This is a genomic window from Shewanella sp. SP1S1-7, from assembly GCF_031932105.1.
GTDB classification, from domain to species: Bacteria; Pseudomonadota; Gammaproteobacteria; order Enterobacterales; family Shewanellaceae; genus Shewanella; species Shewanella baltica.
In genome coordinates this window covers 1-57,671 of the sequence record NZ_JAUOEU010000028.1, presented here as the reverse complement: position 1 = coordinate 57,671, position 57,671 = coordinate 1, and the positions used below count along the sequence as shown (strand labels likewise).

General features: G+C 46.6%; 52 protein-coding genes (1 of these 52 running past the window's edge). 17 read left to right on the top strand and 35 right to left on the bottom strand.

Annotated elements, in window-relative coordinates; all coding sequences use genetic code 11:
- A protein-coding gene (locus Q4Q49_RS18070; protein WP_312000030.1) for an aerolysin family beta-barrel pore-forming toxin crosses the window boundary here: on the top strand, nucleotides 1-134 show its final stretch. Its footprint begins 1,159 nt before the window's first position; only the last 134 of its 1,293 coding nucleotides appear in the window; its start codon lies beyond the left edge, outside the window; the stop codon is at nucleotides 132-134.
- A 115-nt stretch (nucleotides 135-249) separates the two neighbouring features.
- On the opposite strand, the gene Q4Q49_RS18065 is transcribed toward Q4Q49_RS18070, so the two are convergent.
- The 6 genes from Q4Q49_RS18065 to Q4Q49_RS18040 all read right to left on the bottom strand — a co-directional run bounded on the left by Q4Q49_RS18065 (nucleotide 250) and on the right by Q4Q49_RS18040 (nucleotide 6,877).
- Nucleotides 250-963 carry a YafY family protein gene (locus Q4Q49_RS18065; RefSeq protein WP_311899971.1) on the bottom strand — a complete coding sequence of 238 codons (714 nt, stop codon included), beginning with the start codon at nucleotides 961-963 and terminating at the stop codon, nucleotides 250-252.
- Between the two features lie 109 nt (nucleotides 964-1,072).
- Complete coding sequence (locus Q4Q49_RS18060) at nucleotides 1,073-1,522, bottom strand: GyrI-like domain-containing protein (RefSeq protein ID WP_071939018.1); 450 nt, start codon at nucleotides 1,520-1,522, stop codon at nucleotides 1,073-1,075.
- A gap of 101 nt (nucleotides 1,523-1,623) precedes the next feature.
- Complete coding sequence (locus Q4Q49_RS18055) at nucleotides 1,624-2,007, bottom strand: VOC family protein (protein WP_006081088.1); 384 nt, start codon at nucleotides 2,005-2,007, stop codon at nucleotides 1,624-1,626.
- Between the two features lie 173 nt (nucleotides 2,008-2,180).
- On the bottom strand, nucleotides 2,181-3,902 hold the full coding sequence (locus tag Q4Q49_RS18050; RefSeq protein ID WP_312000029.1) for a phospho-sugar mutase: 1,722 nt from the start codon (nucleotides 3,900-3,902) through the stop codon (nucleotides 2,181-2,183).
- Between the two features lie 191 nt (nucleotides 3,903-4,093).
- Nucleotides 4,094-5,632 (bottom strand): hypothetical protein, encoded by a 1,539-nt coding sequence (locus Q4Q49_RS18045; protein ID WP_312000028.1) that lies wholly within the window; start codon nucleotides 5,630-5,632, stop codon nucleotides 4,094-4,096.
- Between the two features lie 258 nt (nucleotides 5,633-5,890).
- The gene (locus Q4Q49_RS18040) at nucleotides 5,891-6,877 is read right to left on the bottom strand and encodes a TerC family protein (RefSeq protein ID WP_312000027.1); all 987 of its coding nucleotides are present in this window, start codon (nucleotides 6,875-6,877) and stop codon (nucleotides 5,891-5,893) included.
- 685 nt (nucleotides 6,878-7,562) lie between these two features.
- Between Q4Q49_RS18040 and Q4Q49_RS18035 the strand changes: the two genes are divergently transcribed.
- The gene (locus Q4Q49_RS18035; RefSeq protein ID WP_312000026.1) at nucleotides 7,563-9,182 is read left to right on the top strand and encodes an oligopeptide:H+ symporter; all 1,620 of its coding nucleotides are present in this window, start codon (nucleotides 7,563-7,565) and stop codon (nucleotides 9,180-9,182) included.
- A 38-nt stretch (nucleotides 9,183-9,220) separates the two neighbouring features.
- Here the strand turns inward: Q4Q49_RS18035 and Q4Q49_RS18030 are convergent, their stop codons facing one another.
- The 6 genes from Q4Q49_RS18030 to Q4Q49_RS18005 form a co-directional block, all read right to left on the bottom strand.
- Nucleotides 9,221-9,460, bottom strand: coding sequence for a DUF3624 domain-containing protein (locus Q4Q49_RS18030; RefSeq protein ID WP_312000025.1), 240 nt, complete (start codon nucleotides 9,458-9,460; stop codon nucleotides 9,221-9,223).
- 93 nt (nucleotides 9,461-9,553) lie between these two features.
- Complete coding sequence (gene oleD, locus Q4Q49_RS18025) at nucleotides 9,554-10,753, bottom strand: 2-alkyl-3-oxoalkanoate reductase (protein WP_312000024.1); 1,200 nt, start codon at nucleotides 10,751-10,753, stop codon at nucleotides 9,554-9,556.
- A gap of 149 nt (nucleotides 10,754-10,902) precedes the next feature.
- Nucleotides 10,903-12,777 (bottom strand): olefin beta-lactone synthetase, encoded by a 1,875-nt coding sequence (gene oleC / locus Q4Q49_RS18020; RefSeq protein ID WP_312000023.1) that lies wholly within the window; start codon nucleotides 12,775-12,777, stop codon nucleotides 10,903-10,905.
- On the bottom strand, nucleotides 12,777-13,685 hold the full coding sequence (locus Q4Q49_RS18015) for an alpha/beta fold hydrolase (protein ID WP_312000022.1): 909 nt from the start codon (nucleotides 13,683-13,685) through the stop codon (nucleotides 12,777-12,779). Before Q4Q49_RS18015 ends, oleC begins: the two co-directional genes overlap by 1 nt.
- A gap of 170 nt (nucleotides 13,686-13,855) precedes the next feature.
- Nucleotides 13,856-14,905, bottom strand: a complete 1,050-nt coding sequence (locus Q4Q49_RS18010) for a 3-oxoacyl-ACP synthase III (RefSeq protein WP_006081078.1) — start codon at nucleotides 14,903-14,905, stop codon at nucleotides 13,856-13,858.
- A 253-nt stretch (nucleotides 14,906-15,158) separates the two neighbouring features.
- Nucleotides 15,159-16,571, bottom strand: coding sequence for a methyltransferase (locus tag Q4Q49_RS18005; RefSeq protein WP_312000021.1), 1,413 nt, complete (start codon nucleotides 16,569-16,571; stop codon nucleotides 15,159-15,161).
- A 164-nt stretch (nucleotides 16,572-16,735) separates the two neighbouring features.
- Here Q4Q49_RS18005 and Q4Q49_RS18000 point away from each other — a divergent pair, with 164 nt between their 5' ends.
- On the top strand, nucleotides 16,736-16,969 hold the full coding sequence (locus Q4Q49_RS18000) for a DUF1289 domain-containing protein (protein WP_006085323.1): 234 nt from the start codon (nucleotides 16,736-16,738) through the stop codon (nucleotides 16,967-16,969).
- A 55-nt stretch (nucleotides 16,970-17,024) separates the two neighbouring features.
- Here Q4Q49_RS18000 and Q4Q49_RS17995 read toward each other — a convergent pair whose 3' ends face one another.
- From Q4Q49_RS17995 to Q4Q49_RS17985, 3 genes are all read right to left on the bottom strand, one after another.
- Nucleotides 17,025-17,387: a YajD family HNH nuclease gene (locus Q4Q49_RS17995; RefSeq protein WP_006081075.1), complete on the bottom strand. Its 363-nt coding sequence runs from the start codon at nucleotides 17,385-17,387 to the stop codon at nucleotides 17,025-17,027.
- 165 nt (nucleotides 17,388-17,552) lie between these two features.
- Nucleotides 17,553-19,529, bottom strand: a complete 1,977-nt coding sequence (locus Q4Q49_RS17990) for a BCCT family transporter (protein ID WP_006085322.1) — start codon at nucleotides 19,527-19,529, stop codon at nucleotides 17,553-17,555.
- A 397-nt stretch (nucleotides 19,530-19,926) separates the two neighbouring features.
- Nucleotides 19,927-20,508: a DUF502 domain-containing protein gene (locus tag Q4Q49_RS17985; RefSeq protein WP_006081073.1), complete on the bottom strand. Its 582-nt coding sequence runs from the start codon at nucleotides 20,506-20,508 to the stop codon at nucleotides 19,927-19,929.
- Between the two features lie 187 nt (nucleotides 20,509-20,695).
- Here Q4Q49_RS17985 and Q4Q49_RS17980 point away from each other — a divergent pair, with 187 nt between their 5' ends.
- The 4 genes from Q4Q49_RS17980 (at nucleotide 20,696) to Q4Q49_RS17965 (ending at nucleotide 23,168) form a co-directional block, all read left to right on the top strand.
- Complete coding sequence (locus Q4Q49_RS17980; RefSeq protein WP_063883185.1) at nucleotides 20,696-21,091, top strand: VOC family protein; 396 nt, start codon at nucleotides 20,696-20,698, stop codon at nucleotides 21,089-21,091.
- Between the two features lie 521 nt (nucleotides 21,092-21,612).
- A complete protein-coding gene (locus Q4Q49_RS17975; RefSeq protein WP_063883186.1) occupies nucleotides 21,613-22,038 on the top strand; it encodes an N-acetyltransferase in 426 nt (141 codons plus the stop codon).
- 119 nt (nucleotides 22,039-22,157) lie between these two features.
- Nucleotides 22,158-22,529: a nuclear transport factor 2 family protein gene (locus Q4Q49_RS17970; RefSeq protein ID WP_311987558.1), complete on the top strand. Its 372-nt coding sequence runs from the start codon at nucleotides 22,158-22,160 to the stop codon at nucleotides 22,527-22,529.
- Nucleotides 22,530-22,691: 162 nt separating this feature from the next.
- A complete protein-coding gene (locus Q4Q49_RS17965) occupies nucleotides 22,692-23,168 on the top strand; it encodes a GNAT family N-acetyltransferase (protein WP_312000020.1) in 477 nt (158 codons plus the stop codon).
- Nucleotides 23,169-23,492: 324 nt separating this feature from the next.
- Here Q4Q49_RS17965 and Q4Q49_RS17960 read toward each other — a convergent pair whose 3' ends face one another.
- From Q4Q49_RS17960 to Q4Q49_RS17940, 5 genes are all read right to left on the bottom strand, one after another.
- The gene (locus Q4Q49_RS17960; RefSeq protein ID WP_261273811.1) at nucleotides 23,493-24,575 is read right to left on the bottom strand and encodes a DUF3137 domain-containing protein; all 1,083 of its coding nucleotides are present in this window, start codon (nucleotides 24,573-24,575) and stop codon (nucleotides 23,493-23,495) included.
- 493 nt (nucleotides 24,576-25,068) lie between these two features.
- A complete protein-coding gene (gene phoU / locus Q4Q49_RS17955; protein ID WP_011846414.1) occupies nucleotides 25,069-25,779 on the bottom strand; it encodes a phosphate signaling complex protein PhoU in 711 nt (236 codons plus the stop codon).
- A gap of 81 nt (nucleotides 25,780-25,860) precedes the next feature.
- Entirely contained in the window at nucleotides 25,861-26,679 is an 819-nt protein-coding gene (pstB, locus tag Q4Q49_RS17950; RefSeq protein WP_006081067.1) for a phosphate ABC transporter ATP-binding protein PstB, read from the bottom strand.
- 33 nt (nucleotides 26,680-26,712) lie between these two features.
- Nucleotides 26,713-28,371, bottom strand: a complete 1,659-nt coding sequence (pstA, locus tag Q4Q49_RS17945; RefSeq protein ID WP_312000019.1) for a phosphate ABC transporter permease PstA — start codon at nucleotides 28,369-28,371, stop codon at nucleotides 26,713-26,715.
- A 59-nt stretch (nucleotides 28,372-28,430) separates the two neighbouring features.
- The gene (locus Q4Q49_RS17940; RefSeq protein ID WP_011846412.1) at nucleotides 28,431-30,689 is read right to left on the bottom strand and encodes an ABC transporter permease subunit; all 2,259 of its coding nucleotides are present in this window, start codon (nucleotides 30,687-30,689) and stop codon (nucleotides 28,431-28,433) included.
- Nucleotides 30,690-30,889: 200 nt separating this feature from the next.
- Here Q4Q49_RS17940 and Q4Q49_RS17935 point away from each other — a divergent pair, with 200 nt between their 5' ends.
- Complete coding sequence (locus Q4Q49_RS17935; protein ID WP_071939034.1) at nucleotides 30,890-31,390, top strand: glycine cleavage system protein R; 501 nt, start codon at nucleotides 30,890-30,892, stop codon at nucleotides 31,388-31,390.
- A 145-nt stretch (nucleotides 31,391-31,535) separates the two neighbouring features.
- Here the strand turns inward: Q4Q49_RS17935 and Q4Q49_RS17930 are convergent, their stop codons facing one another.
- Together Q4Q49_RS17930 and Q4Q49_RS17925 are read right to left on the bottom strand one after the other, a co-directional pair.
- Nucleotides 31,536-32,423, bottom strand: a complete 888-nt coding sequence (locus Q4Q49_RS17930; protein WP_107402217.1) for a DMT family transporter — start codon at nucleotides 32,421-32,423, stop codon at nucleotides 31,536-31,538.
- A gap of 100 nt (nucleotides 32,424-32,523) precedes the next feature.
- A complete protein-coding gene (locus tag Q4Q49_RS17925) occupies nucleotides 32,524-33,678 on the bottom strand; it encodes an alpha/beta hydrolase-fold protein (protein ID WP_312000018.1) in 1,155 nt (384 codons plus the stop codon).
- A 283-nt stretch (nucleotides 33,679-33,961) separates the two neighbouring features.
- On the opposite strand from Q4Q49_RS17925, the gene Q4Q49_RS17920 reads away from it, so the two are divergent.
- Nucleotides 33,962-34,783 carry a DUF2797 domain-containing protein gene (locus Q4Q49_RS17920; protein WP_312000017.1) on the top strand — a complete coding sequence of 274 codons (822 nt, stop codon included), beginning with the start codon at nucleotides 33,962-33,964 and terminating at the stop codon, nucleotides 34,781-34,783.
- 223 nt (nucleotides 34,784-35,006) lie between these two features.
- Entirely contained in the window at nucleotides 35,007-35,576 is a 570-nt protein-coding gene (locus Q4Q49_RS17915) for a hypothetical protein (protein ID WP_312000016.1), read from the top strand.
- 111 nt (nucleotides 35,577-35,687) lie between these two features.
- Here the strand turns inward: Q4Q49_RS17915 and Q4Q49_RS17910 are convergent, their stop codons facing one another.
- Together Q4Q49_RS17910 and Q4Q49_RS17905 are read right to left on the bottom strand one after the other, a co-directional pair.
- Nucleotides 35,688-36,083 carry a VOC family protein gene (locus Q4Q49_RS17910; RefSeq protein WP_312000015.1) on the bottom strand — a complete coding sequence of 132 codons (396 nt, stop codon included), beginning with the start codon at nucleotides 36,081-36,083 and terminating at the stop codon, nucleotides 35,688-35,690.
- Nucleotides 36,084-36,319: 236 nt separating this feature from the next.
- Nucleotides 36,320-36,922, bottom strand: a complete 603-nt coding sequence (locus Q4Q49_RS17905) for a DUF4136 domain-containing protein (protein ID WP_312000014.1) — start codon at nucleotides 36,920-36,922, stop codon at nucleotides 36,320-36,322.
- 302 nt (nucleotides 36,923-37,224) lie between these two features.
- On the opposite strand from Q4Q49_RS17905, the gene Q4Q49_RS17900 reads away from it, so the two are divergent.
- The 3 genes from Q4Q49_RS17900 to Q4Q49_RS17890 all read left to right on the top strand — a co-directional run bounded on the left by Q4Q49_RS17900 (nucleotide 37,225) and on the right by Q4Q49_RS17890 (nucleotide 39,817).
- Complete coding sequence (locus tag Q4Q49_RS17900) at nucleotides 37,225-37,818, top strand: LysE family translocator (protein ID WP_012088771.1); 594 nt, start codon at nucleotides 37,225-37,227, stop codon at nucleotides 37,816-37,818.
- A gap of 27 nt (nucleotides 37,819-37,845) precedes the next feature.
- Nucleotides 37,846-38,397 (top strand): DUF1415 domain-containing protein, encoded by a 552-nt coding sequence (locus Q4Q49_RS17895; protein WP_259563268.1) that lies wholly within the window; start codon nucleotides 37,846-37,848, stop codon nucleotides 38,395-38,397.
- 418 nt (nucleotides 38,398-38,815) lie between these two features.
- Entirely contained in the window at nucleotides 38,816-39,817 is a 1,002-nt protein-coding gene (locus Q4Q49_RS17890) for a hypothetical protein (protein ID WP_312000013.1), read from the top strand.
- Between the two features lie 19 nt (nucleotides 39,818-39,836).
- Here Q4Q49_RS17890 and Q4Q49_RS17885 read toward each other — a convergent pair whose 3' ends face one another.
- From Q4Q49_RS17885 to Q4Q49_RS17835, 11 genes are all read right to left on the bottom strand, one after another.
- Nucleotides 39,837-41,360, bottom strand: a complete 1,524-nt coding sequence (locus Q4Q49_RS17885) for a winged helix-turn-helix domain-containing protein (RefSeq protein ID WP_312000012.1) — start codon at nucleotides 41,358-41,360, stop codon at nucleotides 39,837-39,839.
- A gap of 640 nt (nucleotides 41,361-42,000) precedes the next feature.
- Complete coding sequence (locus tag Q4Q49_RS17880) at nucleotides 42,001-42,528, bottom strand: DUF4303 domain-containing protein (protein ID WP_311906940.1); 528 nt, start codon at nucleotides 42,526-42,528, stop codon at nucleotides 42,001-42,003.
- Between the two features lie 121 nt (nucleotides 42,529-42,649).
- On the bottom strand, nucleotides 42,650-42,946 hold the full coding sequence (locus tag Q4Q49_RS17875) for a RhsIA family immunity protein (protein WP_261273812.1): 297 nt from the start codon (nucleotides 42,944-42,946) through the stop codon (nucleotides 42,650-42,652).
- Complete coding sequence (locus tag Q4Q49_RS17870) at nucleotides 42,939-43,082, bottom strand: hypothetical protein (RefSeq protein WP_261273799.1); 144 nt, start codon at nucleotides 43,080-43,082, stop codon at nucleotides 42,939-42,941. Before Q4Q49_RS17870 ends, Q4Q49_RS17875 begins: the two co-directional genes overlap by 8 nt.
- A gap of 185 nt (nucleotides 43,083-43,267) precedes the next feature.
- Complete coding sequence (locus Q4Q49_RS17865) at nucleotides 43,268-44,554, bottom strand: acetyl-CoA hydrolase/transferase family protein (protein ID WP_212600061.1); 1,287 nt, start codon at nucleotides 44,552-44,554, stop codon at nucleotides 43,268-43,270.
- A 278-nt stretch (nucleotides 44,555-44,832) separates the two neighbouring features.
- Nucleotides 44,833-45,792, bottom strand: a complete 960-nt coding sequence (lepB, locus tag Q4Q49_RS17860; RefSeq protein WP_312000011.1) for a signal peptidase I — start codon at nucleotides 45,790-45,792, stop codon at nucleotides 44,833-44,835.
- A gap of 109 nt (nucleotides 45,793-45,901) precedes the next feature.
- Nucleotides 45,902-47,023: an ABC transporter permease gene (locus tag Q4Q49_RS17855; RefSeq protein WP_312000010.1), complete on the bottom strand. Its 1,122-nt coding sequence runs from the start codon at nucleotides 47,021-47,023 to the stop codon at nucleotides 45,902-45,904.
- A complete protein-coding gene (locus Q4Q49_RS17850; protein ID WP_312000009.1) occupies nucleotides 47,013-47,969 on the bottom strand; it encodes an ABC transporter ATP-binding protein in 957 nt (318 codons plus the stop codon). The genes Q4Q49_RS17855 and Q4Q49_RS17850 overlap by 11 nt, the downstream gene beginning before the upstream one ends.
- On the bottom strand, nucleotides 47,966-49,084 hold the full coding sequence (locus Q4Q49_RS17845; protein WP_312000008.1) for an HlyD family efflux transporter periplasmic adaptor subunit: 1,119 nt from the start codon (nucleotides 49,082-49,084) through the stop codon (nucleotides 47,966-47,968). Before Q4Q49_RS17845 ends, Q4Q49_RS17850 begins: the two co-directional genes overlap by 4 nt.
- Entirely contained in the window at nucleotides 49,081-49,782 is a 702-nt protein-coding gene (locus tag Q4Q49_RS17840) for a TetR/AcrR family transcriptional regulator (RefSeq protein ID WP_006085296.1), read from the bottom strand. The genes Q4Q49_RS17845 and Q4Q49_RS17840 overlap by 4 nt, the downstream gene beginning before the upstream one ends.
- A gap of 124 nt (nucleotides 49,783-49,906) precedes the next feature.
- Nucleotides 49,907-50,254, bottom strand: coding sequence for a hypothetical protein (locus Q4Q49_RS17835; RefSeq protein WP_311989728.1), 348 nt, complete (start codon nucleotides 50,252-50,254; stop codon nucleotides 49,907-49,909).
- An 874-nt stretch (nucleotides 50,255-51,128) separates the two neighbouring features.
- Here Q4Q49_RS17835 and Q4Q49_RS17830 point away from each other — a divergent pair.
- From Q4Q49_RS17830 to Q4Q49_RS17815, 4 genes are all read left to right on the top strand, one after another.
- Complete coding sequence (locus Q4Q49_RS17830; protein WP_006085294.1) at nucleotides 51,129-51,986, top strand: hypothetical protein; 858 nt, start codon at nucleotides 51,129-51,131, stop codon at nucleotides 51,984-51,986.
- 11 nt (nucleotides 51,987-51,997) lie between these two features.
- Nucleotides 51,998-53,326: a DUF4785 domain-containing protein gene (locus Q4Q49_RS17825; protein ID WP_312000007.1), complete on the top strand. Its 1,329-nt coding sequence runs from the start codon at nucleotides 51,998-52,000 to the stop codon at nucleotides 53,324-53,326.
- Between the two features lie 501 nt (nucleotides 53,327-53,827).
- Nucleotides 53,828-57,094 (top strand): winged helix-turn-helix domain-containing protein, encoded by a 3,267-nt coding sequence (locus tag Q4Q49_RS17820; RefSeq protein WP_312000006.1) that lies wholly within the window; start codon nucleotides 53,828-53,830, stop codon nucleotides 57,092-57,094.
- Nucleotides 57,095-57,183: 89 nt separating this feature from the next.
- Complete coding sequence (locus tag Q4Q49_RS17815) at nucleotides 57,184-57,555, top strand: DP-EP family protein (RefSeq protein ID WP_311987586.1); 372 nt, start codon at nucleotides 57,184-57,186, stop codon at nucleotides 57,553-57,555.
- Nucleotides 57,556-57,671: the final 116 nt, after the last annotated feature.

The window sequence follows — 57,671 nt, the reverse complement described above, 5'->3', positions numbered from 1 at the left end:
CTAAAAGCGCTCAAAAATTAGGACTGAGTCGCAATATTCAAGTTGCCGTCGGCGAGATCCAAAATAATGATGAAGATGGTTTAATCAAAAAACTGCATATTTCGCAATCAAGCGAAGTCATGTTAAACAATTAAAAACGGTGAGTTTAGGCTCTCAATAATAGCTATGATACGATTTTCAGAGAGATCTCGATACAACTAGCAAAATACTAGAATGTTACTAGAAAATTAGAAATGTAAGATAAGCCACTCATTCGAGTGGCTTATCTTTTGCTTCGGCTCGCGCCTTCGCATGTTCATCCATCAGGCAAATATAATCTTCCAGCTCTTGCCCTGGTGCTTGTTCAAAATGACGGTTCAGCCGCACAAGGCCTGTGATGCGATCAACCCTGAAATTACGAAAAGCCGAACGTAGCTCACACCATGTCAGTAAGGTCCAAGTACCACGCCAAAAATAGATGGCGAGCGGGCGCACTTCACGCTCGGTGACATCGAGTTTGACGTCTTGATAGAAGAGTTTGACGTATTCGCGGCGCTGAGCGGAATTACGCAGCGGATCGAGGAATTGGAACTCATTGGAGTCGAGGTAAAAATCCGGTGAAAACATCAAGGATTGATAGGCTTGTAGTCGTTTTGGTAGTACGGCTTCGACTTTAATCATCGCCTGCCTCGCGGCGCTACCAAGCTCCTTGCCACCCCAAGTTTGCACCATACGCATGCCAACTTGAATCGCTTCGAGTTCGGCTTCGTTAAACATCAAGGGCGGAACATTGACCTCGTGGCGCAACAAATAGCCGACACCCGCCTCCCCTTCAATGGGAATGCCACTTAGACACAAATCCTGCACGTCACGGTAAATCGTGCGCGTGGACACCTCTAACCGTTCAGCCAACTCTTGGGCTGTGGTCAGGCGTTTATGTTTAAGAATTTGCACTATTTGAAATAGGCGGTCGGCGCGGCGCATTGACTCTGATTCAATCCTTTAGTTGCCTATCAGTTGATTAAGCATTGTGAGTTTACATAAATCACTGACATATCCTGATACTCACTTGAGTGATATTTTACGATTTAAATCATAAAATCCCGATATAAATCTCAACCTCAGTGGCGCTGAGATAGACTTCAAAATCAGTTTGATAACGTCGCTGATGCGGACAATCGTTAGCACTAAAATAGCCCCACACTTGTCCCCAAAGATCGATAACACACTGGGGCATGTCACCTTGACCGGTGAATTTAAGGTATTTACCGGCTTCAAGCTCAAGCGACGTGAAGTGGTTTGCCTCAACAGGGGCATCAATTGCCTTGCCCACCAGCACAGCAAACTCGCCATTCATGTCTGACTCATAGTCGTAATACACGCCATACATGGGCGAATTGAGCATAGCGGTGAGTTGTGATGATTCAAAAAAGGCTTGCCATAAACCGCCAATTTTAGCGCCATCGGCGGACATTTCGGCCCGATTGTTCGTGCGGGTGCTCAGCCCAAGTAGCGGTCGAGCATCAATATAAACCACGTCCATCTTTGTTTCTTCCATAGAAATCTAAACCCATACTTTAGTTAATTGCGTGATTTTAGCGTCGTGCCTTAAGGCCACGACGCTAATACATTAATCACTCGAGACTACTTATCCTTAGACCACAGACCCACTTTGTTACCTTCGCTATCGGCAAATAACGCGATATAACCACACTCACCGTCTTTTATCGGTGTGACTGGCAGGATAATCGTCACCTCTGCTGCGATAAGTTTATCCACTAAAGGTTGCAATTGTGCGCTGAAATGCAGATACACAGTGCTGCCTTGCATCGATGGCTGACTCATGCTGCATTTGACTAACCCTATGCTCGCCGCGCTCGCATCTTCGGTGACTATCGTCGCATATTCCATGTCTTCCATATCGTCACGTTTAAACTCAACCCCAAAATGCTGCTGATAAAAAGCAACGGCACGGTTCATGTCACTGACAGGAATTTCACCCCAAACTAACGGTGCAATAGATAACATTTTCACTTTCTCCTTGTTGAAAAATATCAATGATTCAAAACCTTATTTATAAAATTCAGGACTGAATCATTAACGGGCGACAACAAGAATAAAACAAGGCTACTGACAGCATGATGTCAGTAGCCTTTTAATAAAAGTGAATGTTGAGGTTTTTGGCTTAGCAGTTAAAAGCGTTACTTTGGCAAACTGGCTTGGTGCGCCTGAATAAAATAATCCATGGCTTTGCTCGCCCTCGCTTGGGCGCTGGCTAAGGTATCCGTATCGACCATAGTTTCGACCACTTCGTAGTAGCACTTAATTTTAGGTTCAGTACCAGATGGCCTGACGATCACCCGAGCGCCACCCGCTAAGCAATAGGTCAGTACATCACTCGGTGGCAAGTCGATTTTCTCAACGCTACCATCGGCAAAACGACGCTCAAGGGCTTTTAAATCATCGGTTGATAGCACGTCTTGCTCACCAATCTTCACAGGGGGATGTTCGCGTAAATAGGCGCCAATATTAGGCGTGTCAGGTTTTAGTGCAATACTCACCTGCGCATTGAGATGGAAGCCATGCTCACGGTAAATTTGCTCGAGTCTGTCCCAAATCGTTTGCCCCTTCGCCACCAGCTCGGCAGTTAATTGGGCAAATGCCACCAGCGCCGACAAGCCATCTTTATCCCACACCATGCTGCCAACTGTGTAGCCAAGGGCTTCTTCATAGGCAAACAGGAATTGATCCTCAGGGGACGTTTTCGCAATACCCACATTCATCAACCACTTAAAGCCGGTGAGCGTGGTAAAGCTTTGCGTGCCAAAACCCTGAGCAATTTTAGATAACAGGCTCGATGACACTATCGTTGTGCCCGTAAGACGTTGATGATCTTTGGCATGAGATAATAAGTAATGCCCAAAGAGCACACCGACTTGATCGCCAGTTAGCATCTGGTATTCACCATCATCGCGGCGCACTGCGACAGCAAAACGGTCGGCATCGGGATCGTTGGCACAGGCGAGCATAGCGCCGTGTTTTTTCGCCTCGGCGATCACTAAATCCATCGCGCCCTTTTCTTCCGGATTGGGGAAGTTCACCGTCGGGAAATCCCCATCGGGTTCGCGCTGGGAGGCTACCGAATACACTTGGGTGAAACCCGCATCTTTCAATACGGTTTCAGCCATTTCAGCGCCCACGCCGTGCATGGCGGTATAGGCTAAACTGACCTTTTCTGGAGCCGTATGGTTTTGCAGCACCTCAGCTTGCTGCACGCCATGGCGATAGCTTTGGTAAAAATCGTCCTGCAGAATAATTAACTTACCTTGTTTTACCGCCTCATCATGTTCTAAAAACGGAATCGCTTGATTCGCGGCGCGCTCAATTTGCGCGGCAATGCCAGAATCGTGGGGCGGAATAATCTGCGCGCCATTCTCCCAATACACTTTATAGCCATTGTATTGCGGCGGGTTATGACTCGCGGTCACTACAATGCCTGCTGCAGCATTAAAATGTTTCACCCCAAAGGCCACCAGCGGTGTCGGCGCCACTTTAGACGTTAAGCGCACCTTAATGCCCATAGCGGTCAGTACGCTCGCCGCATCATGGGCAAAATTGAATGAGTCGTGGCGACCATCGTAACCAATCACCACACCACGCTCGGCGGCATCTTTAATCTGATCAAGTAGATAAGCACCAAGGCCTGCCGAGGTTTGACGAATAACCAGACGGTTCATCCCCATAGGCCCAGCGCCGACCACACCGCGTAATCCTGCGGTACCAAACTCTAAGCGACCAGCAAAGCGCGCCGCGAGTTCGGCTTCATTGCCACTATCGACTAGGGTTTGTAATTGGGATTGAGTGCGAGGGTCAGGATCATTTTCAAGCCAATGGTTTACCTGTAACTGCAGATGGGTATTCATAACACGCCTCATTGAAAATCATTTGCAATCACATTAGGAAAAACAGCGGCGAAGAACAAGCTAATTTGCATTAATTTCAAAATGAGCTGAGGCTTAATTTCGGCATAAACTAAGGCTGAGCATAAAAAACGCACTATCTGGCCATTCATGCCGGATAGTGCGTTGGTGTTAACCTTAAACAAACTTCAACATTAGCGAGAAGGTAAAGTGCCCTCGAATACGCGCACTTTGATGTTCTTTTTCAGGTTATCTTGGTCTTCTTGCCATTCTTGCCACTGGGTGAGACTGATGCTGAGCTGTAATGAAAAGTCAGTTGAAATCCACTCTTTTTGCCCTTGGGCATATTTAGGTACGGGGACTATGTTGCTTGGCCCAACAAAGGATGCTGAGCACATAAAGGTTTTGAAATACACTTGGTCAATCGATAAATCGAGGGCGCTGGGCGATGTTAAGCATTGACCACTACCCGGCTCTTGATACGAGGCAAATTGGTACATGATTGCCGGTGTATTATTAGTGCTATCAGGAACGGATGCGGTTTGATGGCAAGATAAACAGCTACTTAATGCGTTATCCGCGGGGCCATTTAAACGCCCGTTACACCCTAAGTGTCCCGCATTGGTGTGCTCATTCAAGCGACCAACCACCTCTTGAAATACCGCGCTATCCTTAAGCCCTGTGATTGGATTTTGAGGGAATCCTGCCGCTCCTACTGTGGCTGGCGGCGTGTCATTCCCCCACATTAATCCCAGTGGAGAGATACGATCCCAAGGATTTTTCTCTTTCGCTTTAAACTGGCCATCGGCGACAAAAGTGCCATAGGCCCAGCCCACGGGCGAGCGGCTGTCACGCACTGCGATGTCAAACTGCAATAAGTACACATCGGCGACAGAGCGCGGGCATTGTTCTGTTTCCTGTTGAAAACTACAGGCACTGCCATCGGCATTTTTACATTCGCAGAAATCACTGGCACTGATATTGGCTTGCCATACGGGTACGTTTTCGAGGAAAGGATAGTTATTAGGCGTTGCGGTAGTGAACAGTAACTTGCCAATCACACTACCTTCATTAAATGCAAAATTTTGCTGGGGCATTACAGGCGATGGCGCCCCAGTCCATACCTTGCCAATACTATTTGCCGCTTGCGGATTATAAAACCCCACCGCCCACATAGTGGTTTTCAAATCGCCTTGGCCTTTTATCGCCATAGTGACGGGGGCTTCGCGGGTCAAGCCGTGGATAAATTCCCGCCCACTCATAGGATCATAGGTCTGATAGGGAATATGGTACCAAGAGCGAACCTTGTTATTACACAGATCCCAGTCCTTACTGATATCGCCTTTGTCGATATTCCCCTCTTGGATGTACTTCATCACAGCCCAAAGGTATTTCCACGCTTGGGTATTTTTCTCTGTCTCACTCAGACTTTTATCGAAGGGATTGAATTCAAGCCAAGGTGCAGCATTATCTTGCTGCGCACTCGAATAGGCATCGCTCAAGCTAAAAATGGGTCCCTTCCAGCCCGAATAAGCTTGGTTGATGATGACTTGATTGTCCCACATACCTGTTTTATTGAACGCGGGGTCTTGGAAGTAACTTGGGTAAGCTCCAGTACAAGTGGAAGTTACATTAGATGCTGTATCAGTTGCTTGTTTGTCTGCAGCTTTTGCACTGACAGTAGTCAATGAACAAACTGAGAGCATGAGTATGGCGGCAATGTTAAGTTTCATAATATCGTCCTTGAAGAGTATTAGTCCTAAAAACTCCCTTTGTGAGTCTCGGCACCAGCGGCGACTCAAAGTAAGCATAGACTAATTTTTAATATCCTCATTTTTTAACATCCTCTATAAAGCTTAACGATTCGGATAGTAAGAATATAAAAAAGGCCATTTAGCATGGGCTAAACGGCCAAGAGATTCGTTATTGGACTCGCCACGAGTCGCGCAAACTATTTCTCTATTTCTCTATTTCTCTATTTCTCTATTTTTCTATTTATCGATTTCTTGGCCGCGCGTTTTCCACAGCGAGAACAAGACCCCTGCGACTAACAGGCCGAACGTCACCCCAAGAGACAGTGCGGTTGGAATAGTAAAGTCCACTATGCCCTCGTGATTGAAATACACTAAGCCCACTTTCACCCCGATAAATACTAATACCACCGACAACGCGTATTTAAGGTACTCGAAACGGTGCACCATGGCCGCCAAGGCAAAATACAAGGCACGTAGCCCCAAAATCGCGAAGATATTCGAGGTATAAACGATGAAAGGATCTTGGGTAATCGCAAAAATGGCTGGAATACTGTCGACAGCAAACACTAAATCTGCGGTTTCCACTAAGATCAACGCTAAAAATAACGGCGTCGCCCACCATCCTTTTGATAACTGATGATCTTCACCCCGTACCCAGAACTTCTCCTGATGCAGTGTCGGCGTAAAGCGCATCTTAGTGCGTAACCATTTGTAAAACTTATTATCTTGGATATCACTGTGCTCGTCATTGGAGAAGAGCATTTTCACGCCAGTGAAAATCAAGAAGAGTCCAAATAACACCAGTACGCCTTGATACTGGGCAACGAGCACTGCGCCAAGGCCAATCATAATCGCGCGTAGCACTATTACACCCAAAATACCCCAAAAGAGCACTCTGTGTTGGTATAAACGCGGAATGCCTAAACTACTGAAGATTAACGCGATAACAAATACGTTATCCATAGACAGCGATTTTTCAATCAGATAACCCGTCAGGTATTCCATACCCGCCGTTGAGCCCTTGTACCACCACAGCCAAGCCCCAAACAGTAAGCCCATACAGATATAAAAGGCTGAAAGTTTTAAACTTTCGGCCACAGTAATTTCATGCTGCTCCTTGTGTAATACGCCAAGATCGAAGGCCAATAATGCCAGCACAAAACCGAAAAACATCAACCAAACCCAAAGCGGGTAACCCACAAATAGGGTGCTAAAAAACTCCATAAGTCTCCTTAAAAACCAACATAACGGTTGAGTAAAATCAGTACAATTGAGCAGATAGACATTAACTCATTGTAAAAATATAAACTGTGAAACCCTATATAAAAACGCAACCATCAAGATTAAAATTCTTTTATAATCAATATGATTTCACTACATACTTACACTTATTCTTAGAATAAAGTCACAGCTCAATCACAGCGCTTCCCTAAGCAAATCATCTAACCCATCTATTCGTCAGATTCATTTAGAGGACGGCCTCGAACGAGTACGAAGATGTTCTCAAATAGTACAAAATCGCCACACCGTCTATAGAACGACGAACAACAGCGAAATCAAGGCTAAAGACGCTAACATAAAACTGCCACAGTTGAATTCTGGCCACTATGTAGCACTCATTTCTTAACTGAAAATGAATAAATTGAGCCACAGAATCTGACTCAAAAGCAGGTTAAGCACAGTTTCAAACAATGGCGAAATGGTGAACTAAGCAAAATATTCATCAGTTTCAACCCCCTTGGCTGTTCCATAGCATCCGAGTGTGATTAACTGCAGCTACTGCGGCGTCTTTTAGCAATCAACAAGGCTGCAATAACCACTAATAATGAAAAATAATTAATAAAATTCATTACGATAAAATGAATCAATCGAAGCTTGGTGCATGAAGCGCCAGCAATGGGAGTCTTAAGTGTCAACAGAACAACATCCGCCACACGCTATGCAAGGCCCACAGGGTTCGCCCCCGCCCGAAATGCTCTTTGGGCATCCTAAGGGCTTGTTTGTCTGCTTTTTTACCGAAATGTGGGAACGCTTCTCCTTCTACGGCATGAAGGCACTACTGTTTCTTTATCTGATTAAATATCATCTGTTTACCGACGAATTTGGCTATAACGTCATTGGTGCTTATGGTGCCTTAGTGTACGCCATGCCCGTGGTCGGTGGTTTATTGGCCGACCGCTATATCGGCATGCGTAAAGCGGTGATCTTCGGTGGTATTTTGTTGGTCCTCGGCCACTTAGGCATGGCCTTTGAAGGCCATCAAGCGGTTATCGTCGCTGGTGAAGTTCAGCGCGATGAGCAAGCACTGCAGGTATTCTATTTATCCCTCGCCTTAATTATTGTCGGAGTGGGCTTTTTAAAACCCAATATTTCCACCATAGTCGGTCAGCTGTATCCAGAGTCATCTCCAAAGCGGGATTCAGGCTTTACCATTTTCTACGCTGGCATCAATTTAGGCGCCACCTTGGCCCCACTGATTTGTGCTTATTTAGGTGAAACCTATGGCTGGAAGTACGGCTTTGGTTTGGCAGGTTTAGGAATGTTAGCGGGTTTATTGGTGTTTATTCGGGGTAAGAAACATTTGCAGGGCTTCGCCGAACCCAGAGATCCCGCAAGAATTTTAAAGAAAACCGCTGGCATCACCACAGAGCAATGGATTTATTTAAGCGCCATCGGCAGCGTAGTGCTGGTCTGGGGCTTAATTCAAACCCACTCCCTTGTGCTTTCTATTAGCACTTTATTACCCGCTGTGAGTCCAGTTATTTGGTTTTTGCACTCAGTATCTCTGGTGCTCGCCATCGGGATAGGCTGGTTTATGGTGAAACACTGCAACCCGATTGAACGTCAACAGATGTCGGCCTTACTGCTGTTCATCGTTGCAGGTTTGGTCTTCTTCGGCTTATATGAGCAAACCTACGGCTCATGGGTAGCATTTTCGGACCGCGTGATGGACCGCAACATGCTAGGCCTCGAATGGAGCGCGGGACAGTTAACCTTCCTCGGCGCCTTCTTTGTGATCAGTTTATCGCCCATCTTCGCTTGGCTCTGGCCTGCCCTCGCCCGTAAACATTGCGATCCGAGCAAACCGGTTAAAACCGCACTCGGTATTTTGTTCGCAGGTTTATCCTTTATGGTGCTAGTGCTCGGGATCCAAATGCCGCTAAGCAGTGGCTTAGTGAGTATTTGGTTTTTAGTCGCGGCTTATTTTGTATTAGAAATCGGCGAGTTATTGCTTTCGCCCATTGGCTTATCTGCCGTAACTCAGCTGTCGGTAAAACGCGTGCTCAGCCTGATGATGGGCGCTTGGTTCCTCGGCACTTCATACTCTGAAATCTTAGCCGCCGAATTAAACAAACTCGCCGCGATTGATACCCAAGGTGGCGTGATAAGTGACGTACCGAGTGCGATGGCGCTATATGAGCAACTGTTTATCTTCTCGGCGCAAATTGGCGTGGTAATGGCGTTAGTCTTCTTTGCCCTTGCGCCATTAATGAAGAAAATGATGCACGAGAACACAGCAACAAATTAAGTCTAAGCCCAAGAGTTTAAAAGGAAAGGAAACTTGGCTTACTCTCGCCCTCTGAGGCGACGGTAAGCCAAGACAATAAGATGTAAAGCCAATAACCCCGTAAAAGCGGTGCAGAAAAAAAGTAAAGCAATCGAGTTCACTTCCCGCGGCGCATCATAATAGAGCGACCACCACAGCGGCCAACCGATAGCCGACAAAGCGGTAAGCTGCCACATACAGCGTTTGCAGCGGCCAATTTTTTGCCTGAAAATCGATGTATTACAGTCACTGCAACTCATAAGTCCCCAGCTAAACTATGCCCACAATAATAGTGCTAATAAGAGTAGGCATATTGAATTTCAAGCACACTCCGAAACTCACGCCTAATAACACTATAGTGACGCTTTAAGTCTTGCCATCCCTTCATTGATAGAGATAAGTGCACGATAGCCTAAATCTCGCTTGGCAGCGCTGATATCAAAATAATGGCTGCAGGATAACTGCCGTGCTACGAAGCGCGTCATCATGGGCTCTTCTTGCTTCTTTAGTAGAAAATACACAGTTTCCAACACGGCGCCTACTACATATGCAACAGATTGCGGCACGCGCTTAGTGACTGGCGGCAAAGCATCGCAGGCCAAAATAAGATTAAGCATTTTTGCCATAGTGATGGGTTCATCGTTACTCAAAAAATAGGCTTTTCCCTGACACTTGGGCTTTGCTTGACACAGTTCTAGCGCGGCCAGCACATGGGCATAGGCTGCGTTGTCTATGTAGATGGTATCGACCAGCTTATCTTCACGGCCAACCAGTTTAAGCTTATCTAAACGGCCCCGCGCCAGTACTCGAGGTACAAGATGGGGATCGCCAGGACCCCAGATCAAATGCGGCCTGAGCGCGACAGTTTTTAACGCATAGGGTGCAGTGACTTGAGATGTGTTCGGGATAGCGACTTGAGTAGTGGCTAGATTATTGTCTGAAATAGTGGCTGTCGTGGCTTGAGTCACTTGAGTTGCAGCGGCACTTTCAACCGATACGTCACCCACTTGATTGGCATCAAGCATCATCTTTTCGGCAATAGCTTTGGAATGGGCATAATAATTGAGGAAGGATGTGGCATAGGGAGTGGATTCATCTATACCGGATTCATCCTGCCCAGCAAAGGTCACACTCGGGGTACTGGTGTAGACTAACTTATTTATTTTTAATGCCTTACAAGCAGCAATCACATTTGCGGCGCCCTTCACATTCGGGCAAAAGTAACTGTCCCTATCGCCCCAAACGCCGGCTTTAGACGCCACATGGAACACGATATCGCAGCCTTGCATTGCTTGTTGCAACTGGTCTTTATTGACTAAATCCCCTTGCAACATGACTACGCCCAGCGCTTCAAGTTCGGGATAATGCCCACGGGCAAAACCTGTGACCTTAATGCCCGCGGCTAACAATCTCAAACAAATCGCTTTACCTAAAAATCCCCCCGCTCCCGTAACAAAGGCGTGTTGTACCTTAAGGGCGAGCTGCGCGAGTGCAGTTTGTTCAGCAGCATCAAATTGCGCAAGCGTCGTGCTCTTGATTGGGTTTATCGTCATTTAGGTATCCATTTCAGCACATTTACATGAACTTAAAGTCGGTGTAAGAAGTTTAAAATAAGCACAAGGGCTTAAAAATAAGCGAGTTTGTTCAAATGAACACAGAATATAACGTAAAAAATGCAGGAAAAAAGCCGCGGAGTTTTAAATCAACCTTTCGTTTGCGATTGTGCCCAAACGGCTAATTTTTCTCTAAAAATCTTGGCATTATGCCGCACATCCACAGGGAAATCAGGATGAATAAGAAAACGTCTTATGCCCTGCGTCTGGGCAAATTGCTCAGCGATGGTAATCAAATCTTGATACAGCTGTTGGCTCTTATTGCATGCCAATGATTGGTCGAGTTCGATACAGATCAAAGGCTCTATCTCGTTCGCCACTTTCACACCAACTAAGGCAGAGCGCTTCACATTGGGATGGGTATTAAAAATGCGCTCGCAGGGAATAGAATAATAACGCTTTACCAATTGGCCTTTACGGGTGGCATCGACTCTGTGGGCCTTGCGACCGCACATCCACAGTCGGCCTTGATCATCGAGATACCCGAGATCGCCCATGCGATGCCTAACGCTATTGGTGGCCGAATCCCACATCTTGGCCGCCGCAGTCGCGCTATTACCTTGGTTTTCGTTTTGGCTATCGTGCTGACTATTATTTAGATAATAGGACTGACTCACCATAGGCCCTTGCACCACGATTTCGCCGATTTCACCGTTATTCAGCACTAAGGCCTCATCCCACTCAGGGATAACGGCTTCACTGATGCCGATGATACGAATCGTCACGCCATCGATAGCGCCGCCGACACAAATGCCGCCGCCGTTATCTGTGATATCTGTGGTGGTAAATAACGCATCGCTAGCAATCATGCTGATCGGCAAAGATTCGGTTGCACCGTAGGAATTTAAAATCGGCACGCCTTGGCTCAGCATCTTGCTAAATCGGGCGATGGAAGCAATGGTGGCTGGCGCACCCGCAGAGATCACCCGCTGTACACTGGGCAATTTATGCTGTTTTTGTTCACCTGCGCGGCCTAAACGTTCCAGCAAGGCGGGATTAACAAAGATGTTGCTGCATTGATATTTCTCAATCGCGGCAAACAGGAATTCGGGATTGGCGGTGATAGGTTTGCTGGCATCCATTTCTGGAACGATAGACGCCATACCCAGCGCGGGGCCAAAGAGTGAAAACAGCGGGAACGTCGCTAGATCGCGCTCACCATGGCAAATGCCATAATCGTTTTTTAACGCTTGAATTTGCGCCTCAAACATCCCATGGCTATACACTACGCCCTTAGGCGTGCCGGTACTGCCACTGGTGAATAAAATGGCCGCCATCTCATCAGATTTGAGCATCACCATGGGGTATTCAGCATGTTGGGCTTGGGTGTGTTGAGCCGAGGCGTTTCGTGAAGAGCTGTTTTGCAGCAGAGTCGATAAACTGATGGCGCCAGTAGCGATGCGGATTAATCGTGCAGCTAAGCCAGTTTTACCGCCATCAACATTGAGCAATGACTTAATGCTGCCCTTACCCCAACCAAATAAACGTCTGGCGATATGGGCTTTGGGAATACCGATAAAAGCATCGGGCGCGGCTTCGGCAAAACACTGCTTAAGATTGTTAATCCCCATGCCGGGATCAACGAGGATAGGAATAATCCCCGCTTTAAACAGCGCAAAGGTGAGTGCAAAAAAATCCAGACTCGGCGTGACCATAAGCACAGCTTTCATGCCACGCTCAATGCCATGTGCGTTCAGCGCAAAGGCTATCGCATCGCTTTGTCTGTCTAGATTAAGAAAGTCCAACTCGCTGTAACGCAAATTCGCCACAGAAGCGCCCTGAGCACTTTGTACTGCTACTGCAAGATGGTGGGGAATGGCATGGGCGGCTTGCTTGAGATGACGACAAATATTGGCGTCACTGGCCATTGCTGACGCAGAAGTACCCGTTAAAAGTGACGTATCCAACGGCGTCACTACAGCGGCCAACAAAGGAGTCACTTCAGTCTCAAGCAAGGTCGACATTAACCTGCGGCCTGTTCGGACGGCGCCGCTGCTTGGCTGTCAGCCATAAAATCTTTGATATGGGCAATCACTTCATCGCTGGCATCTTCCAGAATGTAGTGACCACAATCGGCAAATTCATGCACGGTCGCATGGGGCATGTGCTGACGCCATTTTGCTAAAAAGTGCTTATCGAATACAAAGTCTTTGAGACCCCAGCAAATCAAAGTCGGCACTTTGGCAAACTGCGGTAAACTCGCAGCGATATCAGAGACTAACTGATAGTTTCTATCGCCTTCACGCAGCGGAATATCCTGCACAAAACGCAGCGTCGAAATGCGATTGGCCCAAGAGTTAAACGGCGCGACATACGCCTCACGAATGTATTTGGACATAGGCTGACGCTTCACGCCCACATATGAGGCGATAGACGAAAAGGCATTAAAACCACGCACCAGCACTGTGCCTAGCAGGGTATTACGACAGATCCACAGCGGCCAAGGAAACGGCTTAGTCTCGGGCAAATGGAAAGCGCCCGTGTTCAAAATTACTAGGCGTTTAATGCGCTCAGGATAACGCGCCGCATAACCCATACCTATCATGCCGCCCCAGTCGTGTACGACTAAGGTAATGTTTTCTTTCACATTCAGGCTATCGAGCAGGGCTTCGAGATCGTCGATACGGTTCTTAAGGGTATAGTCATAGCCGCTATCGTCTGGCTTATCCGACAGACCACAGCCGATATGATCTGGCACTATGCATTGATGCGTGTCTTTTAAGGCGCTCACGAGATTGCGGTAGTAAAACGACCAGCTAGGATTACCGTGAACCATCACCACAGGTTCACCTTGGCCCTCGTTGATATAATGCAGCTTGTTGCCATTACGGCTAAAAAAATGACGTTTAAAAGGCAACAGAGTGTCTAACATGACGCTTCCTATCTTTTGTTCTATTTATGAGAGCGAATAATGGTTTATTTTTAGCAGGCTTAGCTTATCGACGGAACGACAGACTGAGCTATCAACTGAATCATGAACTGACTTCATTTACTCGAATGTATGCCAGCCATCAAGCGAAAACGTGAAAGGTGCACTGCACCCTACCACTTAATGCCTAACATCATGCAATTCAATCCACTGCCTATGCCTAAAAAGCTCACTTGATCGCCCACTTGTAAAAAGCCTTGATCGTGCGCCATGGCGGCGGTCACAGGTAACGACACTGTGCCCATATTGCCCAGCAGCTGATACGTAGGAAATTCTTTCTCGGGGGGAATATTTAACGCGCTAAGCACTTGCTTACGGTTAGAGGCGCCTACTTGATGGCAGATCACTTTGTCCACTTGCTCAACCAGCCAATTACGCTGCTCAAGGAAATGCTCCCAAGTGTGCTTAGCTAGCTCAACGCCTTCTTTGAGAAGCGTCACCGCATCGGTACGCATAAACTCGCGGTACAGATTGTGCCCCACTTCCTGTAACCCCCATTGACACAACTGGTGATGCTCGGGCGCCGATAAGTGCGATGCGCCCAGCAATTGATGCTGACGCACATTTGTCAGCGGCAAACTGCCGTCGGTAAGGATAACCGCCACTGCGCCAGAGCCACCGGTTAAGGTCGCCAGCGACTGGGCAAAATTCTGCATAGTGGGATCGGCAAGCATGTTATCGATAGTGACATCGACAATATCCCGCGCCGATTCACAGGACACCACCATACCCGCCTTGATTTGACCCAACTCAATACGGTTAGCGATATCTAAAATGCCCGATAACACCCCAAGACAAGCGTTGCTGATATCGTAAATGGCGGTGTCTTTTGACACGCCTAATTCGGCAGCAACGCGACACGCAGTCGCGGGCTCATGTTGATCGCGGCACACGCCGGTATAGACAACAGCACCTAAATCGGCGACATCAATCCCAGTTTCAACCATGGCTTTACGGGCAGCTTTAATCGCACCGTCGGACAATTGATGTCCTTTTGGCCACCAGCGGCGTTCAGTAATCCCAGTCAATGCGGCAAGCTGTCCCATTGGAATACGGAACTTTTGATACAAAGGAGCAAGACGAGACTCTAGCTCACTACTGGAAACCACAACAGGCGCCAGTTCATAGGCCAGGCTATTAATAAATACGCGGGAATATTTCATGAAACTGTTTTATTCGCTCACTAGAATGACTGACCAACAGGTCAGCTTTCAGTTGTTATTCGTCATTAATGCGACATTTGAACAAGAAAAGCCCGATGATTCAATAAAAAACCATCTTCAGTGTAAGACTTGTCTCACAGCGCAGGTTCCAAACACGACGGCCCTGAATTCACTATCACTAAACTTAAATGCGCTAATATAGAAATACTTCATAAAAAACATCACAGTACAGCATATTTTCAGACACTCAAAATTATACTGACATTTTTTGCGCTAAAATCAGCGAATTTCTTGGTGTGACGCTGTTTGCACAAAATTCACCCACGCAAACACCATATCCTTGTTCCTGCAAAAAACAAGCGCGATCTAAGATTAACCATTGCTCGAGTACAGTGCGGAATAAATGCGCCACTAAATCGATGCGGCGAGTTAATCGTTGTCTTTGTCGCCCTATCTCAAGCCAAGCCTCAAAATCCCTATTTTTGGCTAAATTAACGGCCTTAATCTCGGCCGCCCACAGGCAAAAATCAGTAAAACTGCCGCTCAACTGACTCTGTTTTAACGAGGGTAAAGGTAAATATTCGTCGATTTGTCGACATTCACGTTGCAGTGCATCAAAACCTAAGCGCCACGCGATTTCTTGATGGCGCAGCGCCTGCTGTTTGGGATTGGCGATCACGCTCTGCTGCAGCGGTAACTGTAAATCATGGCGACTGAGTTTTAGGCTGCTCTGCTGAGCAAGATTGGATAACGGCTGATAATGGCTCGCGTGAATTAAATGATAACAACAGGGAGAAATCGCCAGCGCCTGAGTGCCCGCCTCGGCCGCCAGTGTTAACAGCCGAACATGCAAATCACCGCAAGCATGCAATGCAACCGCTTGCTGCCGTGCGATTAACGAATTGGCTTTTGCGGCGTGCTGAGCTGGTGCTTCAACTGTAGTAATGGATGTGGTTATAGATGTCGTTGTAGATGTGTTTGTCGCAGCATGTTCTGCACCAATGGCAAAGGCATCGGCACAAATAAAGGTCTGCGATAACTGCCACTTATCGGCAAAGGCCTGTCCTGCTTCACATAATGGCGCTTGCCATTCTAAGCTCACCACTTCGGCGCCGCGGGCTTTAGCAATCAAGCGGCCCAAATGCCCTTTACCCGCACACCATTCCAGCACAGGTAAATTAAGCTGGGGTAAATGCTGCACAAAGGCGGTAATTTGCTGCCATTTACGGCCTTTGATGTGCGCACTGAAATGCGCCTCATCGTCAAAGGACAAGCCGCCTTGCTGCGCTGCGGTGCTATCCGCAAGCGACGGTTCAGCCACGCCAGCCTTATCATTAACTGTCTTATCATTAAAAACCGTGCGTTCGGCAATGGATGCGGTGAGCAATGACAAGTCCCAATCTTGGCCTAATGCCTTAAGATCGTGGTTTAATGCCGGTGACAATGCCTTGACCAGCAAAGATTGCTCGGCGTCGAGTCCATCAAGCTCATCGTCAGCCAGCGCCCACACAGCTTCGGCCAACTGCGGAAAATCCTCTGCCCAAGGTAAAGCGTTCACTTCAAATGCACGCACTTGCCACAGGGCTGCACTCTGTTCAAGCAACTGATTAAGTTCGCTAAATCGCTGTGAGTAAGTGAGTTGTTGCTGCAGATTATCTTGGTTCACGTCATGCCCAGTGTAAAAAATACTTGTCTCACCTTAGGCCAAGGGAATGCGCCCTAAAGATGACTTTATGCGAAAAAATGTTAGTATCGCGGCCTTTAAACACTCAACCATATCGTTAACTGAGAAGACTCGGTTAACTAACCATAAGGCTCCAAAGGACACCTATGCTTTCACCTTGCGTCGCACGCTGCGGTTTAAATGACGAAGACTACTGCATGGGCTGCTTTCGACATATCGATGAAATCGTCAGTTGGCGCACGAGTAGCGAAGCGCAACAGGCGGCCATTTGTCAGCAACTCCCCGCCCGTAAAGCTTTATTTGAAGGCAGTGAAAATCAGCATATTTTAAGCCGTGATAAATGGTTAGCTGCCGAGGCGCGTTTAACCGACAAGGACTAAACCCGTCCGCTAACGCTACCCTCTGCACAATCTTATCCAGCTAAAGCCAGCAAGACTATTTTTTCAGCATTGATTTCAAGTCAGCAAAGGGATTGTAGGTCGCCGCCGCTTGCTTGGTTTCTGTGGTGCTGCCGTAGCGGATCAGTTCTTCGAAACGAGAATGTTCGTTGTCGTGGCAATACAGGCACAATAACTCCCAGTTTGAACCGTCTGACGGGTTGTTATCGTGGTTATGATCGCGATGATGCACTGTCAGTTCACTTAAGTTTTTCGGGGTAAACTCGCGGGTACAGCGGCCACATACCCAAGGATAAAGTTTTAACGCCTGCTCACGGTAACCGCCCTCACGCTTAGCTTTGTACTCCCGCGCATCGGCTAATACTTTGTCTAACTTACTCTGGCCTGGCACTGACGACATAGTGTAATCCCTAAAACAAACCCTAAAAAAATTGCCCCAAGGATAATCCGAGTTATCACTTGGGGCAATATCTCCCGCACTTTGCGGGTTAATGGTGCGCGATTTGTAGACGCAAATGGCTAAGCCGACCTAGGTTACTGGCTTAGCTAACTTAGCTTACGTTACTTAGCTTATGTGGGCATGATCGGCATTCGACAGATGCAAGTAGTGTAAGTATTTTTCATACTGAGTCACCACATCCGCGAGGATTTGCTCTTCGGTATACCCCATCACATCGTAATGCTGACCGCCTTGTTCTAAATACACTTCGGCGCGGTAATACAAGGTATTGCCCTGCTCGATTTCAGTCCCTATAGGGTTAGTGATTTCGAAACAACGGGTGCGTACTCCGTAAACAAAGGGCAAGTTCACCTCATTGCTAATCACCAAACGTACGCGGCCATCTAAGTATTCGAGATCGGCCACTATACCTTTGGTCATAAAGTGTTGACACACCTTAGATAAAGCGGGCGTCGCAACATTATTCAAGAATACTTGCGCTTCTTCATGGGTGGGATGCGACACGAGCACACCAATGCGCTCTTCCCAGCTCATGTTGGTTTTGGCGTACTGCACACTGGTATTGTGTAACTGCACGCTGTTGATCTTAAGCCAGTCATTCTTCAGGGCTTTAAATAATCCCAGACACATGAATAACATCACCACAAGGAACGGCATGGCGCTGGCGATAGCCGCCGTTTGCAGCGCCTGTAAACCACCAGCCAACAACAATACCGAGGCCACAACCCCTTGCAACAGTGCCCAGAAGATCCTCTGCCATACGGGCGCATTGTTATCGCCGCCCGAGGTCAGATTGTCAATCACTAACGACCCCGAATCCGACGAGGTCACAAAGAAGGTCACCACTAAACAAATCGCAATCCCTGAGAGTAAGGTCGGGAACGGCATGTGCTCGAAAAACACAAACAAGGCCACTGACACATCGGTATTCACCGCCTCGGCAAGGTAGGTTGCGCCTTGATTCATAATCGAATCAATCGCAGAGTTACCAAACACTGTCATCCATAGGAAGGTCAGCGCCGATGGCACAAATAACACACCAATCAAAAACTCACGGATGGTACGACCGCGACTCACGCGCGCAATAAAGGTACCGACAAAAGGTGACCAAGAAATCCACCAGCCCCAATAAAGCAAGGTCCAGCCGCCAAGCCAATCTTCCTTATGTTGATAGGCGTACAAGTTAAAGGTTTTGCCAACCAAATCACTTAAGTAACTGCCAGTGTTTTGCACAAAAGCCTGCAACAGCATGACTGTAGGGCCCAAGATCAAGACGATAAGCAATAAGATAATCGCGAGGCCAAGATTGAGTTCGCTTAAACGTTTCACGCCTTTGTCGAGGCCAGAAAACACCGACAGGGTCGCGAGCAAGGTAATACCGATGATCAAGCACACTTGCACTACTGCGTTATTAGGTAAACCTTCAAATAGATAACTCAAACCCGAGTTAACCTGCAACACCCCAAAACCCAGTGATGTCGCCACCCCAAACATAGTGCCGAGCACGGCAAAGGTATCGACAATATGGCCAATAGGACCATAAATGCGTTCACCAATTAAGGGATAAAGGGCGCTTCGTGGCAGTAGCGGTAACTTATGACGATAGGAGAAGTAGGCCAGACTCAATGCCACTACGGCATAAATCGCCCAAGCATGCAGTCCCCAATGGAAGAAAGTAATCTTCATCGCCTCTTTTGCGGCGGCGAGACTCTCAGGTGTAGCATCTGGCGGCGCCAGATAGTGCATTACAGGTTCGGCGACCCCAAAAAACATCAGGCCAATACCCATACCTGCCGAAAACAACATGGCAATCCAGCTTTTATAGCTGTAATCCGGCACAGAATGATCTGGCCCGAGTTTGATATCGCCAAAGCGACTGACCATGACAAAGATGATAAAAATCAGGAAAAACGCCACGCTCAGAATGTAAAGCCAACCGGCTTTCACTTCTATCCATGACTGTATTGATCTAAAAACGGTGTTAGCCTCTGTGGGCCATACTGCACAAATCATCACCATCAAGATGATGAAAAAGACCGACGAATAAAATACCGGCGGATTAATACTCGACTTGATCGACATTGACTCTCCCTATTTCTAGCGGGTTCACTCTCCAAATATCTCAGCGCACCAACGGAGAGATAGAACAAAACTTATACTCAAAATATGTTTAATGCTGCGGGGCTCATCTATGACCAGTATGGGCTCAATCCCACAGATCAATGCAACGACTCGCTATGGCTAAACGTGACAGGATCTGAAAAACGGGATTAACAACACACGACTTTGACAGCCGATGATTGATGGATAAATAGCGTGAACACCACTAAGGCAGTCAAAGCATGCCTTTAGCATAAAACAAATTTATAATTAGAATATTTAGCACAAAAAATGGCGACCATATTGGTCGCCAAAAAATTATACCACAAAAATCATCAAATTTAATTTTAAACGCTAAAACGCTTGAACCAACATCCGATTACTTAGTCGGTGTCTGCGAAATGCCAGCGGTTAAATTAAAGCGCATCGCCTCTTCAAACGACCAGTCGACCATGATTAAATCGTCCCGTTTGATCAAGCTAGTCACGCCCGCCATTTGGTAACTCAATTGGAACAACACAGGCACCCAATCGCCCTCAGGCAACGCATCTAACAAAGGCTGCGGCGGCGTATCTGTCATGATAAATCCCACCACAAAACTGCCATTCGCCTGCTTCACTAACACTGTCTTTTGGCTGGTCGGCTTGCCATCACGATTCATCAAAGAGGCGATATCACGGATACTGCCATAAACCGACTTAAACAGTGGGAAACGCATCAACTGGCGCTCAAGCCAGCCATAAAGCCACACAATCGGGCTGACTGAAAACAACAGGCCCACTGCAAAAACTAATGCCACCACCAGCATAAAACCGGCGCCGACAAAGTGTTGGTTAATCCCTACCAACTCTAAAATCACAATTCCTAAACCATCTAACGATACAAACAGCGACCAAAACAGCCACAAACTCAAGGCCATAGGTAATAGATTCATTAAGCCGCGGGCTAAGGTTTTCTTCATCACACTCTCATTCGGTCATAGGGATATAGTAGGCACAAAATATTTACGCAAAAAAACGCCACAAATGCTACCACAGAGTCACTTTTGCACCAGCACATGATGTAAGGTATCTGACTCTTATTCGTCTCAAGTGTAGAGATAGCGTTCAAAATCAGAGCCCACTCTGAGCCATTCTAAGGAAAGTAAAATGCGCGTAACCCGCTTAGATCATTTGGTCTTAACCGTAAAAGACATCGCCGTCAGCGTCGAATTTTATCAAGCCGTGCTCGGGATGAAGAAAGTGGTATTTGGCAGTCAGCGTATTGCGTTAAGTTTTGGCGATCAAAAGATTAACTTGCACCAAGCGGGCGCCGAATTTGAACCTAAAGCTGCAGCAGCCACGCCCGGCAGTGCCGATCTGTGTTTTGTAGTCAGCCATAACATAGAAGAAGTGATCGCGCATTTAAACGCACTTCAGATTGAAATCATTGAAGGACCAGTGCTACGAACCGGCGCCACAGGCCGGATAAACTCTGTTTATATCCGCGACCCAGATTGTAACCTGCTTGAGCTATCAGAATATCTACCCGCCTGCACTGGGTGAGCGAAGTTAAAAACTTCATTTGAATTTTTTAATCAAAGTCAAAGTCGTGGGGCTTCACCCCACACCCGACCAAGGAGGACTGCTCGTCCTATCCTCCTTGGATGCTCCAAGACGCCCCTACGGAGTTGAAAGCCCCTTGTGCTCATTGACAAATTTGCTATCGCTTCCGAAGGATGCGTCCCTGCACCTGCGAAAGCTAGTCGTTCATCCATGACCGAACTCACGCAATTTCTCTATTCGCCCTGCGGCAACTCCGAGGGGAGGTGTATTCCTTGGCGTTTTGAGTCGTTATATAGCGATTCATCAGCAAAATAAGCGCGAAAAATGAGAAAGCTAAAACGATATCAAGTGATTACCCATTAAACTGTATAAAAAACCGCTACCGCAAAAAAGCAAATTCCTATAGCATCATTTTTACCAATTGACTTGGATGTGGCAGCGGCCAAGTCCAACAAGCGAGTTATGCCCTGCAGACAGCGCAGCGCATAAATACTAAGACGTTAGTGCTCTAGAGGAAACCGATGAAATTTGAGTTTCAACAAGCCACAAAATCAGATCGAGATTATCTACTAGGTCTGCGCAAGTTAACTATGGTTGAGCATTTAGAAAAATCTGGTCAATTCTTGTCTGATAAAGAGCATGAAATTAGGCTTGATGATAAATATCATTGTTCGTATTTGGTGCATTATAAAAACGCATTAGTCGGTACTCTCAAATACGATTCAACTGAACTCGAAGTCGAGATAATGCAAATTCAAATACATCCTGACCATCAAAATAAAGGTTATGGGCGAGGCATTATTCAGCAAGTATTGAATGGTGCTCAGTCAAAGATCGTGTCACTCACAGTGTTAAAGGAGAATCCTGCATTGCAACTATATTTACGATTGGGTTTCAAAATTGTCAGTGAGGACATGTATGAGTATCATATGCAAATCAAGCACTAAAAAGTTACTCAAACCGGACTCCATAAACTGTGGCGCTTTCTGCATTTCTGCTTCGCAGGCATAAATCCCCCCAATTTAGTCCACAGTTTAGTAAAGCGTTAGGGTTACTTGGAGATTTGGTGGAAAATTTAAAGGCGAAGCTCATCGAATTAGAAGAGCATTTATTTAAGGCTGAGACCAGAGCTTCATACGGCGAATTGGATGAACTAATTGCGGATGAGTTCACTGAAATTGGTGGTTCTGGAGTTCGATTTGGAAAAAAAGAAGCTCTGGAGCGTCTGCCATCAGAATTGCCTCCTAAGATCAGTGCGTCTGAATATGAATTGAGACATTTAGCGCCAAATTGTGCCCAGTTACTTTATAAAGCTGTAATGGTAAAAGGTGGTGAGACAACCGCTATTTACTCATTACGATGTTCAATATGGTCTCTGATAAATGGGAGGTGGCAAATGATCTTCCATCAGGGCACCTTATGTAAAGCATTTGAGTAGTAACCCTAACAGGGCCATTAATTGCGCTCCCTACGGTCGCGCGGCTTATGGCGGCGTTATAAAGCAAAATAAACTCCGGCACTAGTAAGTAGAAAGTAAAGAGCTTTTGAGGTGGTTTAGCTGTACTTAGTTAACTCAAAATCAATGAGATAGGAAGGATCTATGAATTTAAGAAAGTTTGTAGCTCAAGACTCAACAGAAGTCATTTCATGGTTCTCAACTGAAAAGGAATCCCTACTTTGGGGTGGTTGGATGTTCGGTTGGCCACTTTCGGAAACTGAAATGGTAAACCGTAGTCAGCTTCCTGAAGTTGAGTTTATGGTTTTATCTAGTGGTAATAACAAGCTTGGCTTTATTGAGCTTCAGCACATAAGTGAAACTGAAATACGCCTGTGTCGAATTGTCATTAATCCCGAGTATCGTGGGCTTGGATATGGTAGGGGTTTAATCGCACTTTCTATCGCAGAAGTTAGGAAACGTGAACAGTTCAAAATTGCTACCTTAGCTGTATTTGCTGAAAACGTAGCAGCTTATAATTGCTACAAGTCATATGGCTTTATATCCGTAGACAAAGAGCCAAAGTTTAGAGAGTTTAATGGTCTAAAATGGCCTTTGCTACAGATGGAAACTGCTTTATAACTTGTAAATTAAAAGATTACGCGAATGCTCGAAAGGTGATCCATGGTGATTAGCGAGACGACCGTCCGCCCATGGACGGGGCCGAGCATCCAAGGATGGACTTGAACAACATCCCTGTTTAACGGCCAGTTCGCCGTCCATGGCTCTCGTTCATAAGCTCAGAAACCCTAGGTTTCTATTCACCGAGTCGGTGAGTGAATGCCATGGCAAGCCTTCATGTGTGGAGACCAGCAAACGCTAAGTCCTCTGAAGCAACCTCTTCTCACGACGAATAAAAGCCTGCTCAAAGTACGGTTCAAAATACAGAGAAAAGAGCAGCTCTAGTTAACCCGCTAGCGTCTTAATCCTCTCAAGTGTTTGCTGTGTCGCCAGATTTTGCGCTGCTAGATAATCCAATTTTAGCTGTTTGATGATGCCAGTAATCAAGACTAACTCCTGCTGTAACTGCGGAATTTTCGACATATCATGGGTGGGTAAGTTGATATCGACGGTATCAAATAAATTGCCAAAATAGCTCGCCATGATCAGCACTTTATTGGCTTTAAATTCGATACTCAGCCCCGACCCCCGCGCCGTTTTACGGAATAACTGTTCCAGTTCGACGAGGCGTTCCATCACGGCGGGAGACAACAGATATCGCGCATAATGTTGGTCATGGGAATACACTTCAAACATCGCCTCAAAGGTCACGCTTTCGAGTTTCACTCTGGGTTTCTTTAGGCCTGCCATAGTATTACCAAGGGAGCCATAGTCTTGGCTGACGACGGTATGGGATTCAAAGCTAAAGGGCATCGTCATGATCACGACCCCGCCCTTAAATTGGATCTTGTCTGACTTGCTGCCACGGGATTTTAAGGTTAATTCGCAAAATTCGAAGCTGATATCCTCTACCTTGCCGCGAATATGATCCTCTGATTGTTGCTTGCTAAAACGGGGCATAAGTTCGAAATCTGCCACTGAATCAAGGTTGACACAGGAGTCGGGGCTATAACGGTAGTCCCCTAGTTTTTTGAGTAAAACAGGCAAGATTTTATATTTGTAATGGCGCTTATATTGCATTTCAGGCAGATGAACCCACATCAAAATGCCGGCGAGAACGATCAGGCTCAAAATGGTTGGGTCATGGTTAGAGGCTAACGAGATTAAATCAAAAGCCAGTGCGGGCAGGCACAATAGCCAACCTAGACGCTTCGCCCATTTTTTACGGGAGAGTTTAGTTTCAAGCTTTTCAATTCGATAGGCTTCTAGCGGCGCTAATAGCTGCAATAGTTCGGCTTTAGCGTCCTCGGACAGTGGCGGTAATTCAGCGCGGGGAAAATCAGCGGGTAAATTCGCTTCAGAAATATGATTTCGAATACTTTTAAGAGCTTCGAAACCTTGCTTTAAAGAATACAATAATGGGCTCATCAACTTATCCATGTTATCGCCGACACAGCGCCCATTCCGTTGCGCTGCTAACCCCAAACCTTAGCGGTAACAAATAGGGTGGCGGTTAAATTCTGAGGTTAACATGCTGTGATATCAATCCACAGCTAAACACAAAAATGCTAGCACTTAGGCTTCGACTGCTTTCACTATCTAGGTCTACCGCCCTTTCCAGCAGCTAAAGCTTGTTGCAAGCATCAGATTAAACAAAGGTTAATTTATTGTAAACACAAAAATGACCTTCTTTATTCGCGGTACTGATCCAGAATGCCAGTTCACACTCCAATTTAACTATTCAACTTAGCTATCCAATTTCACAATCCATAGCCCAAAATCCTAGCTCGCTTTCTCTATCTCACGATCCTAGCTCACTATCCTAATAAACGATCCTAGCTCAGCATCCTAAAAGCAAAACGCTCCACAGAGACTGCGGAGCGTTGTATTGAGGCATTACAACAGCAGATTAATGCGTGTGTTAGCTTTTCATGTCCTTTTCCATATCTTCGTAGGAAGTATGGCGAACGTCTTTGCCTTTCACGTAGTAGATGATGTATTCACAAATATTTTTACAACGGTCGCCAACACGCTCAACCGCACGTGCCGCCCACAGTACGTCTAAGACGTCTGGGATAGAACGCGGATCTTCCATCATATAGGTCATTAACTGGCGGATAATCCCTTCGTATTCACGGTCAAGCTTGGCATCTTCTTTGTGCAGCTCTAACGCAGTATCGGCATCCATACGGGCCAAAGCATCTAAGGTCGCATGCAACATACGGGTCGCGTGACGGCCCATATTTTCAATGCTAACTAACAAAGGTTGTTGATTATTCAAACGCTTATCTAACGCTGCTTTAGCGATACGCACGCAGGCATCACCAATACGCTCAAGATCGGCGATGGTTTTTGAGATGGCGATAATCAGCCGTAAATCGCTGGCCGCAGGTTGACGCTTGGCGATAATGCGCGTGCACTCTTCGTCGATAGACACTTCCATGCCATTGACCTTGTGATCGCCCTCGATAACACGCTGGGCGAGTTCCGCATCCAGTGCACTGAGTGCGTCAATGGCTTGCTCGAGCTGACGTTCAACCAAGCCACCCATAGCGAGTACGCGGTTACGGATATCATCCAGCTCAGCGGTAAACTGTCCTGAGATGTGCTTACTTAAATTCATGTTTTCCATTTAGCCAACCTTTTACTTAACTGTTTACCAAGCATGCTCAAAGCCTGCGGTTGCGGCTTTATCCGATAGCGACTGAGCTAATTAACCGTAACGTCCTGTGATGTAATCTTCGGTCTTACGTTTTTTCGGCGTGGTGAAAATCGTATTAGTATCAGCGTATTCAATCAATTCGCCCATATACATAAAGGCCGTTTGATCTGACACCCGCGCCGCCTGTTGCATGTTGTGAGTCACGATAACCACAGTGTATTTAGTCTTAAGCTCGGTTATCAGCTCTTCAATCGTCAATGTCGAAATAGGATCGAGTGCCGATGTGGGTTCATCGAGTAATAACACTTCAGGCTCGATGGCAATGGCACGGGCAATTACCAGACGTTGTTGCTGACCGCCAGATAAACCAAAAGCGTTATCGTGCAATCTGTCTTTCACTTCGTCCCAAATCGCCGCGCCGCGCAGTGAACGCTCGGCCGCTTCGTCGAGTTCACGACGATTATTCAGCCCTTGCAATCTCAAACCATAAACGACGTTTTCATAAATCGACTTAGGAAACGGATTCGGGCGCTGGAACACCATGCCCACGTTACGGCGTAGGGCCGCGACGTCGATTTTCTTGTCGTAAATATTCTGGCCGTGCAGCAAAATTTCACCGTCAATATGGCAGTTATCCACCAAGTCGTTCATGCGGTTAATACAACGCAGCAGCGTCGATTTACCACAACCACTGGGGCCGATAAAGGCGGTCACTTGCTTCTTGGGGATCTTCATCGATACATTAAACAGCGCTTGTTTACTGCCATAGCGCAAGTCTAAGTTACGGATCTCCAACGCGGTGTCGGTCTGGCTTAAGTTCGCTAAATCAAAGTTGTTGGTTTTCATTGCTGTCGAATCTATAGAAATCATATTCAGTCCTAATACTTTCAGGATAATCGCTGATTAGTGCTCAAGCGAACGATATTTTTCACGCAAGTGGTTACGTACGCCAATGGCCGTCAAGTTGAGTGCCACAATCACAGACACCAGCAAGAAGGAAGTCGCATACACCAGAGGACGTGCCGCTTCAACGTTAGGACTCTGGAAGCCCACATCATAAATATGGAACCCTAAGTGCATGAACTTACGTTCTAAATGCACAAACGGGAAGTTAAAGTCCAGTGGTAATGTTGGGGCTAATTTCACTACACCCACCAACATCAATGGTGCCACTTCACCGGCGGCGCGGGCGACCGCTAAAATCAAACCCGTCATAATAGCTGGGCTCGCCATTGGGATCACAATGCGCCACAGTGTCTCAGCTTTCGTTGCGCCCAGTGCCAAACTACCTTGACGCACCGCACTTGGGATTCGGCTCAAACCTTCTTCGGTCGAAACGATAACCACAGGCAGAGTCAAAATGGCTAAGGTCAATGCCGACCAAATCACCCCTGGCGAACCAAAGGTCGGTGACGGTAATGCTTCAGCGTAAAACAGTTGGTCGATAGAGCCGCCCATCATGTAGACGAAGAAACCTAAACCAAACACGCCATACACGATTGATGGCACACCCGCTAAGTTGATTACCGCAATACGGATCATCTTAGTGATTGGGCCTTTCTTAGCGTATTCATGTAGATAAACCGCCGCGACCACACCAAATGGCGTCACAATAACGGCCATCAGCATTACCATAAACACAGTACCGAAAATCGCTGGGAAAACGCCGCCTTCGGTGTTAGCTTCACGCGGGTCGTCACTCACAAAACGGCCGATACCGATGAACCATTTACCAATTTTACCGATTAGGCTTAAGTGGTTCACATAGGTCACATCCAGCACTGTATCTAGCTTAAGCTCGACTTCTTCACCGCGCATATCACGCACGATTACTGAATCTCGCGCCGCGTCATCACGCAGGGCAAATAACGCTTTTTCAAGCACTAAGTAATCTTTTTGCAGCTGCGCTCGCTTGGCCACTAAGTCAGCTTTATTGCTGTCGGTCAGTTCGCCATCAAGCTCGTAACGACGCTCCTGTAAACGCAGTTTTTCAATGGCGTAGTTAATCGAGCCAATGTCTTGCTTCTGCAAATCTACCGCTTTGTCCGATAAGGCTACTGCGCGGTCGATGTGCTCCATTAAGGAGGATTCAATCGCATCGTTAACTAAATCCAGACGCTTGCCATTTTCAATCACAGCGATTGGATAACCGTAGAAGTTACCGTTTTTAGCCCGCTCAATCATGGCGACATCACTTGGCGTAGAACGGCTCAAAATGTCAGTGCCTAATATCCAGCGGAAATCTAGCCCTACAAATTCGCGGTTACCGGTTTTCACTAAGTAACGGGTGACGAACTCGCCAGGATGCTCTTTAAACACATGGCCCGCAGCAATCAAACGCTCAGTCGGTACTTCTTCCCTATCGTAAACTTCACCAATTAAGGTTGAACGTACACCCGTGTTATCTTCGAGTTCCCACTGGTAAACTGTTGCTGGCCAAAAGTAACTTAAGCCACGCCAAGCGATTAACAGTAATAAGCCTAAGACGGCAATCAAACTGATGCTCACCGCACCGCCCGTCATCCATATCCATGGCGAGCCTGATTTTACCCACTTACCCATTGCACAAACCTCTCAAGGTCACTGGCGAAATAGTATTTAATGTCATTGTCTTATCCCCGTTACAGCGAGCTATAGCGTTCACGTAGACGCTGTCTCACCACTTCTGCAATGGTGTTAAAGAAGAATGTAAAGATGAATAGCACGAACGCCGCGAGGAAGAGCACACGGTAATGCGAACTACCGATAGCCGACTCAGGCATTTCAACCGCAATGTTTGCTGCCAAGGTTCGCATCCCTTCGAACACGCTCCATTCCATAATGGCGGTGTTACCGGTGGCCATCAGTACGATCATGGTCTCGCCCACAGCGCGGCCTAAGCCCATCATGATGGCCGAGAAAATACCCGGACTTGCGGTTAACAACACCACACGAGTCAGTGTCTGCCAAGGCGTCGCACCTAAGGCTAAGCTGCCGTTCGATAAATGACGTGGCACAGAGAAAATCGCATCTTCCGCGATAGAGAAAATCGTTGGAATAACCGCAAAGCCCATGGCGATACCCACTACCAGCGCGTTACGTTGGTCGAAGGTGATGCCCAATTCGTTGGTGATAAATTGACGGGTATTACCATCAAACAGTGCCACTTCGATAATCGGGCTAACCGCAAAAGAGAACCAACCCACGAAACAAACCACAGGGATCAACATCAGCTCTTGGTACACTTCGGGTAAACGTTGTTTCCAAATAGCAGGTAACTTACTCCAGCCATAGGCCGAAGCGAGAATCGAGGTCGGCAACAGGGTCAGTAAAATCAAAATGCCGGGGAGATGTTCTTCAATCAACGGCGCTAACCACAGACCCGCCAAGAAACCTAAAATAACCGTCGGTAAGGCTTCCATGATTTCGATGGTCGGTTTCACTAAACCGCGCACCTTAGGCGACATAAAGTAAGCGGTGTAAATCGCACCGGCAATGGCTAAAGGCACGGCAAATAACATGGCATAAAATGCCGCTTTCATTGTGCCGTAGGCCAATGGCATTAAGCTCAGCTTAGCTTCGAAATCATCAGACCCCGAAGTCGATTGCCATACGTATTTAGGCTCTGGATAACCCTCATACCACACCTTGTCCCACATGGCGCTCCATGACACTTCTGGGTGGGAGTTTTCCACACTGAAGATATGCAGCTTTTTGTCCGCCTCAACGACTATGCCGTTTGAGCGTGGGGTAAATCCCATTTTACCTGGGTTTTTAAGGTCGAATTTTTCGTCAAACAGTTCACGATGACTCGTGGTATAGAGCAATGTCAGCTCGCCCTCAGGGCTCACAGTCGCAAAACTCTTACGGTAGAATTCAGAGGTAATGGACTCAATAGGCGGTAAGTCATCAAACTGGCGTATTTCTTGATATAAACGCCCTTTTGGACCACTGACTTGGAAGTACTGGGCCACAATACCTGTGTCGTAGCTGACCAGTAAGGAACTCGCGCCAGCCAGCAAAGCCACATTATTCACTTGTGCTTTAGCGCGTTCAACATCAATCACCTGCAGCAGATCTAAGCTGTCAGTATCACGGATGTCGTACACGAAGATTTTATTGCCAGTTTGCAACATCAATTGACGTTGATCGGGCGTCATCAGCTCATGGGAGACTTTCTTCGGTGCATCTTGAATTTGTGACGTCGTAGACACCCACTCCACTTCTTCAGTCATCATGTTCTCTTGCCCTTCGAGGCGAGTCAGGCGCCAAACGCCGCTCTCATCTTGATAGGCAAAGCTCATTTTGTCTGAACTGTAGGTGAAGGTCAGTTTATGAATCGCACTGCCCGTTTCATCGACTGTAATTGGGGTTTCGCCTGCGGGATAACGCAGTTTAGGCGTGATTAAGCGCTTGTTGTTTGGATAACTTAAACCAAACTCTAGGCCAGCCACTAGGACCTGACCATTACTTAATCCCAGCGCAAAACGCTGTTCGCTCGGCACGGCAACTGCGGCACTGGTCACAGTCACGCCCGCTGGCAACGGCGGTGTAAAGCTAGAAAGTAGGCTACCGTCGGCAACGGTATAGAAGTCCACTTGGCCATCAACGGCCACACGGTACATCACCTCATTTTGCTCTTCAGCGCCCACCATTAAAGTAGGTACATCCGCGTGTTGATAGCTCACCGTTTTAACCGGCGTGACATCAGCACTATCGAAAATGGGTTTAATCACATACAACAAATAAAAGAAGATCAACAATAAGGCGACAAACACCATAGTGCCGCCGATAGTGACGCCGATTTGCGCCGCTTTATCCTTAAATGCCCTGCGATTCGAGCGTCCGCCTTTAAGCATACTGTGCGATGCAGGACCAGGTTGAGTGACCTGACTTTCCATTAAGAACCTCTATTATTAATAGCCAGCGAGTTTTTTCGCTAGGATTTGCCGAGTGCTATGCTTACACTGTTTGAACGTAAACTGAGCAATAACAATATCCTTTATTCTAAGTGCGTTGGATTATATGACGCAAAGATGACAGTTGTGTTACACCCCGTTTTAAAACAGGTGCCTTTTACAAAAAATAGGAGTCAGTCACTATGCTACGATATTTGATCACACTACAAGCACCTGATAGAAAAGGATTAGTAGAACAAATCGCCCATGCGGTGAGCCGTCACGGTGGCAACTGGCTCGACTCGGAATTGCGCCATATCGACGGTATCTTTGCCGCAATTCTGTTACTTGAAGTGCCTTCACTGCGTATGGATGAGCTTATTGAGGCGCTGGAGTGCATCGATAGCCTCACCCTCACCTATGCCAAAACCTCGGTCGCGCTTAAACCCATCAAACGCTTAAGCTACAACCTAGTAGCCTATGACAGACCCGGACTCGTGCTCGATATCTCAAATAAGATCAACGCCCTTGGCATCAATATCGAGCAGTTTAGTAGCCAATATGAAACCGCTGGCCACACAGGTATCGCTCTGTTTCGGGCGACTATCGGCCTTGGACTCACAGATCTCGCCCAAGAAGAGCAACTGGTAGCATCCCTCTATGCCCTGGGTGATGATCTCGTGCTCGATAGATTAAGCCGTTAACCTTTACGACGAGCGAACACTTAGCACATTTAGTGAGTACATTTGCCATAGCACTTTCAAACAGCACTTAAATGGCACTTAAAACGCTTTTTAAAAAATGCATAAAATAGAAACGCCGCTAAGCAGATGCCAGCGGCGTTTTTGTTTAAGTCACTTTTTGATGCCGAGATTTGACTAGGTAACGCAGTGGCACTTGGGAGATCAGCATCCCTAGCAACATCAAGCCACAGCCGAATAATGCCCGCACACTCAAACTCTCATCGAGGAAAATAATGCCGCCAATGGCCGCAAATACCGTTTCTAAACTGAGGATAATCGCCGCATGGGCAGGATGCGCATTTTTCTGCGCCAACACTTGCAAGGTATAAGCAATCCCCACCGAAATCAGCCCTGCATAGAAGAGTGAACCCCAAGCCGCCATTACACCATCGAGCGTGGTGACTTCAATTACCGCCGACACCATCAAACTCAGCACGCCGCAGACAAAAAACTGCATCATGGCTAACACCACGGGCGAAATCCGCTTGGCAAAATGATCCACCGCCAAAATGTGCAATGCCCAAAACAAGGCGCCCACCAACTGCAAGGCATCGCCATAACCTATGCTGATGCCATCTTTAACGCTTAAAAAATACAAACCGACCGCGGCAATCGCGCAGCCAAGCCAAGTATTCAAGCCGGTCGTATGTTTTAGCGCTAACCCAAGCACAGGCACTAACACTATATATAGGCCAGTGATAAAGCCCGCGTTCGCTGCTGTGGTGTATTGCAAACCGACCTGTTGAAATGACGCGCCCGCAAACAGTAAAACCCCAACCAGCAAACTGCCGCGCACTAAATCCTTTGGCGCACTCACATGCAGCTTATTTTGCCGACGCAAGTACCACACCAAAGGCACTAAGCTAAACGTCCCCATTAAAAAGCGAATGCCATTAAACGCAAAAGGAGAAAGATGTTCCATGCCTAAGGTTTGGGCGACAAATCCAAAGCCCCAAATCGCGGCGGCAAGCAGTAATAACAGGTTGGCAGGCAAGATAAATTCTCAGCGAACAAAAAGATCACAAGATTACCTAGCCGCGTGAGACTTGTCCAAACATGTTGCAACTTTGTAGTTAACACCTCTCTTGGAGCGGTTACTTTTTCGCTCGCAACTGCATGCGCTTAGCTTGACTGAGGATCTCATTTAAAAACACGGAATCCGTTTGTTTTGCCAATAGCACGGCTTTGTCGGAGGCTTTTATCGCCTGTTCAAGCTGCCCATCCAGATCATAGGCGGTCGCTAAACTGTCCCATAACACCTCTGAATAGGGGAACACCCGCGTCCCCTCTGCGAGAATTTCAACGCCCCAAGCCGTTTTTTGTTCATAAGTCGCTTTGAGCCCATAAACATTATATTGCTGAGCAAAGAGTGGAAATTCATAGCCAAACTCAGCGCTCTTTTGTCGATAGAAGTGTTTTAGGTCCTTGAGTGGCATAACGGCAATTTCAGGCACAGCATTCCAACCAGCAAAAAGGGTCTTTAACGCCTCAATATTGCCAACAAGCGGTGTACTGTCGTGGGTTTCATCGGGGAAGTGTTTGTAAAACCAATGCAGTGGCTTTGATGTGTTACCCGTTGAGTTTGTACCTAAGCCGTCTTGCAACTGCTTAATTTGCGCCGCAAATGCGCTCGCCATTTCATTGGGTTCACTTGCCATACTCAAAAACCAGCGCAGTGGTTTCGCACGCTTAGCGTGTAATAACTCGGCCGACTTAAGCACTAGCCAATCACTGTCCCACCATAAACTGGGACTGATTGAAATAACTGCATCAAATTGGCTATTTGGCGTCAAGGCCACATAACTGCTAAACAGCCCAGCGAAAGAATGACCCGTGAGTATTTGATAATCCGAGGTGCGGTATTTTTTGCCTAATGTACTGAGCAGCTCTTGCTCTAAAAATTGCCTGAACTGTTCAGCACCACCGGAGCTGTCTTTAAATTTATCGATTTGAGTCGGCGTGAAATACTTCATCCTTTGATCCGAACTCACGCCAACTGTGATCATTTCCGGAATAATGGCATAAGTACTTAAAAAACCGACATTCGCCGCCACATGCTCAAATTGGGTAGAGCCATCTAATACGATTAATACCGGATAGTTAAAATCGTTGGAATGCGCATAGGTATCTGGCAAATGGATTTGTAAGTTGATGTCATCATTCAGGATTTCTGATTGAATTACCGTCTTATCCGTCTGTGCGAAGACAGCCGTTGAAAAGAAAAATATCAGCACTAAAACCAACCGCATAAGTACACCTCCATTTGTAATGCTGGGTAACTTACTGGTTTTCATCATAAGACTCAAATCATTACCCTCAAAAAGTCTGATTAAGATGATGGAGTTGAGTACAGTTTACAAAGACTCAGTCAATCAGCTCATTCAATCGACTCACTTATCACGAATTCCTATCTAAACTGGCTTGGATAATCTTGTATACTGACGGCCACGCAATGACGATATAACGAAAGCGTGCACTAGACCGCATGATGAGCGACTAAGCTGCACCAGAACGCAACACATTAGGATTACCATGTTAGGAACGCTAAAGAAGATGCGCGTACAGTTAGATGACGCGCAACAAGTGCAATATCAACTCGTTGTCGGTGATGAGTTACTCCCGCTCAATCCATTGATAGGCAAGCAATTAACCTTGACCCACACGGGCAATATCTTCTGCTGCAACTGCGGTAAAAAAAGCAAGAAGAGTTACTCGCAGGGCCACTGTTTTGTCTGTATGCAAAAGCTGGCGAGTTGCGATATGTGCATCATGAAGCCGGAAACTTGCCATTACGACAAAGGCACTTGCCGCGAACCCGAGTGGGCCCAGAGCCACTGTTTTGTGCCGCATTATGTATATCTGGCAAATACTTCGGGCGTTAAAGTCGGCATTACCCGCCACACGCAACTGCCTACCCGCTGGATTGACCAAGGTGCCACCCAAGGTTTGCCGATTTTTAAAGTGTCAACAAGGCAACTCTCAGGTCTGCTCGAAGTTGAATTGGCCAAACTGGTGAACGATAAAACCCATTGGCAAGCGATGCTCAAGGGCCACGCCGACGATATCGATTTAAAGGCTAAGGCGGCGGAACTGATCCCGCAAATTGAGGCTAAGTTGCACGAAATCGGCATGCAAAAAGGTGATTACAGTATCGAGCGTTTAGATGAAACGATTCAGTCGATTCACTATCCCATCGACACCTTTCCGAAAAAGATCACTTCCCACAACTTCGATAAAAATGGGGTGGTAAGCGGGATTTTACAGGGGATTAAAGGTCAGTATCTGATCTTCGATACCGGTGTGATTAACATTCGTAAATTCACTGCCTATGAAGTGAGCGTGGAGCTAATATAACTTCATTTTTATTCAATTCAGTGTGTTGCTATCTGTCATGGTTATCAACACACTGATAGCGAAACCTCGGCATGCTCATGCATTGAAACTGTGCCAGAGCATAGGTTAATTGATTGCCGCCGTCTCGTTATTACCCCGAGGAACTCGAGCCTTGCCTCCGTATGGATGAAAATGGCGCTTGGCTTCCCCAAAGTAAAAAACATCTTTATATGGAATATTTTTGATGAAACAAGGACCTCAACATTTTATCCGTCGCTGTGCATTCCAACAAAAATTACGTAGTAAGCAATCTGGAATATTTTTGCTCTTGATAATCCCGCTGATAATAGCAAGCGGCCCTTGGAAGGAACTGACAGCATCGCTTTCGACAGAACCATGGGATATAGGATTTACAATTGTTGTCGTTTTAGCCGTTGTAGTGGCATTTTTCTTCGTCTTCATGATCATTTCTGAATCGATAAGACTAGGCAAAGCCGCTAAAAATGAACAAAGGAATTTAGCCGAAGCGGGGCCAGATGGCTATTACATTGATATCTATCAAGAAGGCCTCATTTTTCATGTTTACGATGCAGAATTTCATCTTTTTGAGATGAAGCAGCAGTTTGTCCCTTTGGATGAGATTGCCAGTACAAAATACTCAAAACGCAGAGGCATACGTAGCTTCACGATCAACTTTGCCCACATTTCCGGCCAAGTGTCGTTCACGCCTAGGGAAATAAATGTGGATGATTTTGATTTTATAAAGGAATTTCTTGAGACTCATATTTCCAACCGAGGGAATAAGCCAGCTTAAGATAGGCTGGTTAATTAAACATAGGCGCGCTGCATTGTGTACAGCTTAGGTCTCACGCAACGCGCGCTATTATTGGACAAGCTTGGTTTAGAGGAATGTGAAGAGGATGCACTAACCTTGCGCTTCCATGTAGACAAGTTCCCAGATATGCCCATCGGGATCTTCAAACGCATGGCCATACATAAATCCTTGATCTTGCGCTTGACGATAGGCTTTGCCGCCATGCTGCTCGGCAAGCTTAACCAAGTGATCGACACGCTCTCGACTGTCGCAGTCTAGGCAATTGAGCACTTCTGTCGTGGTATGAGCATCCGCAATTACCTTATCGGTAAAACCAGAGAAAAAAGGCTTAGCCAGCAGCATCACATAAATATTGTCCGCAATGACGACGCAGGCAGCCTGCTCATTGCTGTATTGCTCATTGATGCCAAAACCAAGACCTGAGTAGAAAGCGCGTGAATCCTGAACGCTCTCGACTGCCAAATTAACAAAGATGCTTTGAGTCATAATAATCTCCCTTTATAAGTGCTAACCGGACGTCAGACTAAGTCCTATAAACAGGACGGTAAATCGTCCTGTTTATGCTTGTTACAGCCTAAACTATGATCACTAAAATCTCACGATACTAAGCGTAATTCAGGATAAAAGCTAAAAACCCTATCGCTCATTTCCTCCCTAAAAGAACAAAGCGAGTATCTCACTCGCCTTATGATTGCGCCTAGTTGACGGCATTATTGCACCGCTTATTGCACCGCATGGGTGACGGGCAGCGCTGACAACATTTCATCGATTAAACCATCGAAACGGGTTTTGACTTCATCCATATCCTTAATGTTGGCAAAGCCTTGGGCAAGGACTCGCCATACCATTTCAGAAGATTGCCCCACGATCGCTGTCGGCTTAAAAAGGCTAATGAGTACTGAACCCTTATCGTATTTTTTAGGATCCACACCTTGGTTTGACAGACCCGGCACTAAGCCCGCAGCGGCCAATATCTGCTCGTCAGACATTAGTGTACCCATGGCAACCCCAAAACCCACTTGGAAGTCAGCGAGTTGCGTATCTTCTACCCAGCGATACCCTTTCGTCAGTAGCACCTTTTTAAGGGTATCCTGCATATGTTGCTGGACTTGCTGTTTATCGAGCCTAGGATCAACAAAGATTTTCTGTAAAGTGGGGTGCCAACTGTAGGTCATGGCGCTCGGCGGTAATTGGCTCAAATCCCCCGAAGTCACGACTGTGGTTCGCAACACCTGCGAATCCTCCACACTCACACAGGCTGTCAACACGGCCAAACTGATGGTTAAAAACGTCAATAAACGCCCAATTTTTTGTGGTAAATACATGTTCTTTCCCTTATTGCGATTTTTACAGCTTAAGGATAGTTGCTATTTCTCAGACTGAAAGTCTATATGCATCATGGTGTTAAATCGTGCTTATCGACAAGGACTACGGTAAGACAATCACCCCGGTTCAATTCGTTATGATTTGTTACTTATAAAGCCCACCCTGCGTATAGGCGCGGTTCCGTTTACCCGCTAGAATGCTTCGCTTAACGTCAGTGATAGTCATACTTCGGCACGTAAATTCGAGGTAGATTTCCCTATCATAATGCCAAAAACGACAACAAAAGGTGTGAGATCTATCCATGGAGTTAATACTCGCTATCGCGCTATTCGCCTTCTCATCGGGGATCACCCCAGGGCCGAACAACATAATGCTGATGACCTCAGGGGTTAACTTTGGCGTGAAACGCAGTATTCCGCATCTGCTGGGAATAAGCCTTGGCTTCCCAACCATGATCCTCGCAATTGGCTTAGGCTTAAGCGCGCTCTTCCAAAGCTATCCTATCATCCATCAAGTGATTAAAGTCGTCGGCATAGGTTACCTTTTGTATCTGTCTTGGCTTATCGCCAACAGCAGTAGCAAGATGGAAGGCAAAGCCATTGCCAAACCCTTTAGTTTTATTCAAGCCGCAGCGTTTCAATGGGTGAATCCTAAGGGCTGGATCATGGCGGTGGGCGCAATTGCAACGTTCACATCAGTACAGCAAGATTTAACCCCGCAGGTCATCACTATCGCGACAGTATTTTTATGTGTCGCCTTCCCCTGTGCCATTGTGTGGCTCGGTTTTGGCGTGGCCCTTAAGCGAATTTTAAAAAATGAGCGCCAACAGAAGATCTTCAATATCACTATGGCAGTCTTGCTTGTGGCGTCTATCATCCCTATGATCGCCCCCTAATTTTTGTCAGCACGAGCCACGACCACCATGAACGAAATCGACATGATCATTGAACAAACCGACAACTGGGTCAAAAAAGTGATCATGAAATACAATATTTGCCCCTTCGCCAGACAAGAAGTCGAGCGCGGCAGTATTCGGTATCTAGTGGTTGAACAAACCAAAGTCAAACTCGTGCTTAAGGCATTAATCGAAGAGTGCCAATACCTCGACGCCCACCCCGAAGCCGAAACCACGCTGTTTATTCTCCCCCGAGGTTTTGAGGGTTTTTATGCCTATCTCGACCTCGTCGACATGGCAACCGATACGCTTATCGAGCATGAGTACGAAGGCACTTACCAACTCGCCACCTTCCACCCAGACTATTGTTTCGATGGCGAACCACAGGACGGGGCAGCCAACTTCACCAACCGCGCGCCCTACCCAACCCTGCACATCATTCGCGAAGCCAGCATGGAGCTCGCTCTTGCCAGCTACACAGATCCCGAAACCATCCCAGAACGCAACATCGCCTTTTGCGAACGCAAAGGCAGCGACTTTTTCGTCAAACTGTTAGCAGAGTGCATGGGGAAATCCTAGCGCAAATTGCTGGTCTCACGCTTTCAGGCATTCCACAATATTAACCTTACGCTTCGAACTATGGCTTCATTGCTATTGGATAAATGCTGCAATTGCTATCGATAAGCCAAGCTAATGAGGCGCAGTCAATCCAGTGACTCGCCATAAAAATGCTGCTATGAGCGTGATTGCGGCATCCGTTGTATAGAGAAGTATCGATATCACGAGCACATCATTGCAAAATCACGCCTGTTCAAAAATTAATTTTTACTATTAAAAATCAATAAATTAAATAAAAATTAAGATTAAATTATTATTTAATTCACTTTTGTTTTTTGACCTCCTTTATACCGATACCTAAATTACGCCGCAGTTGTAACGGTTGTCGTTACTTAATTTAAGTTAAGGCTAGCTTAGCCATTATTGTTAAGGGTGTTTTATGTTGCGTTGTGTATTACTCGTTGCTGCGTTAAGTTCAGTGTTGATGGGATGTGGTGGTTCAAGCACAGACAACAGTACAAAACCCAAGCCCGATGAGAATGGCGGCACTAAAGCCAAAAGTAGATATGCTGAAGGGATCTATTTGCTCAGCTTGGCACAAGACGAAGGCGATTTTATTCGTGGTAACGACGGTTATAGCCAATATGTAGGTGTTGGCTTTGCACTCGACCTCTATCCTTCTCAGCAAGAGTTGCAAGCCAGTGTAAAGCAAGTCGGAAAAACTACAGCAGACTGGTATAACATCAATGCAAAAGCAAACCAATTAAGCGCATTTGACAATAATATCAAAGTTAACTTTTGTAGCCGCGATGGACTAGGTAAGTGCACTATCGAGCAATCCAGTATTGAGCGTGGCGATACTTGGTTAACTCCGCTATCGAATGCTCATAGAGCACAATTGCAAGCCAATCAATTTGCCGACAATATCGAACCGCTGTTCACCGATAAAGGATTTACGATGCGTGTTAACGATAACCCACAGTTATCGGCACTATTAATCCAAGTCAAAGCAAGACCTTTAACCGCGGCATTGATGACAAGCTTACTGCCAAGTCAGTGGGAAACGCCCTCAGCTTATGGCAGTCGACTAGACTATGATATGTACAAGTTTACCCGTGATGGTTCAGCTCCCGTGCAATTGACTGCATCAATGACTGATGCGCAAGGTAATCCACAATGTATCGCAGTGGGGGCGGTAAGTGCAAAGCAGGGACTTATTATGCATTTTGATTTAAAAATCAATGATTCAGAAAGTGTACCTTGTCAGCAATACCTACAACAACAAGGAGCGAGTGCAGAGTTAGTGCGTGCAATTATTTCTAATCAAACTATCAAGATAGGCTTTATTGAGGATGCCAAAGGCGAGGATATTATGGCCATCAATCACCTTGCTGGTGCCCATCCAGTCGGTGGCGCAGGGTTACTGACAAAGCAGCATTAATTAGAGTTTAAAGGTCGCTTCATTGCGACCTTTTTGCTGAGGCTTTAGGAAGATATGGGGCGGCGGTTTCACAATAATTAGCAAACATTGCCCAAGAATGGATGTCAGCGGTAAGCGCTTTGTCTTGGAATAACACGCCCCACGCACCTAAACATTGACTCGTGAGTTTCTCGCGGGACAACTGCTCAAAAACCGTTTTTGACGGTACGACTAAAGACAAAGAGACCAATGATTTAAGGTAGTAATAACGGAAAAGTTCAGGTTTATCATCTTTAAGGGCAATATTTGACAACACTAAATAAATAAATGCGTTGTCGATTTGATTATTGAAGTGCCCCTTCAACAAGCGTTCACGTGCGCGTTTATAATTTCCAATTCTAAAATCAAGCAGACCAAGCCAAATTTCAGTTTCTTCACTCGGGAAAGGAAACAACTTGTCGATACGATTGAGCCAAGTTTGTATTTGATCAGACTTGAGATCTGGGGCAAGCAACAGTCGTCTGGCAAGATAATTGGCCTGAAACATACTGGGATTATCAGCATCTAGCTGTTGCGCTAAAGTTTGATTGATAAAGGCATGAGTTTGCTCTGTATTGGCAGAGGCTATGACTGGCAACTTAAAATAATCAATCAAATCATCAGTGATCTTTTGTATATCTTGGTCGAGTGAACCTGTAGAGAGAATATACTCACCGCGATACGTTTGCTTTTCGCTGCTGTGATACACCAACTCAACCCGTGCAGTAAGCTGATCGGATGTAGGAGCTTTGTCGAGTCGTAAATTAAGTTTGTAGTCCGAAAATAAGGTGTTGCCATCGCCAGGCCAATATTCATTGTCATTGAGCGGGCTTAAAAAATAGGTTGGATCATCCTGATTGAGCACATTGATATAGGGGTAAGCGACGAGTTGCGAAAGTAGCACGGTTTTGATCGTTGTAACATAAGGACTAGCAGCACTATTGGTGACATGAATTCGGTTTAGCACCAATTCAACCACAGCAATAGTGATATGAGCATCCTGTCGTGTTGTTGCGGTGAGCGGATTAACAGGCGCAATTATGGGTGATTTTTGCGACTGTTGATAGATAAAAAAGCCCGCAATCATCAGCAGACTCATATAAACCAAATGGATCATTCTCTTTGATTGAACAGGTTTCGATGGTGCAATCAGATCAGCAGTGGTGTCGATTAAAGTAACTCGCGTCGCATTGAGGTAGTAACCCTTTTTGGGATAAGTCACTAATAATTTTGTTGCATCAAGTTCAGGCGAGCTCTCTTTAAAAATGGCACGTAGCGTACTAATTCGATTAGTCAGGACATTTTTAGAAATATAATTGCTCTGCCAAACCCGACTGATAATGTCTTCTGCCGCAATCGGGGTACCTGTTTGCTGTAAAAAGACTTCAAGCAGTTCTATGCTTCGAGGCTCTAATTCAATTTCTTGAGCATTTTTGCTCAATTGGCGAGAGGCAGGATCATATACAAGTTCATCGATTGCGATGGTACATTGACGGGCTTTTGCTTGGGCTAATATATCAGCCATAAATCAGGTACCTATCGTATTTTGGCGTTGATGGATGCGAGGTGATAAAAGTTGTCGAAGCACATGCCCCTCCAGGGCCGGATTATACATTGTTAGATTGGTTAACAAACCTATCCAGTCGAACGAATTTCATTCGATTATGGATGATTTATATAAATAAATACTGTCGCATTAAGTCGATTAAAGAACAAAACAGCTAAATGTTAAGATAATTTACAAAGCATAATCTCACCCTGCATGCCCCTCAAGGTGCAACGCCTACATCAAGTATGTCTTCTAAGGATGCGATACATTGATGCCATTCTCCAATCGATTTGTTTGCTAAGCGAGATTTAATATCAAACATAAAAACCTATAATATCAATAAAATACAAAATCATCTCGAAGAAAACGCGGTATTTTCATCATGAAGAGTGTAGTAGTCAACTAAATTTAATAAAGCTGCGGTGCTATTTTGTATAGCTTAGGTAGATTGAAATGCCCTCGCAATACCCAATTAACCTATGTTGAATAGATTTAAGTGATGATTGTTAACCGTGTAGGGCTTGAACAAAGTCATCGGAGAATCTGTGCAATTGGATATCATGACCGACGAATAAAAGCATAAGATATTGATTTTAATTTTTTTTAAATTTAATAACTATAAAAATCTATCAGCCAGCATATCAGCAACATCTTCATCATGGTCGATACTAAAGGCCATAAAACCATCGATTTTAGGGATCGCTTGATAGACTTCAGTTTGGGTAAACTGCACTAGGCATTCGTTAAACACTGCGCGTATTTGCCGTGCTATCTCCTCCCACTCACTAAAGTCATCCTCGGGTAAGCTCTGTTGAATCGTCTGCAACTCATCCTCTGAAAGCAGGTAACATGTACTAAAACATTGATACTCCCAGTCACCTGTATTGAATTTAAGTTCTTGAATGGCCTCAGGGCTTTGGTATGACTCAGCCCATTTCCCAGACTGGTAATAGGCTAATCGCTGCTGAAAATCTGCCTCTGTATTAAAACAAAGATTTAATTCTGCGTATTCGGCATGGGTGTCAAAAGCAAAGGCATAAAAGGTTTTATCTGGATGAGCTAATAAAAATTGCTCAACCTCAACCGTTGTAAACCGCAATATCTCGGCTTTAATTCGAGCCATAAGTGCATAATCTAAAGTCATAAAGATGTTCCATTTACACAATATTTTTGAGTATGAGTGTATCAGTCCAATCAACCGACATTACCCAACTCAATAATTTTAATGATTTTTTACTGATTCCAAATATTCGAATAAAGCTGAATTAAAGAATTTGTATGCTCCATTTCTCATTACCATAGCGACGGTTTTTATAGCTATCGATACGCCATTCATCGGCTTTTTTGAGAGCAATAAACAAATACTCATCTTCGAAGTTAGTGCTGGTTTTAATATAGATTTCGGCTCTGCTTTTATTTTTTAAAGTGACTTGCACCTCAAGAGGATGATCGCAACCATTAAATTTTGAAGGAAACCCGAAGGAATTACGCACTTTTCCGCCGTAAACGCGCTGTTTTTCGGTGCAAAAATCGTCAAATAACGGCGCTAATTGCTCATTCAGCCACTGGCAATTCCTGCCGTAGCTTATCTTCTTCGGCAGTTCTTTCGGTATAGAGGGTATTTTCGATACTGTTCCAGCGCGTACAAAAAGATAACACCCTCTCTGTTAAATATGCTTTTAATTCAATCTCATCCATTTAAATTATTGACTCATTTATTTATAAGTCTGTCGGTCAAACCCGCCAAGAGTTTATACCATATCGGGACAGACGAATGACTCTTTACCGCGATTAAACGACGTATTAAAACCAACCCTTTACGCTCAAACGAGCTTGCACCACTGCAAACTCGGCAGCAAGCCATAACACCAAGATTTACAATGCTATAGATTTAATCCCCACACCTCAAAGGCATCACGACTCAGTTGTTCCCTAAAATCTGGGTGAGCGATGGCGATCAGCGCTTGTGCCCGTTCGCGCAGTGAACGGCCGCGTAGATTAGCGGCGCCGTATTCGGTCACAATGTAATGCACATGGGCCCGAGTGGTGACAACCCCTGCGCCAGGTGATAACACGCTGGCAATGCGAGAAAGCGTGCCGCCCGCAGCCGTGCTGGGCAGCGCAATAACAGAACGACCACCTTCAGATAACCCTGCTCCGCGGATGAAATCCATCTGGCCGCCAACACCGGAATAGATTTTAGTGCCAATGGAATCGGCACACACTTGGCCTGAAAGGTCGACTTGCAACGCCGAGTTAATCGCCATCACATTAGGATTTTTACGGATAATGGCCGTGTCGTTAACTTGCTCTATGTCCATAAAGATAACCGCTGGATTATCATCAACATAGTCGTATAATTTCTGGCTACCCAGGGCGAAACCTGTGACGAGTTTTCCCGGATAAAAACGCTTCTTACTGTTGTTAATCACGCCCTTTTCAACCAGTTGTAATATACCGTCAGAAAATAGCTCAGTGTGGACGCCTAAGTCTTTATGTTCGGTTAAACAAGACAGCACGGCATCGGGGATCGCACCTATACCCATTTGCAAACAATCGCCATTACGCACCAATTGGGCAACATTTTTACCGATCGCCAAACTCACCGCGTCACCCGTCGCGAAGGAATGAATGGGCAACGCCGCGCTCTGCTCATACACAGCGGCAAAACGGTCGATATGGATAAAGCTGTCACCATGGGTGCGCGGCATTTGTGGATTAATATGAGCGATGATCTTACCCGCGACTTGGCAAGCTGCGAGCGTTGCTTCAACCGAAATGCCTAAGGAACACATGCCATGCTTATCGGGTGGCGACACTTGGATAATTGCGGTATCTATTTTTTGCTCGCCGGAACGAAATAACTTAGGCACTTCAGACAGGAAAATCGGCACATAATCCGCGTCACCACTTTGCAGTAATGCCCGCGTTGGCAGCCCACCGAAAAAACATCGATGGCGTAAATGCCCCTGTAAACTGGGATGGCTTAAGGATTCGGCGCCTTCAGTATGTAACTGTAACAGGGTGAGATTTTCTTTGGTGAGTGCATGCTGCGCCAACGCATCTAATAAAATGCGCGGAGTGGCGCCCATGGAATGAGTCCACAGCGTCTCGCCGCTTTGAATTAAAGCAACCGCATCAAGCGCGCTATGACAAATGATTGGAGGCATAATGAATTCCCTTCGCTAAGCATGATGGCGGCAATCGCCCTAGCGGCAGTGTAAGGGATATCCTAATTAAGCAACATCGATTTCAATGGCTTAGCGCGACTGTTTACTGATAATTTGCGCTATATCAAACTCTGGATTATTAATTGGATCGCAAAATACACATTCAACCTGTTTTGGCACTAGAGGGTAATAAAGCCTCTGGCTAAAATGCTTTGCAGAAATTTGATTAGGGATAACACCAATAAGCCCGTATTGGTTATTCCCATCAGCGCTCAGCCTTACCAAATATATATTACTTTACCAATAATCAAGTCTTGAGGAATAAACCCAAAATATCGACTATCTAAGCTATTGTCTCTGTTATCACCTAAGACGAAATACTGACCAGCGGGAACTAACCATTCATCCCTTAATGTGTTTTCCTGCACATAATAGCGATCAACCAGTTCTTTCTGATGGCGGAGTAATAATACCTGATAGCGAATATCATCCAGCGACTCTTGGTAAACAGCTTGAGTCTCAGTACTCAACTCGGGTAATAAGGTTTTATCGATAAGATCGTATTGAGAGTCCAATACTGCACACGCTTCCCTCGATACATTGCAGGCTTTCTGCACAAAAATGGTTTTGTCGCGATAGATAATCCTATCGCCGGGTAGACCAATTACACGTTTTACATAGTCAATCGTCGGGTTTGCAGGGTATTGAAATACCAATATATCCCCTCTTGCGGGTGTTACCGATGGCGTCGACTTAGCCAGTTGAAAACCTAAATATCGATAGTTACCAAAACCATACTTGCTCACCAACACATGATTGCCGGGCGCTAACGTCGGCTTCATGGAAGAGGCCGGAATACTAAAAGGCTCAAAGAAAAAACCTCGTAACACAATCAGCGGTAACATCATCAAAGCGTAACTCGCTAACACTATCCACCAGCAAGCATACCAGCGGCGGGGTTGAGTAACATCGTAACGACGGGCGATCATAAACCCGTGAATGGGACAAATAACAATAAATAACCAAGAGAGGTAAATATGTTGAAGCCAAGCCATATTCCCCGATTTAAATGGGAAATAGTTTGAGTGTAAAAATACATCCACGGCCGCGATAATCAGCGCACAAATAAAATATCGAATAAAATATTTAAATTGATTAACGTATAAAAATACAAACGGCTGAAAAAATAGGCCTAATAATATTGCGAGCCAAGCTTTTGGCTTCCATTGAATATCCAATTGAACTCCGTTTCACCCTAGATTTGGAAAACGGCATCATAATTCACTGCCTAACCTAGCACAACCTCATTCCCAGTTGCTGATAGCCTGCCATGCGACTATCAGCATGCTAATCTAGACGCTTAGAGAATCTCATGCTGGCGATAAATAGCCCGACACAGGTAAAACCTATCATCCACAGGGCATCAAATTGCAGATCCATCACTTGGGCATCGCGCAACACTATGGCCCGTGACATGCGCATAAAGTGGGTTGCGGGTAAGGCTTCGGCAATCCATTGCGCCGCGATGGGCATGGCTTCGTAGGGGAACATAAACCCCGACAATAGAATCGATGGCAGCAGGATAAATACCGTCATTTGCATCGATTGCAGCTGGGTTTTAGCTATGGTCGAAATCACTAATCCTAAGGTTAAACTGGCGCAAATGAACAACATAGCGGCAAGGGCGATGGAGTCAATCCCGCCACGAATCGGCACATCAAACAACAAATGCCCTGCGCTCAGGATAATGGTCACTTGCACAAAGCCGACGATCACATAGGGCACGATTTTACCCAGCATCAACTCCAGCGGCCGCACTGGCGTAGTGATCAAAAACTCCATATTGCCCTGCTCGCGCTCACGCACTATGGCGGCGGAGGTAAACATCACCATGGTCATAGTCAAAATCACCCCCAACAGGCCGGGCACGATATTGACCACAGAGCGTTGCTCAGGATTGAAATATTGCACTACTTCAAAACTCGGCATCACAGTTTTTTGCGCTCTCCCTGCGACTTCATCCAGCGGCATTTGCCTAAGGCTACGAATGGTTGAGGCGACAACCGTATCAGAACCGTCCACCAGCCATTGCCCTACCGGCTGAGCTAAATATTGCTGGCCCGCAAAGCTTGGATGGCGCACTAAGCGCTCATCGAGATCGGCGGGCAAATACAGCACAGCTTTAACTTCGCCGCGAGTGATCGCCGCCTCTGCCTCAGCTGCACTTAAATATCGCTGTTTGAAATCCACCACCTGCGTCGCTTCCACCGCCTGCACCAATGAGCGGCTGTAGGCAGAATCACTCAAATTCACCAGCCCCGCGGGCAGATGGCGCGCATCGGTATTGATGGCATAACCAAACAACATCAGTTGCACCAGCGGGATCATGACTATCATGCCAAAGTTCATACGATCCCGTGATAATTGCCGCAGCTCTTTGACGACAATTGCAAAAATTCTACGCCACATGGTCAGTTTCTCCCTTGGACACCCCAGCCAAACGCTCGCCGGTGCAAGTGACAAACACATCCTCTAGGCTAGCGCGCACTTCTTCCATCGTCCGGCTGGCAACCCGAGGTTTAAGCCAAGTGAGCGGATCTTCAATATCGCTGCGCACTAACACCCGTAAACGACTGCCGATTTGCGCCGCCGACAATACCGCTGACTCGCTGATTAATGATTGCTTTAAATTGCGTAAATCATCCCCTGAAATTTCAACCACCCGAGCGCCCATCGCCGCCATCAGCTGCTGGGGTGAACCGTCGGCGCGTTTTATCCCCCGCTCTAAAATCGCCAGACCGTGGCAACGCTCGGCTTCATCCATATAGTGAGTCGACACAAGAATCGTGGTGCCTTGGGCGCAGAGATCGAATAAGCGCTCCCAAAACTCGCGCCGATTCTCGGGGTCGACCGCCGAGGTCGGCTCATCGAGAAATAACAATTCGGGGTGATGCAAGGTCGCCGCCGCTAAGGCCAAACGCTGTTTCTGGCCGCCACTCATGGAGCCTGCCATTTGTTTTTCTCGGCCGACTAAATCGTACAGCGTGACTAACTCGGCTATCCGCAGCTTTGAGGCTCGGCGGTTCAAACCATAAATTTGCGCGACAAACTCTAAGTTTTCCCGCACCGAAAGATTGTCGTACAGGGAGAATTTTTGCGTCATATAGCCGATGCGGCGACGCAGTTTTTCCTCGGCGCCGGGTAAGGTTTCACCCAAGACGCGGATTTCCCCCGATGTTGGACTTAGCAGCCCAGTCAACATACGAATTGAAGTGGACTTTCCGCAGCCATTGGGGCCAAGAAATCCATAAATGGTTCCCTTGGGAATGGCGAGATCGAGGTCTGCCACCGCATTGACGCCGCCAAAGGCGCGGGTCATGCCTTGGGTCTCGATAGCAAAGTCGGTGTGGCTCATGGCAGCTCCACGGCTAATGCCATGCCCGTCGGTAAATCCTGCCCCTCGGCAGAAATCGTAATATCTGTCAGATACATCAACCGTGCTCGGTCACGCTCATTCAGCGCATAAAACGGCGTATAAGCGGGCTGACTGCGGATATTACGCACAGTGCCAGCAATCGGCATTTCGCGGCCATCCACTCGGATATTGACCTTATCACCCGCCTTCACTCTGTCTAACCAAGTCGCGGGCAGATAAACCCGCACATAGGGATGCTCGCTCGCCAACAAACCAATCAACTGAGTGCCCGCAGCAATACGATCGCCCACTCGCCAAGGTAGCGTATCGACAACGGCATCACGCGCCGCCACTAAGCTCAAGTCTGCTAAGGCTTTTTGTTCGATGGCGACACTGGCACTGGCGGCGGCCACCGCGGCTTTGGCTTGTTCTAGCTGCTCACTACGGGTGCCATTTTCTAGTAGGCGCAGGCTTTGCTCCGCCTCGGCTTGCTTGGCTAAACTGGTATCCCGCGCCGCACGGGCGGTATCTAAATCCGCTTGGCTCAGCACTTTCGTGGCATACAAACGGTTAGTGCGCTCAAAGGCACGCTGCGCTTCCTTCACGCTGGCATTTGCCCCGTCGAGCACGGCCTTGGCGCGTTCGATATCTTCTAAACGCGCGCCAGTCACCGCCTCAGAAAGTTTAGCTTTAGCCTGTTCAAGTTCGGCTTGGCGCAGGGCAAGGCGCGCATTGGCCGAAGTCGAATCGAGTGTGAGTAGCACTTCGCCCGCCTTAACCTGCTGACCTTCAACCACATTCACCCGAGTAATCAACTCACCCACGGGCGCGGTAAGCGTCAGCCTGTCACGCTCGACTGTGCCAAGGACGCTCGGCGACTCTTGAGTGCAAGCCGCTAACTGCAGCAGCAAACAGCCTAAAACGACACCTGTCGCGACTCTTTTAGCTAATGCGGTTTGATTAGTTAACTTATTGTTTCTTAACTTGCTGTTGCTTAACTTGCTGCTACTTAAACTGCTGTTACTTAAACTTTTGTTACTTGAGTTGTTTTTACTGAAACGATTGCGACTAAAATCTTGGTCATTCAACATCGTTAAACCTTTCGTTGAGCTCATGACTGGCTCCTTGGTTCACATAACAGTCCCTGCGTAAAAACCTGCATATTGTGCAGAGCTAAGCGCTGCAAAAGCGCAGCATCGGCATCAAAAAAGCCGAACTGACGCATTAATACGGGCGGGGCAATAAGCGGAAATACCATAAGACTCACAAAACTTAGCCGTGCTAAATCGGGGTCGACACCCTCTTTTAATAATCCCGAATTAACTAAGGTGGATTCGAGCCATTGCCGCGACAGGGTTAACACTTGCTCAAATACAGACAAGATAATTCGATAGGGTTCCGAGCCATCGCCCTCCTGCAATACCCGTATAATCAGCCGTGGCAAGCCAGGGTTGGGCGCCATAACGCGATAGTAGGTCTGCATGATTTCGCCGACATTATTCGGCGCCTCAGCTGCAGATATTTCGCGTAAGCGGGTTAATACGGGCTCAAGGGTTTCCCGCACCATTTGTTCGAACAAACCCGCTTTCGAACCAAAATAGTAACGGATAAGCGCGGCATCGACCTCGGCTTCGCGGGCGATTTCACGGGTAGACACAGTAGGATAACTGCGATGACTAAAGAGACTTAAGGCAGCGGTTATTAAGCGTTGACGCGCGTCTGAATTTCCCTTCGGACGACCGAGAATGGGCGGCGATTCAGGTTGGGCGCTAAATGGAACGACGCCCCTAGGACGACCGGGAATAAGCGACATGGCAGGCTCCAGCAAAATTCATCTATTGATGAATATACTGAAACGCCGCGTAAAAAGGCAGCAGTTAAATTCCTCATTTTCATTGGTATTGAGGAATTTAACCCTAAAGCGTCAAGACTAAAATTTATGCACCTTTGACTATGGCACCTAAACGGCTGACAAATTGCTGCACGGCTTCGACTGTGTCAAAGCTAAAGGCAAGTCCATAGTGGGTTTCGGTGAGACTCTTATGCAAACGCTTTGGAAAACGAGTCATCTCCGCATTGTGGAAATAATCGTATTTGGCATGCACGCCTGCAATGGTGACGAGTTCGCCAGAAAAAACCTCAAATGCGGGCCGAATAATCAAGTTCGGTGATTTACCGTCGAGGTGTAAATAGAACGCCTCTTTGGTGTCTGGGAGCATGTATTCGGTAATGTTTTTTATGCTGAAGTTAGTGCGGCATTGCAATCCACTTAAGCAGCTCACCATCTCATTATGTTCTATCGCCAAACTTATTCTCCCTTATCTCTTTAATCCTGCCCAAGTCGCATTGCATCTCGTATTTCAACCCATCGCTCAATCACTGTTTGAATCGCTGTTTCTATTAGTGATTCAACCAATGGCTCAAATCAGTGCTTCAATCAATGGTTAAATCAATGCTTCAATCAATGACCTAAAAGCTGACATATCATAAATGCGTGCATTCTTGGCAGTATGGGTATTTATCACGTTGATACTACTTTAACTCAGCTCAGCCTAATCGGTTTACGCTGTAAATGCACTAAGCTGATGTCGATCTCACAAAGCGAGTGGCTAAGTTTAGCGAATTTATCTAAAAAACCTTTATATACAGAACGATAAACCGATTAATTCAAACGCAAAGCCAATGTCACAGAAAATTCTTTTGCGTAATCGAGCCATGATTTCAAACACCATAAAACACAGCACCATTTATTAGTCATTGCTTATCATCACCTTATCACCCTCGATATCAATATTAAAACGCATACTTTAAAATGCTGCCATGCTATTCAATTATATGGTTATTTTTTACTTGCCAGCTAAAAATGTTACGTCTAGGTTAAGAAGCTTGAGTTAAGTCCTGTTGATAATGGCTAAGTTACGGCAATCACATCGGCTGCCAACCTAAACTAGCGCATTCACCCTATCCCGTCGTATTCAGGCCTTAAATCATGTTCTACCCAAAGTGAGTAACCCGCGCCTATGGCGCATATAACCCGAGCCATGTCAGCCGATTTAACGCTAAATTACGGCAAATCCTCAGCATTAACCGATTTGCCCTAAACAGTCACAACGGACTGCGCGGCCACTATCAACAAGACCAACAACACGAGATATACCCATGAAGATCAAAAAAGCCCTCATGCTCTTGGGTCTGTTAGCTGTCAGCCCAGCGACATTAGCTGCAACCGGAGTTGCCTTTATCCACGGTACGGGTCACCAGACCAATGCCTTAGCCGATTACTGGACGCCCGAATTTGTTAACTCAGTGCGCCAAGGCATCCCAGTGCCAAATAATTACACAGTGATCAACTGCGACTTTGACCAATATATGTGGGAAGAAAGTGCCGCAGGTTGTCTGGCGACCCAGCTCAATAGCTTTATCCAAGCCAAAAATATCGATGACTTAATTCTGCTGACCCACTCCAATGGTGGCAACGTAGTGCGGTGGATTTTATCTAACCCCACGTGGGACAGCCGTTATCCTGCGGTGATCAACGCCACCTCAAAGGTTATCGCCCTCGCCCCATCCAGTGCTGGTACGCCGCTGGCCGATGCGGTGAACCAAGGTAATGTGTTCGAAACCAGCTTAGGCTGGCTCTTAGGATATGGCAGCAATGCGGTGAAACAACAGCAAGTGGGTTGGATGGCAAACTACAACAACACTATGCTCTACGGCACTGCAGGCCGCCCAAGCTTAGGTAAACCCTTCGAAGTCGTGGTGGGCTCTGATGTTGATTCCGCCATTTGGGACAGCGACAGTTACTGCGCGGGTTATCAATACCAAGTGGCGCTCGAAACTACCCAAAACTGGCTCGATAGCTGCTCCGACGGCTTCTTAAATTGCAGCTCGCAAAAGGCAGCTGGCACAGTCTGGTTTACCGATAAACAAAAGACCCGTGGCCAAGAACCCCTAAGCCATCAGCAGAGCCGCCGTGCGTGTTTCAATTTAGACACGCTGATCCGCAACCACATTTAAGGAGCACTAAGATGCACACACTCAGCAAACTTGCCAGTGTCTTGGCGCTAAGCGGACTGCTCGCAGCCTGCCAAGATGAAGCCACACCTATAGATCCCAAAACCAATGCTAGCCCTATGTACGCCAAAGGGTTAACCCTAGCCGCGCCGAGCAATACCGATCTTGTCGATAGCAATATTGCCAGTCCAACACTGGCGCCCATTAACACCAGTACGGATTACATTAGCTTTATCACCCCTTTGTATGGCGAGTATCAGGCAAGCGCGCCGCAGCTTGAACAAGCCAGCCAAAGTGACGAGTATTGGGTCAATGTAACCGGCGCGCAGCTTAATGCGGGCGTGGGCCTCACCATGAGCCAAGCATCGAGCCTAGTGCGCATTGCGCCTCGGGGCGATACCCGTTCTGGCGCCTTAATGCATGCAGAGGCTATTGCCCCTGAGCGCGTACAAATTCAGCGCGTTAGCCCTAATCAGTCACCCCAAGGCAAAGCGGCCAACAGCAGCGGGATAAACACCAATGAGTCATTGGTCAAATCGATGGCCAACGCCGATGCCCTTGCTAGCGCAGGATTAACCGATGATTCCAGCGCACTGCAAATGTCGGCGAAAGCCACACCGGGCCAATATCGCCTGCAGGTCAGTCAGCCGTTAACGCCAAGCGCCAACTACTTAGTCAATGTGAAGGAAAAAGGCTCGCCCTATCAACTGAGTGTCAAAGCCTCCTCCACTATCGCGGCTGATGCGCAAACCCTTGGGCTTGAACTCGCACTCAGCCAAAGTGATAACACCTTCGTGCCGCAGGCAACACTCAAGCAAGCCGATGGCGATATGCAACCACTGACGATGGTAAAACAAGGTGAGACATGGCAAGCGGTGATCCCCGCAGGCGTGGCACTTTCGAGCAGCAATGCGGGTTTCAGTGAAGTTGAAATTACAGTGCAAACCCAAGTCGATGGCCGCCCAGTGCAGCGCACGGTCAAATCTGTCTTTAAGTCCTATGTCAATTCGGCGAGCATCAAGCCCGAAGTGCTTACGGTTTGGGATAAAGGCCTGCCTAACCAAATCAACTTTGAGTTATCGGTCGCCGAGGCTGGACGTTTTGGCTTAAGTGGCACGTTAACCGGCACCAATGCCGAAGGTCAAAAGGTGGCGATTCTACGTACCCAAGCGGCTAATTGGCTGACCCCAGAGTCGCCAAAGTTAAAGCTGATGTTAGACCCTAAGCTCATCCAAGCCTCGGGTTTACAGCCGCCATTCGAACTCAATGAGTTAGAACTGCAAGATCAAGGTCAAATGGCCAGATTAAGCTATCAAGCCAAGGCATTGATCTTAACCCGCTAACATTAAGCTGCTGATATTAACGAGCAGATAGAAGACGCGGGCTTTAAATGCCAATGTTAAACCAGAGGCGAGGCTCAAGTTAACCGCCCCAAGCTAACACGACAAAGTTAGCCCGATAAAGTTAATCCGCCCGAGTTTTCTCTCTCATTGAAAAGTGCCCATAGTGGGCACTTTTCCATTGTTGATGTTTTGCTAATAAACAGCCAAAAGCCGCCGCGTTATTTAACATGCTACGTAAAGCACAAACTGTTGACAGAAAAATGACAAGCTGCAGATGATTACCCATAGCTGCCATGAATAAAATTTACATTGATTATCAAGGGTTATTCCTTTTAAATAACAAATGTAATAGGCATAATGTCAAGGCTTTGACATCAAACCTTAACAGACAACAGCCCAGCACTTACAATAAAAAACAACAAAAATATAACTATAAGAGTGGTAACTAACGGTACGTTTTCCCACAGTACGCTAGCCAATACTCAATAAATGGACATTGTTATGAGTGACAGCACATTTTTCTTTGGTGAATGGCAAATCAATCCCAGCGCCAATAGTCTGCTCCTTGGCAAACAAGTCAAACAACTTGAGCCCAAGGCGATGGATGTGCTGTTATTTCTCTGTCAACGGGCGGGCGAAGTCGTTAGCAGTGATGAAATAGTCAGCCACTGCTGGCCGGGGGTCGACACGGGCGACAATCCACTACACAAAATTATCAATCAGTTACGTAGAGCATTAGGCGATAGCGCCACCGAACCCACCTATATAGAAACCATACGCAAACGCGGCTATCGCACCTTAGCCGAAGTGCGTTTTCCTATCGGCCACGAAGCCACCGCCAGCCCGCAAAGTTGGCAAGGCGGATCGCCCTTTCCGGGTCTGCAAGCCTATAGCGCTAACTATGCCGAGGTGTTTTTTGGCCGCAGTGAACAAATCAGCACTTTGCTTAACCGTATCAGCCAGCAAATCATCTATGGTCGTGCCTTCTGTCTGGTTTTAGGCCCAAGTGGCAGCGGTAAATCCTCCCTGATAAATGCCGGTGTTGTGCCCAATTTAATGAAGGGCGGCGGCTATAACGGCATTGGTGTCGCGTCATTCAGCAGCTTAGATTTTGCCGATGTGAGTAAAGGGCAACTGTTAACCGATCTTGCCAGTGCTATGCTCGACTGGGAAATCAACGACACTCCAGTATTCGAAGGCATGAGCGCTGAGACTCTGTCGATTCAACTCGTCGAAGATATCCAAGGCGTGATCAACCAGTGCACCCAAGCACTCAAGGTTCAGCCCTTTACTCAGCCGTTTTTTGCCTTGTTTATCGACCGATTAGAAGTGTTGCTCTCATCACCGCTATTTAGCGACACCGAGCGCACAGTATTTGTTGAACTGCTGGAACAACTCGCCACCTCTAAGGCCGTGATTATTATCAGTGCCTGTCGCAACGATTTTTATCCTTTACTTGTGGGCTACCCAAGCTTAATGGCCGGCAAATCCCGCGGCGCCCACTTTGACTTAGCGCCGCCGACACGCACTGAACTGTTGCAAATGATCCGCCTGCCCGCGGTGGCCGCCAACTTAAGCTGGGAAGTTGACAGTGAAACCGCGATGCCGCTCGATGAAATGCTCTGCAGCGACGCCGCAAGTAACCCAGATGCACTGCCCATGTTGCAATACACGCTGCAGGCCTTGTATTTACAACGCAGCGCCGACGATAAGTTATTAGTCTCGGTTTATCATGCCCTTGGCGGTATTGAAGGGGCGATTGGTAAAAATGCCGAGCAAGCGATTTCCCATTTAAGCGATGCCGAAAAAGCCAGTCTGCCACGGATTTTATCCCTGCTAGTCACCTTGCGCGAAGATGAAAAGTCCATCACCAGCCGCACCGCCCGCTGGTCGCAGCTGCAAAGCACCGCCGAAACCGCCCTAGTGCAAGCCATGGTCGATAGCCGCTTATTCGTGTCGCATCTGCAAAATGGTGAACCCTGTTTTAGCATCGCCCACGAAGCCCTGCTGCGCCGTTGGCCACGGGCGACGGCGTGGATTAGCGAACATAGCGACAGTTTGAGCATTAAGAGTCGCCTGCAGCATCTTTCAACACGCTGGCTCAGCGAAGCCAAACACAGCGCCTATCTACTCGCTGAAGGTAAACCTTTAAAAGAAGCCCAAAGTCTCAGCCAAAATCCGTTATTCGATTTAGACGATCCCGAAACCGCCTTTATCACAGCCTCCACCAAACGCGCCAATATGCTGCGCTGGACGAGGCGCTTAACCGTCACCCTATTATGCGTCCTCACCCTCACTTCCATTATCATGAGTGTGCGCAGCATAGAAGCTGAAAAACTCGCCCTGCAAAAACGCCTCGCCGCCGAAGATTTGCTCGGTTTCATGGTGGGCGACTTCGCCGACAAGATGCGCGGCATCGGCCGTATGGACTTACTCGACGGGATCAGCAATAAAGCACTGGAATATTTCAGTGATTTTTCCAATGACAACGGTGATCAACATCTGAGCCTTGAAGCTCGCCTACAACATGGACAAACACTAGAGGCAATGGGTGAAGTCGCGTATTCACGCGATAAGCTAGATGAGGCCAAGACAGCGCTTCTCGCCGCTCAAACTAAGCTAACCAATCTCTATACTGAGCAACCGACAAACCTAGAGTTATTAAAAACCTTAGGCGCAAATGCATTTTGGCTTGGGCAGATAAAATACGATATGAGTGATTGGGAAAGCGCTAAGCCCTACTTTGAGCAGTATCTAAGTTATAGCCAGGTCATGTATAAGCTAGCTTCCGACGATAAAAATGCTCTCATGGAACTATCCTACGCTAACAATACGCTAGGTTCACTAGCAATGAAGCAACAGCAATTTGATAAAGCTACAAGCTACTTCGATGAGTCACTCAGACTAAAATTATTAGCTCTGACTCAGGATCCTAACAATAAGCAACTGCAGGCAGATATAGCAGATACTCGTTCTTGGCTTGCACGAACGTGGCGTTCTAGAGGTCAACTAAACTCTGCTATATCTATACATAATCAGCTTCAAACAGAGTTGAAGTCTATTACAAAAACAAATAATACGGATGGCTATCTACTTGATCGATATGCCAGCAGTTTGAGGACCAGCTCTACTTTGTTTGAATACCAAGGCTCAATGCTTGAAGCATTCAATAACGCCTTGCAGGGTGAAAAACTGATGCAACAAGCAGTAATATTAGATCCTAAAAATACCGCTTGGAAAACCCAGCTTTATTATCTCAAATTCCAATTAATGTCACTTAACGCAACACTCAAAGATCCACGAAGTTATTATACACCTGAATATTTGCGAGCTGAGCTTGAACAAGAGAATAAGGCTTTCATTAACAGCCGACGCTATAGTGCACTCAAAGCAATATTCCTCAAAAATTCGGCACAGTACTATTTTATAATGGGAAAAAATCAACAATGCAAAGAATCACTTGAGGAGGCCTCACTCATATTAAATGAAATAATAAAAGACGCACCCGATGATTTTAAGTATCTTGCCAGCTTTGCTGAAGTTGAGCTACTTAGCGCCAAATTATCTAAACAACGACAAGATATGCCTGCAGTTCAAAAAGCCTGCATTCAAGTCAAAGAAATGCTAGAACCGATCCAACAAAAAGATAGAGATCCTCAGTACCTACAACCCTACGCTAAAGCGCTAGATTGCCTCGGAACATTGGAGAAAAATCAAACGCTGCTAAGTAGTTTAAAGACTATGGGGATAACCAACTTCAATTTTTAACCTGATTTATAAGTAATAAGTATCTTTGTTATAGTAAATAAAAATAACTGAAAGTCGTAATAATTAAACACAAACATAAGGAAAAGTTTATGAGCCAATTTCAGGCAACCCGAGATCCTTTGATTAATCTTTCTATACAAATTAATGACGGTCAAGCTGTATTTCGTTACTCCAAAGATGGCGAGCCCTGCCATGGAAATGTCGAGGTTTATAAAGCAGAAGCTATCCGCTACCAATTAATCGATACCCCTGACTTAGTTCAGTTTGTTGGTGTTGGTTTTCTAAATCCTTTTAATGGCAACATAAATAGTGTGTTGATTGAAGAGGGGGGAAGAGTAGTAACCATTAATGATTTGCATAAAACAGCTGGAATTATCAAATTCCAATTAATTCTAAAATATGCTGATCACTCTGTATGGCTTATAAGTCCAGACCCACAAATTATTGACCGAGAAGATTAGATCTTTCTGAAATACTGGGAAAAGCGGGGACCGCCATATCTTTTCGAAAAATCGGGGACGAAAAATCGGGGAAAAAATCGGAGACAGCCATGCCTTTTTGTGCTTTGTCCCCTCTT

What these genes read in the sequence shown, in the direction of transcription:
- Q4Q49_RS18065 (WP_311899971.1), bottom strand. Translation starts at nt 963, where the DNA reads ATGCGCCGCGCCGACCGCCTATTTCAAATAGTGCAAATTCTTAAACAT.
- Q4Q49_RS18060 (WP_071939018.1), bottom strand. Translation starts at nt 1,522, where the DNA reads ATGGACGTGGTTTATATTGATGCTCGACCGCTACTTGGGCTGAGCACC.
- Q4Q49_RS18055 (WP_006081088.1), bottom strand. Translation starts at nt 2,007, where the DNA reads ATGTTATCTATTGCACCGTTAGTTTGGGGTGAAATTCCTGTCAGTGAC.
- Q4Q49_RS18050 (WP_312000029.1), bottom strand. Translation starts at nt 3,902, where the DNA reads ATGAATACCCATCTGCAGTTACAGGTAAACCATTGGCTTGAAAATGAT.
- Q4Q49_RS18045 (WP_312000028.1), bottom strand. Translation starts at nt 5,632, where the DNA reads ATGAAACTTAACATTGCCGCCATACTCATGCTCTCAGTTTGTTCATTG.
- Q4Q49_RS18040 (WP_312000027.1), bottom strand. Translation starts at nt 6,877, where the DNA reads ATGGAGTTTTTTAGCACCCTATTTGTGGGTTACCCGCTTTGGGTTTGG.
- Q4Q49_RS18030 (WP_312000025.1), bottom strand. Translation starts at nt 9,460, where the DNA reads ATGAGTTGCAGTGACTGTAATACATCGATTTTCAGGCAAAAAATTGGC.
- oleD (WP_312000024.1), bottom strand. Translation starts at nt 10,753, where the DNA reads ATGACGATAAACCCAATCAAGAGCACGACGCTTGCGCAATTTGATGCT.
- oleC (WP_312000023.1), bottom strand. Translation starts at nt 12,777, where the DNA reads ATGTCGACCTTGCTTGAGACTGAAGTGACTCCTTTGTTGGCCGCTGTA.
- Q4Q49_RS18015 (WP_312000022.1), bottom strand. Translation starts at nt 13,685, where the DNA reads ATGTTAGACACTCTGTTGCCTTTTAAACGTCATTTTTTTAGCCGTAAT.
- Q4Q49_RS18010 (WP_006081078.1), bottom strand. Translation starts at nt 14,905, where the DNA reads ATGAAATATTCCCGCGTATTTATTAATAGCCTGGCCTATGAACTGGCG.
- Q4Q49_RS18000 (WP_006085323.1), top strand. Translation starts at nt 16,736, where the DNA reads ATGCTTTCACCTTGCGTCGCACGCTGCGGTTTAAATGACGAAGACTAC.
- Q4Q49_RS17995 (WP_006081075.1), bottom strand. Translation starts at nt 17,387, where the DNA reads ATGTCGTCAGTGCCAGGCCAGAGTAAGTTAGACAAAGTATTAGCCGAT.
- Q4Q49_RS17990 (WP_006085322.1), bottom strand. Translation starts at nt 19,529, where the DNA reads ATGTCGATCAAGTCGAGTATTAATCCGCCGGTATTTTATTCGTCGGTC.
- Q4Q49_RS17985 (WP_006081073.1), bottom strand. Translation starts at nt 20,508, where the DNA reads ATGAAGAAAACCTTAGCCCGCGGCTTAATGAATCTATTACCTATGGCC.
- Q4Q49_RS17980 (WP_063883185.1), top strand. Translation starts at nt 20,696, where the DNA reads ATGCGCGTAACCCGCTTAGATCATTTGGTCTTAACCGTAAAAGACATC.
- Q4Q49_RS17975 (WP_063883186.1), top strand. Translation starts at nt 21,613, where the DNA reads ATGAAATTTGAGTTTCAACAAGCCACAAAATCAGATCGAGATTATCTA.
- Q4Q49_RS17965 (WP_312000020.1), top strand. Translation starts at nt 22,692, where the DNA reads ATGAATTTAAGAAAGTTTGTAGCTCAAGACTCAACAGAAGTCATTTCA.
- Q4Q49_RS17960 (WP_261273811.1), bottom strand. Translation starts at nt 24,575, where the DNA reads ATGAGCCCATTATTGTATTCTTTAAAGCAAGGTTTCGAAGCTCTTAAA.
- phoU (WP_011846414.1), bottom strand. Translation starts at nt 25,779, where the DNA reads ATGGAAAACATGAATTTAAGTAAGCACATCTCAGGACAGTTTACCGCT.
- pstB (WP_006081067.1), bottom strand. Translation starts at nt 26,679, where the DNA reads ATGATTTCTATAGATTCGACAGCAATGAAAACCAACAACTTTGATTTA.
- pstA (WP_312000019.1), bottom strand. Translation starts at nt 28,371, where the DNA reads ATGGGTAAGTGGGTAAAATCAGGCTCGCCATGGATATGGATGACGGGC.
- Q4Q49_RS17940 (WP_011846412.1), bottom strand. Translation starts at nt 30,689, where the DNA reads ATGGAAAGTCAGGTCACTCAACCTGGTCCTGCATCGCACAGTATGCTT.
- Q4Q49_RS17935 (WP_071939034.1), top strand. Translation starts at nt 30,890, where the DNA reads ATGCTACGATATTTGATCACACTACAAGCACCTGATAGAAAAGGATTA.
- Q4Q49_RS17925 (WP_312000018.1), bottom strand. Translation starts at nt 33,678, where the DNA reads ATGCGGTTGGTTTTAGTGCTGATATTTTTCTTTTCAACGGCTGTCTTC.
- Q4Q49_RS17920 (WP_312000017.1), top strand. Translation starts at nt 33,962, where the DNA reads ATGTTAGGAACGCTAAAGAAGATGCGCGTACAGTTAGATGACGCGCAA.
- Q4Q49_RS17915 (WP_312000016.1), top strand. Translation starts at nt 35,007, where the DNA reads ATGAAACAAGGACCTCAACATTTTATCCGTCGCTGTGCATTCCAACAA.
- Q4Q49_RS17910 (WP_312000015.1), bottom strand. Translation starts at nt 36,083, where the DNA reads ATGACTCAAAGCATCTTTGTTAATTTGGCAGTCGAGAGCGTTCAGGAT.
- Q4Q49_RS17905 (WP_312000014.1), bottom strand. Translation starts at nt 36,922, where the DNA reads ATGTATTTACCACAAAAAATTGGGCGTTTATTGACGTTTTTAACCATC.
- Q4Q49_RS17900 (WP_012088771.1), top strand. Translation starts at nt 37,225, where the DNA reads ATGGAGTTAATACTCGCTATCGCGCTATTCGCCTTCTCATCGGGGATC.
- Q4Q49_RS17895 (WP_259563268.1), top strand. Translation starts at nt 37,846, where the DNA reads ATGAACGAAATCGACATGATCATTGAACAAACCGACAACTGGGTCAAA.
- Q4Q49_RS17890 (WP_312000013.1), top strand. Translation starts at nt 38,816, where the DNA reads ATGTTGCGTTGTGTATTACTCGTTGCTGCGTTAAGTTCAGTGTTGATG.
- Q4Q49_RS17885 (WP_312000012.1), bottom strand. Translation starts at nt 41,360, where the DNA reads ATGGCTGATATATTAGCCCAAGCAAAAGCCCGTCAATGTACCATCGCA.
- Q4Q49_RS17880 (WP_311906940.1), bottom strand. Translation starts at nt 42,528, where the DNA reads ATGACTTTAGATTATGCACTTATGGCTCGAATTAAAGCCGAGATATTG.
- Q4Q49_RS17870 (WP_261273799.1), bottom strand. Translation starts at nt 43,082, where the DNA reads ATGGATGAGATTGAATTAAAAGCATATTTAACAGAGAGGGTGTTATCT.
- Q4Q49_RS17865 (WP_212600061.1), bottom strand. Translation starts at nt 44,554, where the DNA reads ATGCCTCCAATCATTTGTCATAGCGCGCTTGATGCGGTTGCTTTAATT.
- Q4Q49_RS17855 (WP_312000010.1), bottom strand. Translation starts at nt 47,023, where the DNA reads ATGTGGCGTAGAATTTTTGCAATTGTCGTCAAAGAGCTGCGGCAATTA.
- Q4Q49_RS17850 (WP_312000009.1), bottom strand. Translation starts at nt 47,969, where the DNA reads ATGAGCCACACCGACTTTGCTATCGAGACCCAAGGCATGACCCGCGCC.
- Q4Q49_RS17845 (WP_312000008.1), bottom strand. Translation starts at nt 49,084, where the DNA reads ATGAGCTCAACGAAAGGTTTAACGATGTTGAATGACCAAGATTTTAGT.
- Q4Q49_RS17840 (WP_006085296.1), bottom strand. Translation starts at nt 49,782, where the DNA reads ATGTCGCTTATTCCCGGTCGTCCTAGGGGCGTCGTTCCATTTAGCGCC.
- Q4Q49_RS17835 (WP_311989728.1), bottom strand. Translation starts at nt 50,254, where the DNA reads ATGGTGAGCTGCTTAAGTGGATTGCAATGCCGCACTAACTTCAGCATA.
- Q4Q49_RS17830 (WP_006085294.1), top strand. Translation starts at nt 51,129, where the DNA reads ATGAAGATCAAAAAAGCCCTCATGCTCTTGGGTCTGTTAGCTGTCAGC.
- Q4Q49_RS17825 (WP_312000007.1), top strand. Translation starts at nt 51,998, where the DNA reads ATGCACACACTCAGCAAACTTGCCAGTGTCTTGGCGCTAAGCGGACTG.
- Q4Q49_RS17820 (WP_312000006.1), top strand. Translation starts at nt 53,828, where the DNA reads ATGAGTGACAGCACATTTTTCTTTGGTGAATGGCAAATCAATCCCAGC.
- Q4Q49_RS17815 (WP_311987586.1), top strand. Translation starts at nt 57,184, where the DNA reads ATGAGCCAATTTCAGGCAACCCGAGATCCTTTGATTAATCTTTCTATA.